Genomic DNA, 57,671 nt, shown 5'->3' with positions numbered 1-57,671 from the left:
AAACGGTTTCGGAAGTATTCTCCGAGTTGAGCGTTGCTAAGAGGTGTTGTAATTGCTTTGTCGTTTTGTTGCTCAACTCTTAGGAGAAGAGTATGACCGTCGTCTGTAATAACAGTAAAGTGTTGTTTATTTAACGGGAAGAAACCGCTTCTTGCAATTTTTGCAGGAAGATGTATATAAGCTTCGTTTTTGTTTCTGCCCTTTCGTTGTCCCCAATTTAATCCGGATTTTTCTCCAACTTCACCCTTATTTGTGAGAAGCGATAGAGTCGTAGAAGTAATACCCTCGCCAGCCAAAGTGGTTAGAGGCTTGTTTTCAGCATCAAGAATTTGATGTGTTGGACGGAGAACAATATGGTCTTCGACCTCTGCATGGTTACAATAAATTGAGTTTGCTTCAACTTCTTCATAAAACTTATAAGCTTCTTTAGGATCACAGCATACAACTATTTCTTTTCTGGATTGGATAAATGCATTCTGCACAAAATCAGCTGAACCTGTATATGCCTGTACTGGTGATTCTTCCTTTAGCCAAATGTATAAATTTGCGTGAACTGGAGGGTTTTCGCAAACATAACTACATGAAAAGCTATCCACTGCTTTTGGATATGTTTTGCCATGGAGTTCCATAAAGCCCTCATGTATAGGAACGCTTAATCCATCGTAAGGAACCATTCCAATAAGCAATGAAATATTTAGAGGGTGCATATTTTGTTCTTGAAAACTCTTAATAAGCCATGATGCCATATTAGGGGTAGCATATCCGCTTAATATTAATAAAGTGTCCGCTCCTTGGAGTGGAGGGGCAAATAAAATCCTTTTTGCTATGTTGTTGGTGAACATCCATTCTTGCCCTCCTATGCTTCTTCTTCTATATCATCCTCAGACACATCATAATACATTGTATCATGAGGAAGTTTAATATTCGGCACCCAGAGAGCTTTTCCACCCCACCCCTTAGTACCAGTTACTTGATACATGGTCAAAACTACTTTGTCATGGAAAGTGCCACCTAGTTTCCAGTCGTTCGGAGACAACAAGGCTCCTGTCCCTTGTGCAACATCTCTTCCTCTTCTGACAATCAAAATCCCCTGTCCAGCTGGTTGTTCTGAAAGCAGTGTATCAATGACAGAAAGGAATGCATCTAACTTGAAATCCGGGCTGGCAATAATATGGGATAATATTTTCTTAATTAACCTCAAATTTACCTGGTAATAAGGATCATCATCGGAGAAAGGCTCCAATAGTTTTGTTATATCATCTATGGTGTTATTATCTGGATAGAACGGATAATAGTTCGTTCCACCTGAAAGGATATTGACTCGTTTGTTATCAATAACATTCCTTCGAGTTGGATTCAATCCAAATGGATAATAAATTTTTATGTTTTCAATTCCTTGCTCTACTTGTGCGATAATGGCATTATTAGTAGCGTTAATGTCCGCAAATAATTTATAGAGTTGTTCATCTATAAATATCTTCATCATGCCAGAGTCTCTGTCATAACCAAACATCCTACTATGTTGCCACATAGTATCCGCCTGAGGCTTTTTGCTGGTTCTTGTATAATAAATTGTCTGTAGCCCTGGAAAAGTTACGCCTCGGCCTAGAGTGTTTCCGCCTACGATAAAATTACAGCCTGTTGCATAATCTGGACTCTCAACATCTGTTTTTCCATTCATAACAAGAATTTTTATCCCTTTGTTTTCCAACAAATCCTTAGTAGTTTTATAGATAACTTCAAAAGAAAGTTTCTCACTTTTGTTGGGTTCTAAAGAATCATAGTGGGTTTGTAATTCTGTGATGAATTCGGTATTGATATGCTCCATACACCAATCTAGTTCCTTTGCGACATCGTCAGCAAAACGCTGGTGGACATTTTGTCGTACGCTCGGATGTAGAAGGCAATTTGATACTATTCCTTTTGATGCTAAAATCTGAGCAGATACAGCAAGGTGGCGTATAACAACACTTCGTGTCGGTCGTTTGATAGTTTCAAGAAAATCAATGCATTCAGGTTTACCGCTTGTTGGAAAGAAAAAGTCTCCACCTAAATAGCCATCCCCTGGATGGAAGTAGTATGTAAAATATGGATGCCAACCAGACGCAAGGGTCTGTAATAAGATTGCTTGAGGCGTACCTGTAACCTGTAAGTATAAGCTACTTGATGCTCCATTTTTTATAGAATCCAGATATCTATTAATTGATGACTGACTATTACGGTTTATTAGAGTATTTAAGGAAGCCGCATCCGCCTCATCATCAACGATGAATAGAGGGTTTCCCTTCATAAAGCCTGTAGAATTAAATACATTTGCCCACAATCTTAGTACTCTTGCATTTTTCTTTAGAACGACAATGGCTGGCTTAACAAGGCTATTTTCAATAAATAAGCCTGAGTCGTTTTCGCCACAAATACAGAAGCCGTCTAAGTCGTCTCTAACTCGATCTAAGGTTTGTTGTTGCAAGACAACATTGTCTGTTGTGAGTAAGATGAATGCGGGAAATCCTAAATCTGCAGCTTTGCACATAACGCCAAACATTTGACCAGTTTTTCCAGATTGCACATTACCAAACAACAAGCCAATCTCATGACTTATAAATGAAAAATTGCGAATATGTTGATTGCCAATATCTTCAGCTGTTTTGGAAATGGACTCAGCTAATTTTTCGTTACCTCGCTCTTTTATTTTTTGCAAGTATTTTTTTAAATATTGCATTGATACACCTCTCATTCGTTAGTAATTGTTTCAAACGATAAAACCCACACATCAAGCTCGGTGCCATCTTCGTCCAATGCTTTCTGATCTGTTTTTGAAAGTACAAGGCTATCGCAACCGTATGCTTGTAACATTTCTTTCGTAATCATTCCCTTACGATCAGTATCAGCTTGGGTGTCATTAACTGGTGTTACTAAACCTGCTGCTGCAAGTCTACCTTTAATCCAACGACCAAGAATGAGTTCATCGCCAACAGCACTGAATTGTTTATTGCCATCGCTTGTGGTATGAGCTTTAAACCAATAGCCATCATCGGTTACAACAAAAAAAGGCTTGTTTTTTTCAGGGTAACCTTCTGAACGAGTTATCGCTTTGCTAACAGTCAATTGAGTTTCGTACCAATCACGGGATTTCCTTTTACTTCGTGGTGCGGCATAGCTAACATTTATATTTGACTTTGTGAAATGCTTACCATCATCCATATGCCGCTCATCGTAAGCAGGAACTTTTAATGGCAGTACAAAAGAAACGTCTGTTTTATGCTGTTCATAAAGCTGTACACCAGTTTGGGGAATCTGTGTTACCGTATCAATGCCACTAAGTGATGTGTTAACTTCCCTGACTATTGGCATTCCTATAATGTTAGCAATATTATCAGAGCAGTTCTGAGCCTTTAGCTTCTCTAAAAATTCAGCAATTTCTTTACATTCAGTAGCATCATAAGTAACCGATGAGATTTCATATTGCCTACGGTTATTAGCATCTAATTTGATTACACCTAAGTTTGCGGAACCAATAATAGCAGAAAAAGGTTGTCCATCTTTATAAAAGCAGTATACTTTTCCATGATATTTGAATGCTTTTACGATCTTAATTTCACCTATACCAGTCTCTGTCCATTTTTTGTTGATTTCTAAAGCAGTATTATATGATCCTTCTGGCATTCCTTCGATGAAGTACATTCCAATGGTAAGGCATATACTAGATATATTATGCTCTTCGACCAGATTGTCGAGTTCTTCCAAGGCAGCACGAGAAATATATCCAACCGCAATTTCAACACGGTCTGATTTTGCAATTTGCTCGTTAAAACAATTTATAATTGTTTGTTGACCCTCTGATGTTCCAAGAGGTAGGATGTTTGAATATAACAGTTTCATTAGCTCACTCCTTTGTTTTTGGTGGGGTTTCTGTAGTTTTTTCAATCTCCATAATATCTGAAATATCGCAGTTAAGCGCCTTACATACTTTTATTAAAATGTCAGTATTAACATTTTCATTTTTTCCAAGCTTAGCCATTGAAGCTGTACTAATACCAGCTGCTTCTCTTAAGTCCTTTTTTTTCATATCTCTATCAATAAGAAGTTTCCATAGTTTTTTATAACTTATGGACATAATATCACCTCGCCTTAGTACCTAGCCTAAGTTAATAAATAAAGTTTATCACAAAGTTAGTGAAGCAACAATTAAAATTCGCAAACGTAAAATAAATGTTGAGGCAATCAAAATACATGTTATAATTTACCTATGAACTAATGTTTGAATAGTAAAAATCCTTAAAGATATTAATTTCATATGGGGTGAGGAGGGAGTGCCTTGGCGGGTAATCGTTCTTTTAAAGATTACGTGGATGGTAGATTCTATAATGAGATATTTTCTGCCATACAAACCTATGCAACGGATAATTGTGAAGATTTAGACTTACGGTTATACAGAGTTCAAAACATCGGCGGCATTGAGTTATCAGATATAGAAGTAAAGTTCGTATCTGTTAATGACTTACCGGACATGAAAATAGAATTTGATGTTGCTGTTGAAGCTGAATTTGAAGTCCGTGAATCAAATCATCGTTATGATGAATCAGAAAATTGTCGGCAATGGTTTATGCTGGAATGCTCAGGAGATTTGGATTGCAATTTGGATGATTTTTCAATCTCTAGTATAACTGAGTATACTAGCAAAAATAAGCAACCGAAACCTATGTCAGACTCCCTTGTCCCTATCATTCATAAGGAACAACTAGAATCTGTTGCCACAGACTTCCTTAGAAGACATTACCCTGAAGCATTAAAAAACCCAATGGCAGTTGAGCCACAGGTGTTGGCAGAAAAAATGGGCCTTACAGTAGAAATGAGAGAGATTACAAAGGATTTCTCTGTTTTTGGGCAGATATACTTTCACGACTGTGATGCAGAGTTTTATGATGAAGATAGCGATGAAATGGTACAGACCCATGTGAGTGGCCGTACAATAATCGTGGATCCTAAAGCTTACTTCCTTCGTAACCTGGGATCAGTCAATAATACTATTGTGCATGAGTGTGTTCATTGGGATCAACATAGAAAAGCATTTGAATTGGAACGGTTATATAATAGTAGTGCCACACGAATCAAGTGTCAGGTAGTTGGGGGTATAAAAGACAATACCAGAGATGCAACTGACTGGATGGAATGGCAGGCGAATGCCCTCGCTCCAAAGATACAAATGCCACTTGCCATGTTTAAAACCCAAGCGTTCAAATTTATTAAGCAATTCAGTTCAGAACTGGGAACATCTGAACTTATAGATGTAATGGAACCAGTTATTGACGCCTTAGCAACGTTCTTCAGCGTATCTCGGGCAGCAGCTAAAATCCGAATGATTGATGCTGGATATGAGGAAGCAATCGGAACTTTTACTTATATAGATGGTCGCTACGTCAAGCCGCATAGATTTAAGAAGGGTGTGCTTGAAAGAAATCAGACCTTTTCTATAGGTGCAGAGGATGCTGCTATCCAAAGCATAACCAATCCAGAAATGTCCGCTTTAGTTAGGGATGGAAGTTATATATATGTGGATTCCCACTTTGTGCTAAATCATCCGAAATATTTAACACAAGATATATTCGGACAAACGGTACTTACAGACTACGCACGAACCCATATGGAAGAGTGCTGCTTGGTTTTCGAGTTATCAGTCAAATCTGGGTGTAGGGAAAGATACTATACTGAATGTTTCCTCAACCGTGATAAGACATCAAATATAGATTTTGATATAAAGTATTGTAATGGTTTTGAGTATGCGGCTCCAGAAAAGAAGGCCCAATTACTAGCCGAAACAATAGCGGAAGAAATGCGAATCTATAATGAATTGCCAAATAGCTATACCAGCTCTCTCAAAATAGTACGTGAGTGGAAAAAAGTAACTTATAAAGAATTAGAAGAGAAAATATTGGTCAACGAGCGTACCATAAGACGAATCGTTAATGGTGAGGAACCGGGATCTATTAATTCCATAGTATTGATTTGCCTTGGACTTCATCTACCGCCAAATATTAGCAGTCATATAATTCGCAACTCACCATTTTCATTGAACTTCAATAACAATAGTCATATTTGGTATAACTTTGCATTGACTCACCTATATGCAAAATCGATGGATGAGATTAGAACGTTTTTACAGGAACATGGCGCAGAGCCATTATAAAATTCAATAATATTTTTGAAAAAGCGGACACAGGATGTCCGCTTTTTAGTTATTAACTAAGTAAGCCATACATGAATCCTTTTAAGGGTTTGTGTATGGCTTTTTTTATTGTTGTTTTTAGGTGTTTTTGTTGGGAAAAGCGTCATTTTGAGCCTGAAATTAACGGGCATGAGGTGTCCGCCAAGGCTGTCCAATTCTCACCTACAATAATGATAGATGAAGGAAAGGTCCTTCGTAGTTAGCAAGAATTAGACCATTCCTCGTCTACAAAAAAATATCAAATGCCTGATTTGCAATAAGGGCAAAGGATACATATTGCTACGTTTCAGTCCGTTTAGGATTGTTATACGTTGCAATAGAAGTACCTTACCTTGTTGCGCTCATTTTCAGGACAAAGGGTCTGTGTACTTCGAGGTGCAGACCTATTTTTGTATCCTTTGCCGCCAATGCAGTCCGGCGGAAAGGATGCAAAATGAAAATTAGAATTATGTACGACAACAAACCTACTTATTTGGAGGTACCCGATGAGGACTTTACCTTAATGATTGATGCAGATTACGAGGACAGGCTATCTTGTGCCGAAGATATGGAAACTGTGACTCGTCGTTCACCACAGGAGATTATGGACGAGCGTTTCAACAAGCCCGAGTACAATAACTGGCGTAAACTGGATCGTCATTCAGCTACTACTACCCCTCCTAAGAAACTTAATGGAAAAAAAGGCTACACAAAAGCCAATGACGATAATGAGGGTAAAAACATAAAGGAAAATACGATTGAGTTATATCCCGACAATTTAGATGAAGTGACTCGGGAGAAACAAGAGGAGTATGAATACCTTTGTGAAATTATCCGCAAGACCCTCAAGGAAAAACAAGCAGAGTTACTGATTGCTATATTGCTAGATGGTGTTTCTGTAACAGAGTATGCAGAGCGTGAAGGTGTTAGTAAAAGTGCCATTTCACACCGTTTAAATACAGCCAAGAAGAATTTAAAAAAAGTTTTTCCTGAAACCTCAACTTTCCCCTCTTGCCACGGCTAATAGATAGAGGGCAGCACATAAACGCTCTCGGAAAGAGGTGAAGAACATGAAACACAACTTGAAAATCAGTGTTTCAAAAACTCCACAGTCTGGCGGGATTGTTTCCTGTCGTAATGTCACTATAAGGGAGCGTTTCCTTCGTTTCTTACTTGGTGATAAGCAGAAACTGACTATTCTTGTTCCAGGTGACACCGTACAGGAACTCGCCATCAGTGAGATTAAGGAGGGAGGATCAAACCATGAGCAAAATCAAACTACTTCTTGATGTGGTTTCTGATATGCGCTCTTTGGCAGACAGCATACAAGCGGTTGCTGATGCAATGGCGGGCAATGAACCTGTCGAAGTAAAAGAACCGACTACACCTGTTAAAAAACCTGCGCAAAAGAAAAAGGAGATCACTCTGGAGGAAGTTAGAGCAAAACTCGCTGAAAAGAGTCAGTCCGGTCTTACTGCTCAAGTGAGAGAAATCATCAAAAAATACGGTGGCTCTAAATTAAGCGAAGTTGACCCGAAACATTATGCAGATATGTTGAAAGATGCGGAGGTACTAGGTAATGAGTGATCACGCAGTACTTTCCGCATCGGGGTCCCATAGGTGGCTGAATTGCCTTCCATCTGCAAGATTGGAACTAGAATTTGAAAATAACGAATCCAATGCAGCTGCTGAAGGCACCGCCGCCCATGCTCTCTGTGAACATAAACTTAAAAAGGCACTTCACATGAGAAGTAAGCGTCCTGTTTCATCTTATAACACCGATGAGATGGAAGAACACAGCGATGCCTATGTGGAATTTGTAATGGAGCAGTTTGAACTGGCAAAACAAAGCTGTACAGACCCGTTAATACTTATTGAACAGCGTCTTGATTTTTCCTGCTATGTTCCACAGGGATTTGGAACCGGTGACTGCATCATTATTGCCGATAAGAAACTTCACATTATCGATTTCAAGTATGGCATGGGAGTATTGGTGGATGCGGTGGACAATCCACAGATGAAACTGTATGCACTGGGTGCTTTAGAAATTTACGATAGTTTGTACGACATCGAGGAAGTGTCCATGACCATTTTCCAGCCACGCAGAGAGAATGTCAGCACATGGACAATCCGGGTAGAGGATTTAAAAGCTTGGGCAGAAAATGAACTGAAGCCAAAGGCGAAGAAGGCCTATGAAGGCGAAGGTGACTATCTTCCGGGTGAGTGGTGTACTTTCTGCCGAGCGGCTGTTAAATGCCGTGCAAGAGCAGAAGAAAAGCTGAAATTAGCACAGATGGAATTTAAACTGCCACCCCTGCTTACGGATTCTGAAATTGAGGAAGTTCTCTCTAAATTGTCCGATCTTACAAAGTGGGCAAATGAAATCATTGCTTATGCCACGGATGCTGCCGTTAATCACGGGAAAGAATGGCATGGTTTTAAGGTAGTCGAGGGCAGATCAGTTCGGAAATATAAGGACGAAGGGGCTGTGGCTGAAGCGGCCAAGGCAAACGGATATAAGGACATCTACCGTCAGAGTCTCATAACCCTTACAGAAATGCAGAAGCTGATGGGCAAAAAGAAATTTGAGCAAATTCTTGGTGGTCTCATACATAAACCACCGGGCAAGCCAAAGCTAGTTCCAAATTCGGATAAGCGGCCAGCTATGAATATATCAAACGTAAAAAATGAATTTAACGAAATAACGGAGGAATTGGAATATGAATAATCAAAACAGAACTAAGGTTGTTACAAGCGTCAACACACGTCTTAGCTACTTTCACGGCTGGGAGCCCGTATCCATCAATGGCGGAGCGGAAAAGTATAGCGTATCGGTATTGATTCCTAAAACAGATAAGGAAACTATCAGCGCAATCAATTCAGCCGTAGATGCAGCCATTGAAGAGGGCCTTGCAAAGTTTGGTGGTAAAAAGCCTAATAAGGCTGCTATCAAACTGCCACTTCGAGACGGTGACGTAGAACGTGATGACGAGGCTTACAAAGGACATTACTTTGTAAATGCCAACAGCAAGACTCCACCCCAAATAGTAGATAAAGCAGTCAGACCTATATTGGATCGTAACGAGGTTTACAGTGGTTGTTATGCAAGAGTATCCCTGAATTTCTATGCTTTTAACTCTAATGGCAATAAGGGTGTAGCATGTGGACTTGGCAACATCCAGAAGATAAGCGATGGAGAGCCTTTAGGCGGAAGAACCAATGCAGCTGATGACTTCACAACTATTGAAGATGATGATTTTCTAGCATAAGGAATAAATACAAACGGGGTGGTGGAAGTTGTTCTTCTGTCACCTCGTTTGTATTGGAAAGAGGGGGAATTAAATGGATATAGAAGTATGGAGAGATATCCGTGGATACGAGGGAGAATATCAAGTTAGTTCTGAAGGTAGAGTTAAAAGCCTTAAAAGAAAAGTTATGAGCAGAAATTGGTATACTGGGAAGCCTTTCCTTAGAATTGTGCCAGAAAGGATATTAAAACCAGGTCAATATTGTAAAGCTGGTCATCAATCTGTTGTTTTAAGACGTGGTAGCAATAGTGTACCTGTCCACCAATTAGTTATGAAAGCATTCGTAGGAAAGCCACCAGAAGGAACAGAGGTTTTGCATATAAACGGCAATCCACAAGATAATAGGTTATTAAATTTGAGGTATGGAACCCGGACTGATAATATCCTTGATGTTTATCGCCAAGGAAAGAGATGGAGGAAACTGAGTATAGAAGATGTATACGATATTCGTTTTAGGTTGATCTGTGGATTTACTGGAAAAGAGATAGCGGATAAATACAAGGTCTCCCCAACAACTATTAGTCACATAAAAGTTGGGAGGTTATATTCGTGGCTAAAATAAACAGTCTATCTTTAGATTTAGAGACCTATAGTAGTGCCAATCTTCAAAAATGTGGAGTCTACCGTTATGCCGAGAGTGATGATTTTGAAATTCTGTTGTTTGGTTATTCGATTGATGGCGGTGTAGTTCAGGTGGTTGATCTTGCCTGCGGAGAGAAAATCCCAAAAGAAATAATCAATGCCCTTATGGATAATTCCGTTACCAAATGGGCCTTTAATGCTATGTTTGAGCGTGTGTGTCTATCAAAATGGCTTAACCTCTCTGATTATCTTGACCCTACATCCTGGAAATGTTCCATGATATGGTCGGCTTATATGGGACTTCCCCTTTCACTCGAGGGTGTCGGTGCAGTTTTAGGATTGGAAAAACAAAAATTAATAGAAGGCAAAGACCTCATTAAATATTTCTGTACACCATGCTCCCCTACTAAATCAAATGGAGGACGAGTTCGTAATCTGCCGAAACACGACATGGAAAAATGGGAGCGGTTTAAAGCATATAACCTCCGTGATGTGGAAGCCGAGATGTCAATACAGCAGAGACTATCTAAATTCCCGCTTCCAGAGAATATATGGTCAGAATATCATCTTGACCAGAAAATCAATGATCGTGGTATCGCTATTGACATGGCTTTTGTAAAACAAGCCGTCAAGATGGATGAACAGTCGCGGGAAAAGCTAATGGCTTTAATGCAGGATATAACTAATTTGGAGAATCCAAACTCTGTACAACAAATGAAAGAATGGCTTGCTGATAACGGATTGGAAACAGATAGTCTTGGTAAAAAAGCAGTTGCTGAGATGTTAAAGACAGCACCTGAACCACTAGGCACTGTTTTGGAACTTCGTCAGCAGCTTGCAAAATCATCGGTGAAAAAATATACGGCAATGGAGAATGCAGTATGCAAAGATGGTCGTGCAAGAGGAATGTTTCAGTTTTATGGAGCAAATAGAACTGGCAGATTTTCGGGCAGGCTGATTCAACTACAAAATCTCCCCCAAAACCATATGGTCGATTTGGAACAGGCCCGTGCTTTAGTTCGAAGCGGAAACTTTGATGCTCTTACTTTACTCTATGATTCAATCCCAGAGGTACTGTCGGAACTTATCCGTACTGCTTTTATACCGCGAGAAGGTAAGAAGTTCATCGTTGCAGATTTTTCAGCGATTGAGGCTCGCGTCATTGCTTGGCTTGCAGGTGAGAAATGGAGAATAGATGTATTCCAAAAAGGCGGTGACATCTACTGTGCCAGTGCGTCTCAGATGTTTAATGTACCTGTTGAAAAGCATGGTGTGAACGGTCACCTTCGTCAGAAAGGGAAAATAGCCGAACTTGCCCTCGGTTATGGTGGATCTGTTGGAGCATTAAAATCAATGGGTGCTTTGGAGATGGGAATTGAAGAAGAGGAACTTCAGCCCCTTGTAACGGCTTGGAGACAATCCAATCCCAATATCACAAAACTTTGGTGGGATGTTGACCGTGCAATAAAAACTTGTGTTAAGCAAAAAACTCCCACAGCGACACATGGCATTAAATTTATATATCAAAGTGGAATGCTCTTTATTATCCTCCCTTCTGGTAGACGGCTTTCTTATGTGAAACCTCGTATGGGAGAGAATGTGTTCGGCGGTGAATCGGTTACTTACGAAGGGGTCGGTGGGACGAAAAAATGGGAAAGAATCGAAAGCTATGGACCCAAATTTGTAGAGAATATTGTTCAGGCAATTAGTCGTGACATTTTGTGTCATGCCATGCAGACATTAAAGAATTGTTCTATTGTGGCTCATGTACACGATGAGATTATCATCGAGGCGGATATGGGAATGTCACTTTCCGCTATCTGTGAACAGATGGCTAAGACACCAACCTGGGCAAATGGTCTGTTACTCAGTGCTGACGGCTATGAGTGTCAGTTTTATCAAAAAGATTAAATTCATTGGGTATTCGGATTATCGTGTGGAAAGAGGTTGAAATATCTTCAATTTTTTTACAAAGAAAACAAGATAGCACTTATTTTATGATTAGTACGTGCTATCTTGTTTGTTTCACAAATGGCCAGATTGCCAAAGAATATTAATTTATTTTGTTGAAGAAAAGCAAATTTTAGGTTCCTTATGACATTTTTCTAATATAAGTTGTAACATTGCCTAAACAGCAACTACCTTGTGGATTGTTTACTTCACAACCACATCGGTTTTCTTTTATATTTTCGCGAATATGCTCTACAGGATTAGGAGCAAGTCCATTTTCCACATATTGTTTAATTTTTTCCTTTGTCCAATCAAAACAATAACAAATTGGGGTAGTTACTGAGTCATCTTTTTGATGTACAGCTACCTTTATGTCAGATACAATGTACCTTTTATTATTCGTATCAAAATAGACTACTTCACAATCTTCGTTTGAACAAAAATAGTGATTTTCTTTAGAGTTTAATGTTTCTAATGCAGATGGTTTAAGCAATGATTTTAGTGTAATCAACTTTACATTTTTAGCTTTATTTTTACACGATGGACAATTACCATTACTTTCAATTTTTATTTCTTTAACGTTACTACAACAATCTTCCATCATTCTTCCACCTTTACAATTTATTATTTCTGTAAGTATTCTTCTGCTTTCTTTTCTTAATCCATTAAAGTTTCGATAATAGGACATTCATAAATATTTTTGTTTTCAGGACATCTTTCTTTAAGGTCTATCAACATTTGTTCAATTTTTTTAAGATCTTCAATTTTACGCTCGATGTCCTCTAATTTAAGAACAGTAAAATCATATATGTCACGGCACTTTGCTTCGTTGTGATCGACAATCCCTAGCAATTTATCAATTTCATTTAAGGTAAATCCCAATTCCTGCATTCGTTTTATGAAATTCAATCGATCAATCGTTTGTAGGGAATACATTCGGTATCCTTTTTCGGTACGATTAGGCTCTGGAATTAATCCTAAACGCTCATAATATCGAATGGTCTCTTTGTTAACGCTACACTTTTCAGCCAGTTCTCCAATACGGTATTGCATCTATCTCACCTCGTATAAATTATAAACCCTGTACCATAGTACAGGGTCAAGGAAAGTATTTTATATTCTATTATCGTTCTACTTTCTTAAAATAAACTGTCATTTTTCAATAAGCCTTACTCGATAAATCAGGTCCGTTTGTTGAAATAAAAAACTGCTGAATCAATCTTTAAATCCATTTTAGCATATACAAATTTCGCACGATAATCAGAATTCCAAATTAATTTTTCAAAATCCTCAACAATCATTACCTCCTGTGGCTATTAGGTAGAGGGGTTTCCTCTCTGACTATATTGCAGGAGGTAATTCGTATGGACGAATTAGTAAAAATCAACTATGAAAATCAACAACCAACCGTACTCGGTCGTGATTTACATGAAGCCTTGGAAGTAAAGACCGCTTATAAAGACTGGTTTCCAAGAATGTGTGAGTACGGATTTGAGGAAGGATCAGACTTTAGCTCATTTTTGAGCGAAAGTACTGGAGGCAGACCAAGCATTGACCATCAGTTAACAATTGACATGGCAAAAGAGCTGTGCATGATACAGCGTACTCCAAAAGGGAAAGAGTGCCGTCAATACTTTCTTGAAATAGAAAGAAGATGGAATTCCCCAGAAGCAATCATGGCAAGGGCACTTCAGATTGCCAATCAACAGCTAACACAAGTAAGGAAACAAAATAAAGTGCTTGAAGGTACAGTTGCTGTTCAGAATCAGCAAATTGCAGAAATGAAACCGAAAGTCTCTTATTACGATGTGGTTTTAAATTGCAAAGACCTCATTTCCACATCAGCAATCGCCAAAGATTACGGTAAGTCAGCTATTTGGATGAACCGCTATCTTAATAAAAAGGGTATCCAATTTAAACAAGGCGGCATTTGGCTTTTATATCAGAAGTATGCGGAAAAAGGTTACACCAGCACTAAGACTCATAGCTACCTTGGCAGTAACGGGCAACAGCATACAAAGGTCCATACATATTGGACACAAAAAGGCAGACTCTTCATTTACGAACTGATGAAGGCAGACGGTATTTTGCCTCAGATAGAAATGGAGGGTGTGTAATGGGAATCAACAAATTCAATCACGAAGGATACCATGACCCAACTCCCCATGAAGCACTGACCAACATAATGAAAAAGGAAAAGGCAGAGAAAAAATCTGCCTTTAAGCCGCTTGTATATATCTGTTCTCCCTATTCCGGTGATGTAGAAGGAAACATTAAAAAGGCTCGCAGCTTTTGCAGGTTTGCATTAGACCAAAACTGTATTCCGATTGCTCCCCACCTTATGTTTCCGCAGTTTATGGATGATGAAAATCCTGTGGAACGGGAACTTGCCATATTTATGGACATCGTGCTCATGGGCAAATGCTCCGAGGTGTGGGTGCTGGGCAATACCATCTCAACCGGTATGGCGAGGGAAATTGAAGTAGCCAAGAAACGCAGACAAACGGTCAGATATTTTAGTCCGGAGCATGAGGAGGTTGAAAGCTTATGAAAATTGCAGTAGGCAATAGCCGGATGGATAGGAAATGGAAAAACAAAGATATCTCCTGGGAGGATTTTTGCTCCCGTGTAAAGACGACGCAACACACTACGGAAACAGTAGAAGAATATCGGAAACTTAAAAAAGGGCAGCAAGATGATATCAAGGATGTGGGCGGCTTTGTCGGAGGACATTTAAAAGAAGGAAGGCGAAAGAAGGGTAATGTTCTGTGTCGTTCTTTGCTTACCCTCGATATGGATTACGGTAGACCGAATATCTGGGAGCAAATCAGTATGCTTTTCGATTTCAAATGTTGCGTTTACTCCACTCATAAGCACACACCAGAAAATCCAAGACTCAGACTTATCGTTCCCCTTGCTCGTGAGATCAGCGAAGAAGCATATGCAGCTGTTGGACGTATGGTGGCAAAAGAAATTGGTATTGATCTTTTCGATGATACGACATATGAAGCTCATCGCCTTATGTATTGGCCATCCACTTCCTCTAACGGTGAATTTGTCTACGAAGAGCAGGATGGAGCATTACTTGACCCGGATATTTATCTTGCAAAATATGAAAACTGGCGAGATACGTCAACTTGGCCAGTATCAAGCAGGCAGTCTGAAGTTATAAATCGCAGTCTTAAAGAGCAAGCGGACCCGCTTTTAAAGGAAGGTGTTGTAGGAACATTCTGCCGTGCCTATCCCGTACGTGAAGCAATTGAGAAATTCTTAGGTGCAGTTTATGCACCTTCTACTATGGAAGGGCGATACGATTATATTCCAGCTGATAGTAGTGCCGGTGTGATTATCTATGATGATAAATTCGCATACAGCCACCATGCTACAGACCCAGCAAGTGGATTACTCCTCAATGCTTTTGATCTCGTTCGTATTCATAAATTCGGTTCTTTAGATGATAAAGCTTCTACCACTACAGTTCCTGGTAAGATGCCGTCTTTTGTGGCAATGTGCGAGTTTGCTATAAAAGATGAAAGAGTAAAAGTTGAGTTTTCTAAGGAAAGACAGGCACAGGCTGAAGAGGAGTTTAGTGATGAGGATTGGCAGACAGCTTTGGAATTGGATAAGCAAGGTCGGATAAAAGACACATTGGATAACATTGTCTTGATTATTCGGCATGATGAGGAATTACAACATATCGCTTTCAATTGCCACCGTGATGGGATCGATGCCAAAGGTGGCCTGCCTTGGGAACAAATCAAGGTGGGTTGGAATGATTCAGATAATGCACTTCTTAAAGTGTATTTAAGTAGCAAATACGGGGTCTATTCACCTACCAAGACCAAGGATGCTGTGTTAGCGGTAGCGGCTGAACGAGCCTACCATCCTGTTAAGGAGTACCTGGACTCCCTGCCAAAATGGGATGGAATTAGTCGAGTAGATAATCTACTAATTGATTATTTCGGTGCAACAGATAATTCCTATACAAAAGCAGTTATCCGCAAAACGATGGTTGCAGCGGTAGCCCGCATTTATAGACCAGGCACAAAGTTTGATAGTGTCCTTATCTTAAACGGTCCTCAAGGTATCGGTAAGTCAACCTTCTTTGCAAAACTTGCTGGAGATTGGTTTTCAGATAGTTTGACCATTACGGACATGAAAGATAAATCCGGAGCTGAGAAACTTCAGGGATATTGGTTATTGGAACTGGGTGAGCTTGCTGGTATGCGTAAGACGGATGTGGAAATTGTGAAGTCCTTTATTTCGAGGGCGGATGATAAATACCGTGCCAGTTATGGAGTCAACGTGGAAAGCCATCCCCGTCAATGCGTGATTGTAGGTTCTACCAATGCCGAAAGCGGATTTCTTCGGGATATTACGGGTAACCGTAGATTTTGGCCAGTCCGCATTAGCGGCAACAGTAAAAAGAAAGCTTGGCAGATGACTAAAGAGGAAGTACAGCAGATTTGGGCAGAGGCACTAGTTCTTTATGAGAAAGGAGAAAAACTCTACCTTGAAGGTGATGATGTATCCATGGCAACTAGTGAACAGGCAGATGCCATGGAAACAGATGAACGAGAAGGACTAGTTCGTACTTACTTGGATACGCTCTTGCCGGATGATTGGGACACTATGTCTTTATACGAGCGTAGAAATTTCCTCGGCGGTAGCGAATTTGGCGGCGGCACCCGTGTTGGAACAGTAAAAAGAACCCTTGTCTGCAATATGGAGATTTGGTGTGAATGTTTTGGAAAAGATGCATCCTCAATGAGAACATCTGATTCTTATGCCATCGGTGCCATTATGAGAAAGATCAGTGGGTGGAACAAGTACACCGGGAACAAGAACGGAACAATCAATTTTCCTATCTATGGAAAGCAACGAGCTTATTCCCGAACCGAGGAACAAAGCTAGTTGTACCTTACCTTGTTCTCATACTGGTTCTTTCCCTAAAGTTAGTAATGATAAGGAAAATCAACGGTTCGGAACAAGTGGAACAAGAAGTATCCTATTTATTTATAAATAGTAAAAAGAAGTAATAGTAGCCTGTGCATACACGTATACACGCGCGTATAGGAAAATTGGGTCAAAGTTGTTTTCTTGTTCCGAGCCTTTTTATATGGGAGGTATTTATGCTTGAAAAATATATCGAAAAGAAACTGGTGGCTGAGGTAAAAAAGATAGGAGGCATTGCGGCGAAGTTTGTTAGTCCGGGTTTAGATGGGATGCCAGACCGCCTAGTGCTTTTACCGCATGGAAAGATGGCTTTTGTGGAATTAAAGGCTCCCAGAAAGAAACCTCGTCCGTTACAGATTAGAAGAATAAGGCAATTACAGAAGTTAGGCTTTACTTGCTATGTCATTGACGATGTTGAGCAGATTGGAGGGATACTGAGTGAAATACAATCCTCATAAATATCAGACCTATGCAACGAACTTCATTCTAGATCATCCCATTGCTGCGGTGTTTCTAGAAATGGGTCTTGGCAAAAGTGTCATTACTCTAACGGCTATATTTGATTTATGTCTTGATAGTTTTGAAATTGGAAAGGTTCTGGTCATTGCTCCACTTCGGGTAGCAAGGGATACTTGGCCAGCTGAGATAAATAAGTGGGAGCATTTAAAAGGGCTGGAGTTTTCGGTAGCGATTGGAACAGAGCAGGAGCGATTGGCGGCTCTTAGAAAACCTGCAAGTGTCTACCTTATAAATAGAGAAAATGTGGACTGGTTAGTAAACAAAAGTGGCATCCCTTTTGACTATGACATGGTGGTAATCGATGAGCTATCATCCTTTAAATCCTATGGTGCAAAAAGATTTAAAAGTTTACTAAAAGTAAGGCCGAGGGCAAAACGGATCGTGGGTCTTACGGGTACACCCTCCAGTAATGGGTTAATGGATTTGTGGGCAGAGTTTCGTATTCTCGACATGGGTAAAAGACTCGGCAGATACATAACTCACTACCGCAATTCCTTTTTTACACCGGATAAACGTAATCAGCAAATCGTATTTTCATATAAACCATTGCCAGGTGCTGAAGATGCCATATATCGGCTCATTTCGGATATCACCATTTCCATGAAATCAGTCGATTTTCTGAAAATGCCAGAGTGCGTTATCAATGAAGTGCCCGTGTATCTGAATGACAAAGAACAATCCGTATATGATCACTTTCGTGAAGAGATGGTTCTTGAATTTGCTGATGAAGAAATAGATGCCATGAATGCAGCAGTCCTTTCTGGCAAACTCCTGCAAATGGCAAATGGTGCTATCTATGATGATGATAAAAACTCTCATATTATCCACGACCGCAAGCTAGATGCTCTTGAGGATTTAATTGAAGGTGCTAACGGAAAACCTGTGCTTATTGCCTATTGGTATAATCATGATTTAGAGCGTATTAAGACAAGATTCAATGTCAGAGAAATTAAGACTTCCAAGGATATCAAGGATTGGAACAACGGCGATATTTCTGTAGCGGTTATCCATCCTGCATCTGCGGGACACGGCCTTAACTTACAAAGTGGTGGTTCAACGCTTATCTGGTTTGGACTTACTTGGAGTCTGGAACTCTATCAGCAAACAAACGCGAGACTTTGGAGACAAGGTCAAAATGAAACCGTAGTTATCCATCACATTATTACAAAAGGCACGATTGATGAAGATGTGATGAGGGCCTTGAAACGAAAGGAAAAGACACAATCCGATCTTATCAATGCGGTCAAAGCAAATCTTGGGAAAGCGAGGGGTGTTGTATGATGGATGCATTTGAAAAGCTGGCAAATGCCATTATTCTACAGGCGGTCAAAGATTATCGTTTTGCTCTGAAAAGACTAGCAAAACACCCTCGCAATGATTCTGCTTTATATACAAAACGTGAGGTTGAGTGCTTCTTTCATTCTGGATTGTTCAATGTCCTCACCTCCCTAAACCCTGACATGTTAATTCAACAGCTACAAGAGGAGGTGGTGCGATGATGACGGCTAAGGAATTCCTAAAACAGGCCTATCGTCTGAATGAATTGATTAATTCCGACCTTGAAGAGTTACAAAACTTAAGGGAACTATCAAGAAGTGTTTCATCCCCCGTTCTTGAGGAAAAAGTCAGTCGAACCAAGTGTACTGACCCACCCTTTGAAAAGTATGTGATTAGAATAGTAGATTTGGAGCAACAGATACAACATGAGGTTGAACGATTAATAAAGCTGAAGTCAGATATCCGTGAAGCGATTAACCAGATGGAAAACGTGGATGAGAAGCTACTCCTTCGCTACCGATACATTAACTTTCTTAACTGGGAAGAAATCTGTGTCAACCTTAATGTTTCTATGAGAACCGTGCATAGACTTCATTCATCCGCTTTGCAACACTTAAAGGTTCCCAAATAAAAGTTGGCACACTTTGGCACAGTTTGGCATACGATGACACTGTTTGTCCGCAGTGAAAGTTATATAATGGTAGTATGGAATATTAGTAAACGGAAGCCTTCACGGGAGCATTTCTCCTGCGAGGGCTTTTTCTATGGGCAAAAGGAGGTGCAAGTATGCCAAAGAAACCTAAGCGACCGTGCTCTTACCCCGGTTGCCCAGAGCTGACTGACAAGCGCTTTTGTGAAGAGCATAGCAAGAAGGAAGCTGCACGGTATGAGAAGTATCAGCGTGATCCAGCAACCCGTAAACGTTATGGTCGTGCTTGGAAAAGGATACGTGACCGCTACATTGCGGCTCATCCTCTTTGTGAGGAATGTAAAAGAGAAGGAAAGCTGACCCCAGCGGCTGAAGTGCATCACATTCTTCCTCTTGCAAGAGGAGGAACTCACGATAGAAGCAATCTGATGGCTCTTTGTACTCCTTGCCACTCTGCAATCACAGCAAGAGATGGAGACCGTTGGGGAACCCGGTAGGGGGAGTCAAATCTCTACAGCTTTTCATTTGTGTAACGGGCGTGGGGCAACGCGTGAAAATTCGCGGTTTCAAACAGGGTAATAGACCCATCAACGAAAAGAGGTGAGTGAATGGCCAAAGATGGAACAAATCGTGGCGGTGCCCGTATAGGCTCTGGTCAAAAAAAGAAACCACTTGCTGATAAAATTGCACAGGGAAATCCAGGTAAGAGAAAGCTTGAAGTCGTTGAGTTCCAAAATACCGCTGACCTGAAGGGGCAGGAAATGCCAAAGCCAAGGGCCATGCTCTCAGCGGTGCAAAAGGACGGGAAAACCCTAGTAGCCAGCGAGATTTATGAAATTACTTGGAAATGGCTTGAGGAGCGAGGCTGTGCCCATTTGGTGCTCCCACAGCTTCTAGAACGATATGCCATGAGTGCGGCCAGATGGATACAGTGTGAGGAGGCGGTAACTGAGTTTGGCTTTCTTGCCAAGCATCCAACTACCGGCAATGCTATTCAAAGTCCATATGTAGCTATGAGTCAGAACTTTATGAGTCAGACAAACAGATTGTGGATGGAGATTTATCAAATCGTTAAAGAGAATTGTGCTACAGAGTATTCTGGTTTAAACCCACAGGACGATGTGATGGAGCGACTGCTATCTGCCCGCAGAGGAAAATAAAGATGAGGAGATATATAATGAGTAAAAGATATTTAACAGCTGAAAGTGTATGTGCTGGACATCCTGATAAACTATGCGACATCATAGCAGATAGCATTTTAGAAGCATGTTTACGTAAAGACAAAGCATCACGTGTCGCTTGTGAGGTAATGGCAACCAAAGGGAAAATTATCGTGGCGGGCGAAATCTCCTGCAGCGAGAAAATAGACATCCGATACATTGTTAGGAATGTCCTTAAAGAGGTTGGATACAACCCTCTTAAATTCTTGATTTATGTATTTGTACACAAACAAAGTGTAGATATTGCAACTGGTGTGGATACTGCACTGGAAGTAAGAAATGGGATAAACGAACAGTATGGTTCGATAGGTGCTGGAGACCAAGGAACTGTGTATGGCTATGCTACAAAGGAAACAGGAGAAATGCTTCCCCTACCCCTTGTACTATCTCACAGGATTGTAAAGAGACTGGATGATTGCCGAAAAGGGAAACTGATAAAAGGTATCCACCCAGATGGTAAAGCGCAGGTGACGGTGGAATATGAAGGGGACACTCCAGTGAGAATAAAGACGATTGTGATTTCTGTGCAGCATGATAAGAATAAAACACAGGAAGAACTTAAGGCAGATCTTCTTAACAATGTCTTATGGCAATGCTTTGAGGATTTCCCTTTTGATGATGAAACAGAACTTCTCGTCAATCCATCTGGTCAGTTTGTTCTTGGTGGTCCCGCTGCCGATACAGGCTTAACTGGTAGAAAAATTATGGTTGATACCTATGGAGGACTTGCATCCCATGGAGGTGGCGCACTTAGTGGTAAAGACCCCACCAAAGTTGACCGAAGCGGTGCCTATATGGCTCGGTACATTGCAAAGCATATCGTCTGGTGTGGATATGCAAAGAGATGTGAAGTTAGTATATCCTATGCCATTGGTAAGGCAAATCCTGTAGCCTTTTATGTAAATACCCTTGGCACAGGTATTGTTTCTGACGAAATATTAACTCTTGCTGCACAGGAGATTTTCAACTTAAGACCTGCGGCAATCATAGAGAAGTTGCGTCTAAGGAATGTGATTTACTCTGATACAGCTGTTTATGGTCACTTTAATAGTTGTCTATTCCCGTGGGAGGATGTAAATAAGTACAGTGAATTTAGAAGGGCGGTGGAAAAGTATGTTGATAGAGAAGATAAAAACTAAACAACTCATCCCCGCTGATTATAACCCAAGGAAGGATTTAAAACCGGGTGATCCGGAATATGAGAAACTAAAACGCTCCCTTGAGGAGTTTGGATATGTAGAACCCGTAATATGGAATAAGACCACAGGCAGAGTCATCGGAGGTCATCAGCGTTTGAAAATCCTGCTGAGTATGGGCATGGATGAGATAGAATGCGTAGTTGTTGAAATGGATGAGCAAAAGGAGAAGGCGCTGAACATTGCACTAAATAAAATAAGTGGTGATTGGGATAAAGACAAATTAGCACTTCTCATCACGGACTTAAATGCTTCAGACTTTGATGTGTCTTTGACAGGTTTTGACCCAGGAGAGTTGGACGATCTTTTCAAGGATTCCCTTAAGGATAATATAAAAGAAGATGATTTCGATGTAGACAGCGAGCTGAAAAAGCCCGCTGTTTCGCATTTAGGGGATGTTTGGCTACTTGGGCAGCATCGATTAGTCTGCGGAGACAGTACAAAGAAAGACACCTTTGATGTCTTGATGGATGGGAAAACTGCTAATTTGGTAGTTACGGACCCTCCATATAACGTTAACTATGAAGGCACCGCTGGAAAAATCAAAAATGACAATATGGCTAACGAAGCGTTCTACGATTTCCTGCTTGCAGCATTTCAGAACACCGAAGCAGCGATGGTAAAGGACGCTTCTATTTATGTATTCCATGCGGATACCGAAGGACTCAATTTTAGAAGAGCATTCTCTGATGCGGGGTTTTATCTTTCCGGTACTTGTATATGGAAAAAGCAGTCCCTTGTTCTCGGTCGCTCCCCTTATCAGTGGCAGCATGAGCCTATTCTCTTTGGGTGGAAAAAGAAAGGTAAGCATAACTGGTATTCCGATAGAAAGCAGACCACCATCTGGGAATTTGAGAAACCGAAGAAAAACAGTGATCATCCTACGATGAAGCCAGTTGCACTTGTGGCCTACCCTATTTTGAATTCAAGCCTTTCTAATTGTATCGTGCTTGATCCTTTTGGTGGTTCAGGAAGCACACTGATTGCCTGTGAGCAGACAGATAGAATCTGTTACACCATTGAACTGGATGAAAAGTACTGCGATGTCATCGTGAAAAGGTATATTGAGCAAGTCGGAAATTCTGATGGTGTGTTTCTTTTAAGAGATGGTTCGAAATTCCGATATTGTGATTTGCCAGTGGTGAGTGAAGATGAGTAAATTGACACTTGGCTCCCTATTTGATGGCAGTGGTGGTTTTCCTTTAGGTGGTTTGCTTTGTGGCATTGAGCCTTTATGGGCATCTGAAATTGAGCCGTTTCCTATACGGGTTACGACCAAACGCATCCCTCAGATGAAGCATAATGGGGATATCAACAAATTGAATGGTGCGGAGCTTCCGCCTGTAGATATTATAACCTTTGGCTCTCCCTGCACGGATATGAGTGTGGCGGGTAAAAGAGCTGGTCTGGATGGAGAGCAATCCGTCCTTTTTTATGAAGCAATCCGAATTATCAAGGAAATGAGGTGTAAGACCAATGGACAATATCCAAGGTATGCAGTATGGGAAAATGTCCCCGGCGCATTCTCATCAAATAAAGGAGAAGACTTCAAGGCAGTCCTCGAAACGGTCATCAGCGTCAAAGAGCCGAACACCTCGGTGCCTTTTCCTGAAAAAAGACGATGGCCTTACGCAGACATCTATATGGGAGACAGATGGAGTGTGGCTTACCGAACTATCGATGCGCAATATTTCGGAGTCCCCCAACGTCGTCGTAGAATCTACCTTGTCGCAGATTTTGCAGACAAATGTGCCGGAGAAATACTATTTGAGTCCGAAGGCATGCCAAGGAATTTTACGCCGGGCGGCAGCCCGTGGCAAAGAACTGCCGACAATGCTAAAAACTGCACTGGAAAAACAGGCGATAGCATAACTTGCCTAAATGACCAAGGCGGAAGAGTGATGTCTGTTTCTAAAGATATTACTGCAACGCTTCGTGCAGAGGAACATGGACATCAGCCTTGCATAATGCAGTCAAGTGGATTTTGTACCGAACACAGCGCCAAGAGTAGAAGTGTTGGTTATGAGGAAGAACGCTCACCTACCCTTAGAGCAGGTGTTGTTCCAGGTACAGTCATGTCCTTTGAACCGGGCGCTGCTTCTCGAGTTGGTGGTCATACTGACGAAAACTTAAGTGGATCACTTCGTGCAAACATGGGAGATAATCAAACGGCAGTTGTAATAGAAAATCATCCAACTGATAGCCGTGTGAAACTTTCCGAGGATAATAAAGTACAGACGCTGACCTCTCGGATGGGAACTGGTGGAGGGAATGTCCCCCTTGTTATGAACACTCCTAAAACGTTAAAAATCCGCTCCGGCTGTGAAGGCGGTGGTAAGGGTGCATTGATACAAGATGATAAGTCTGCAACTCTTGGATGCAATAATGATCAAACCGTTTTTGTGCCTACCGCATATGGCATCTGCTCTGATAAAAGCAATTCCATGCAGTCTAGCAATCCGCATAGCGGTATATATGAAGCGGATACTTCTCGAACCATTGATGCCAATGGAGGAAATCCAGGATGTAATCAAGGTGGTATTGCAGTGGTTGCTCTTCAAGGCTCGATGATTGGAAGAGAGGATAAAAACGGTCCCCAAGGAAGCGGTATAGATGAAGAGGTTTCTTTTACACTTAATACCGCTGATCGTCATGCTGTTGCCTATGCCATGACTACCGGAGCCTATGCACAGGTTGAAGAAGATAAAGCACCTACTCTATTGTCGAGAGATTATAAGGATGCTCCTGTTGTGACTCAGCCTTCTTACGGTATTGATCGGGCGGCTTTTAATCAAGGACAGAACGCTCTTTATAAACCGACTATAGATGAAGAACAGCAACCTACGCTTACAGCAAAAGGTCCTGGAGCAGTGGCACAACCAGCATCATTTTATCCTCAGATGAAAGCTGAAAGTCAATGCTACAGACAGGACGGTACATCAAATACGATTATCAATGGCACCAATCCAGGCTATCAAAATGGATTGGTTGAACTGGACTATATTGTTCGAAGGCTTACACCAACGGAATGTGCAAGATTGCAAGGCTTCCCCGATGATTGGTGTGATGACCTTGGTACGGAAAATCCTACAGAAGATGAAATTTCATTCTGGACGGAGGTTTGGGAAACCCACCGCAAAATTATAGGTAAAAGTAAAAAGCCAAAAACAAGAAATCAGATTATAAAATGGCTTAACAATCCTCATTCTGATTCAGCTGAATACAAAATGTGGGGTAATGGTGTAGCACTTCCATGCGTTTGTTTTGTGCTGACTGGCATTGTGTTATCTACACAAAATACCGCCGATTAATGGAAACGTATTTTCTACAGAAAGATGCTCTAAATGACTTGATAATAACAGCTTTTAGAGTGATATATGTACGTACCGAAAGTAGAAAGGCGGTATGAAAATGCAGATTAACTATAATGTTACAGGACCAAAAAGAAAAGCACTGGTTAACGCAATCAGCCAAGAACTAAATGCCCCTGTAAAATATCTCGGAGCACCTACATTTGCATATGAGGTGGCAGACTACAATGTTAACAAAAACGGAGTTCTAAGTGGACCAGACAATAAGGAACTGGTCGATGATCTATTGAGATTTCACGATCTCAAAGCAATTTCAGAAGAATTTGACACACCACTTCCGAAAGCAGAAGTAAATGAAAGGGAAGAATCTATCAATCTGATAATTCAAATGCCACGGGCGGATTTTACCGACACGGCAATCGAGAACCTAAAAGGATTAGTAGAAAGTAAAGCTACTCTTATAAAGAAAGCACTTGATACGGACTCCATTCCCATCATTGAAGATGAGGAATATGTCACCTTCCCTTGGTTTCAAGGTAAGTGCGCCTCAGAGGAGGTTAAGGCATACACCCATTTTGTCACGGCACTTTGCGAAATGGCGAAAAAACAGACCCGTGTCAATTCCACCGAGAAATCAGTAGAGAATGAAAAGTACGCTTTCCGTTGCTTCCTGCTAAGGCTTGGTTTTATAGGACCAGAATATAAGATGGGACGAAAGATTCTCCTCTCGAGGCTTTCAGGTAGCTCCGCTTTCAAAAGCGGAACGTTCAAGCAGGAGGTGAGTGAACAATGAATATCATTCACCCTGAAATGTTAAAGCAACTAAGAAGCTATTACACTCCAGGAACTCGTGTCATGCTACTTAAAATGAACGACCCTTATACCAAACTTCAAACTGGATCTAAAGGTACGGTTACTAGTGTTGACGACATAGGAACGATTCATGTCAGTTGGGATTCCGGTGGCTCTCTTGGAGTGGCCTTTGGTGAGGATTTATGCAAGAAAATCGAAGAGTAAAACATACACAATTTAAGCCAATTGTGGCAGTAAATATGTAGATTTATATTGTAGTATTGTTTTCGAAGGAGTCAACTAATGAATGAAATAATCAAGGAACAAATCCTTTCCATCCGAGAAAGTGGAGTCACAAATATGTTTGATGTGAACCGAGTCCAGTATGAAGCAAATGAACGAGGGTTTTATGAATTGGTAGTTTATATAATAGACCATAAAGCGGAATATGCTCATTTCATACTGACGGGGGAAGTGGATGAAAATAAGTAAATAAAATTAAACTAGGATAAGAAGAAGGGCTTCATCTATAGGATTGAGGCTCTTTTCTTTTGTCCTTTTTCATAAAGGGGCGGTGTTTATGCGGAAACTGAAGAAATATAAGCCGACCGCCTTTATAGCTGATGGTTCATATTACGATGAGGATGCTGCTGATTACGCTGTAGCTTTTATCGAAGCACTCTCCCATACGAAAGGTTTATGGGCAGGTAAGCCTTTTGAACTTATCGATTGGCAGGAGCAAATAATCCGTGATTTATTCGGAATTTTAAAGCCAGATGGATATCGGCAGTTTAACACTGCTTATGTAGAGATACCTAAAAAGATGGGAAAAAGCGAGCTTGCCGCAGCAATTGCGCTTCTCCTCACTTGCGGTGATGGTGAAGAACGGGCAGAGGTGTACGGTTGTGCCGCTGACCGCCAGCAGGCATCAATTGTATTTGAAGTAGCAGCCGATATGGTGCGGATGTGTCCAGCGCTGAATAAACGAGTAAAGTTGCTTGCTTCAACTAAGCGATTGGTGTACCTGCCGACCAACAGCTTCTATCAGGTATTGTCGGCTGAAGCCTACTCCAAACACGGCTTCAATATACATGGTGTTGTTTTTGATGAACTTCATACTCAGCCAAATCGGAAACTATTTGATGTTATGACGAAAGGATCTGGGGATGCAAGGACCCAACCGCTGTATTTTCTTATCACCACTGCGGGGACGGATACTCAGAGTATCTGCTACGAAACACACCAAAAAGCGGTTGATATTATTGAGGGCAGAAAATACGATCCTACCTTTTATCCCGTAATCTATGGTGCCAAAGAAGAGGATGATTGGACAGATCCAAAAGTGTGGAAGAAAGCAAATCCAAGCTTGGGAATTACGGTGGGGATTGACAAGGTAAGGGCTGCTTGTGAAAGTGCAAAGCAGAACCCAGCTGAGGAAAATAGCTTCCGGCAATTGCGCTTGAATCAATGGGTTAAACAGTCTGTCCGTTGGATGCCAATGGCAAAATGGGATGCCTGTGCATTTCCAGTTATTCCAGAAAGTCTTGAAGGGCGGGTATGTTATGGAGGTCTTGACCTATCTTCTACAACAGACATTACAGCCTTTGTGTTGGTGTTTCCACCGGAGGATGAAACAGATAAATACGTTGTTCTTCCGTATTTTTGGATGCCAGAGGACAACATTGACCTCCGAGTCCGAAGAGACCATGTGCAATACGATCTTTGGGAGAAGCAAGGGTATATTCTAACTACAGAAGGCAATGTAGTACATTACGGCTACATTGAGCGGTTTATTGAGGAACTTGGAGAAAAGTATAACATTCGAGAAATTGCTTTTGACCGTTGGGGAGCTGTTCAAATGGTTCAGAACCTTGAAGGATTAGGCTTTACTGTCGTTCCTTTCGGTCAAGGCTTTAAAGATATGTCACCACCAACCAAAGAACTGATGAAATTGACATTAGAAGAAAGAATAGCGCACGGTGGGCATCCAGTACTTCGTTGGATGATGGACAACATCTTTATAAAAACTGATCCGGCGGGCAACGTGAAGCCGGATAAAGAAAAAAGTACAGAAAAAATAGATGGCGCGGTGGCAACTATCATGGCACTTGATCGTGCTATTCGTTGTGGCTCAGGTAATAGTGGAGATTCGGTGTATGACGAGCGAGGTTTGATTGTCTTTTAAACCTTAATGGTTAGCACAATGTTTATATTCGGAGGTGATGCCTATGAATCTAATAAAAGGACTGTTTCGTTCAAGAGACAAACCGCAAAATCGTGTGGGTAGTGCGTTCTCCTTCCTGTTTGGCGGTACGTCATCTGGCAAAATGGTTAATGAACGTACTGCAATGCAGGCAACAGCAGTGTATGCCTGCGTAAGGATATTAGCTGAAGCGATTGCCGGACTGCCACTTCATGTATATAGATATCGTTCTGATGGAGGTAAAGAAAGGATTCCTTTCCATCCGCTGTATTACCTTCTTCATGATGAACCAAATCCAGAGATGACTTCATTCGTGTTTCGAGAAACACTGATGAGTCATCTTTTACTTTGGGGAAATGCCTATGCACAGGTGGTCAGAAACGGTCGTGGGCAGGCAGTTGCACTTTATCCCCTACTTCCTAACAAGATGGAAGTTAGTCGAGCAACAAACGGAGAGCTGGTCTATACCTACTATCGTGATACTGATGAAAGTGGCCTAAACCCAAAAGGTGGCTATGTCACACTCCGTAAAGATGAAGTTCTACACATACCTGGCTTAGGTTTTGATGGACTCATTGGCTATAGCCCAATCGCTATGGCGAAAAATGCAATCGGTATGTCACTTGCTACTGAAGAGTACGGTGCGGCATTCTTTGCCAATGGTGCTAATCCCGGAGGTGTGCTGGAACACCCAGGAGTAATCAAAGATATACAGAGGGTCAAGGATAGTTGGAATAGTGCCTACCAAGGCACAGGCAATGCTCACAAAATTGCTGTGTTGGAAGAGGGCATGAAGTTCCAAGCCATTGGTATCCCGCCTGAACAGGCACAATTCCTAGAAACACGGAAATTCCAAATTAATGAGATTGCGAGGATTTTCCGAGTACCGCCCCATATGGTGGGAGATTTAGAGAAATCCAGTTTCTCCAATATTGAGCAGCAGTCTTTGGAGTTTGTAAAATACACCCTCGATCCTTGGGTGGTGCGATGGGAACAAAGTCTCCAGCAATCGCTTATTTTGCCTTCTGAGAAAACTTCACTGTTTATCAAGTTCAATTTGGACGGTCTGCTTCGTGGTGATTACCAAAGTCGTATGAATGGCTACGCTACAGGTCGTCAAAATGGCTGGATGTCAGCCAACGATATCCGTGAACTGGAGGACATGAACAGAATACCGGCTGAGGAAGGCGGCGATTTATATCTGGTTAACGGAAATATGACAAAACTGGCTGACGCAGGTGCGTTTGCCAAAACCGAAGGAGGTCAGTAAATGAGGAAGTTTTGGAACTGGGTGCGAGATTCTGATGAAGAACGTACCCTCTATTTAAATGGAGTGATATCCGAAGAAACGTGGTGGGGCGATGAGGTCACACCTAAGATTTTTAAAGATGAATTGCTGGCAGGCACCGGCGATATTACGGTGTGGATTAATTCCCCTGGTGGTGATGTGTTCGCAGCAGCCCAGATTTATAACATGCTGATGGAGTATACCGGAAAAGTCAATGTAAAGATTGATGGGCTTGCGGCAAGTGCGGCATCCGTTATTGCAATGGCTGGTGGAGATGTATATATGTCCCCTGTTTCCATGCTGATGATCCATAACCCATCAACGATTGCTATCGGTGACAGTGAGGAAATGTTGCGGGCAAAGGCTCTATTGGATGAGGTCAAGGAAAGCATTATTAATGCCTATGAGTTAAAAACGGGTCTTTCCCGAACAAAGCTCTCCCATCTGATGGACGCAGAATCATGGATGAATGCGAATAAAGCCATTGAACTTGGTTTTGCAGACAAGATCATGTTCATGGAAAGTGAAACACCAGATTTGACGGATAGTCTTATCTTTAGCAGGATGGCGGTTACTAACTCGCTTATCAGCAAACTGCCAAAACAACCAAAACAGAAAACAGGTACACCCATTGAGTCGCTGGATAAGCGGCTTTCTTTAATTTTGCACTAATTTAAAGGAGGAAATAACAATGAGTAAAATTCTTGAATTGCGTGAGAAACGCGCTAAAGCTTGGGACGCAGCAAAGGCATTCCTTGATTCAAAACGTGGCGGTGACGGACTGTTATCCGCTGAGGACACGACAACCTATGAAAAAATGGAAGCAGACGTGGTGGCTCTTGGCAGGGAAATTGAGCGTTTGGAACGTCAAGCAACTATTGACTTGGAACTGTCGAAAGCAATCAGTAACCCAATTACGAACGAACCTACTAGAACTGGAGAGGAAAAGACTGGTCGTGCAAGTGCTGAATACAAAAAAGCTTTCTGGAACGCTATGCGTGACAATGTCAGCTATGAAGTAAGAAACGCTCTAAAGATTGGCACCGATTCTGAAGGCGGATTCCTTGTGCCAGATGAGTTTGAGCGTAATTTAGTAGAAGCTCTAGAGGAAGAAAATATTTTCCGTAGGTTGGCCAATGTAATCACTACATCTTCTGGTGACCGTAAGATTCCTGTTGTTGCAAGCAAAGGCACAGCTAGCTGGATAGATGAAGAAGGAGCCATTCCAGAAAGTGATGACAGCTTCGGTCAAGTATCGATTGGTGCTTATAAACTAGCAACGATGATTAAAGTCTCTGAGGAACTGCTAAATGATTCCGTGTTTAATCTCGAAAGCTATATCACGAGAGAATTCGCACGTCGTATTGGTAACAAGGAGGAGGAAGCCTTCTTTGTAGGTGACGGTACAGGAAAGCCAACAGGCATTCTTAATGCGACAGGAGGCGGCCAAGTTGGTGTTACTGCGGCAAGTGCCACTGCCATCACTTTGGATGAGGTATTAGATTTATTCTACAGCTTAAAAGCACCTTATCGTAATAAGGCAGTATTCGTAATGAACGATGCCACAATAAAGGCTATTCGTAAATTGAAAGACGGTAATGGGCAATACCTATGGCAACCTTCCATCCAGGCAGGAACACCTGATATGATCCTTAACCGTCCGCTGTACACCTCAGCATATGTACCTACTATTGAAGCAGGTGCAAAGACTGTGGTATTCGGTGATTTTAGTTATTACTGGGTGGCAGACCGTCAAGGACGAGTATTCAAACGCTTAAATGAACTCTATGCTGTCACAGGTCAAGTAGGATTTATTGCGACTCAACGAGTTGACGGAAAGCTTATCTTACCGGAGGCCGTTAAGGTACTCCAACAGAAAGCCTAACGGAGGTGCTTTATGAGTTATAACACGAAGAACTATACCGAACAAGGCGGAGAAAAAACTGTTATCGGTGGCGTTTTAGAAATTAAAGAGGGGGCCTCGGTTACGGGGCTTCCTGTTCTTGAAAATCAGGCAGACAGCATAGCTACCGATGTTGCTGGATTAGTTACGGACTTCAATTCTCTGCTCGCCAAACTAAAGGCAGCGGGGCTTATGGAGACTGACTAAGGTGGAATGTAAAGGAGGTTGGTAGTATGGCAGTGGCAGATAATCTCTTGCCTAAAGTTAAAGCGAACTTAATTTTAACGCATGATCAGGATGATTCCCTCCTTATTGGATTTATCACTGCTGCAGTTTCATATGCACAGAGCTATCAGCATGTTCCTGAAAACTATTATGAAACCCATGCCATGCCTCCAACAACAGAACAGGCAGTGATTATGTTGTCGAGTCATTTCTATGAAAGCAGGGATGGCTCGACGGCAGGTTTCTTTGCAGATAGTGTACAGGCGGGGCAACAAGTATGGAACACAGTGAACTTACTTTTACGACTTGACCGAGAGTGGGGTGTTTAGTATGAGTTTTGGAAAGATGAACACCTTCATCGATATCATCTGTACGGTACCAATAAAGGATGAGGAAGGCTTCGCCACAAAAGGTGACAACATACTCGCTAGTGTACTTGCTTATAAGGAAGATCGGCATGGCAGTGAACGGTGGACGAATATGGCATCATTTTCATCTGCAACTTCCCTATTCAGGTTCAGGAAAATCTTCGGACTTAAGGTGACGAATGAAATGGTCATCGTCTGTGATGATGGAAGATATCAGATTTTAAGTGTTGAGGATGTAAGAAATCGAGGAATGTATGTCGAGGTTTTAGCTGAAAAGCTAGAACCAACTGTGAGGTGATGGATATGGCAAAAGCGAATATAAAGATGCCAGAAGAATTCCTTTTAAAGGTATCTCGATTAGCTGACCAGACCGATGTGATTCTTCCTAAGGTTTTGGAAGTTGGCGGTGAAGTGGTGCTGGATAAAGTTAAAGGAAATCTAAGTAAGGTGGTTGGCAAGGGCACGAAATATCCATCTGAAAGTACGGGCGAGCTGCTATCTTCATTAGGACTCTCGAGTGCAAAGCAGGATAGAAACGGTAACTTCAATGTAAAAGTTGGCTTTGCTGAGCCGCGATCTGACGGTGAGAGCAATGCTAAACTTGCCAGCATCATCGAATATGGCAAACATGGTCAGCCTGCAAAACCCTTCCTAAAGCCTGCGAGGAATACATCCAGGAAACCTTGCATCAACGCAATGGTCGCCAAGCTGGAGGAGGAGATCGAGAAAATATGAATATTTTAGAGGAATTGAATACCCTTGTTTCCACTATACCGCTTCCCGTGGAAACCGGGGTTTTTTCAGGTTTGGCACCAGATGAGTATGTCGTGATTCTCCCTCTTTCGGATATTTTTGAAGTTCATGCTGATAACCGTCCAGGCTTTGATGTGCAGGAAGCGAGGATATCACTGTTCTCTAAAAATAACTATCTAAGGCGGAAAAGACAGCTCACAACTTCTTTAATAAATGCAGAGTTTACTGTGACAGAACGAAGATATATCGGTCACGAGGATGATACTGGATATCATCATTACGCCATCGATGTGGCTAAAAACTATAGATTGGAGGAATAACACATGGCAACTATCGGTCTTGATAGACTGTACTATTCAAAAATAACCGAGGACGCTAACGGTGAGGAAACTTATGCCCAACCTTCTGTACTTGCAAAAGCCATCACTGCTGAACTTTCGGTAGAACTAGTGGAAGCCATTCTGTACGCTGACGACGGTGCGGCGGAGGTTGTGAAAGACTTTAACAGTGGTACTCTCACCCTCGGTGTAGACGACATTGGTCCGACGGTCGCAGCGGATTTAACTGGCGCTTCTACTGATGACAACGGAGTACTAATCTCAGCCAGTGAAAACGTGGGTACACCCGTTGCAGTGGGGTTTCGTGCGCAAAGGGCTAATGGAACATATCGCTATTTTTGGCTGTATCGTGTTAAGTTTGGACTACCAGCTACCAACTTACAGACAAAGGCTGATTCCATTACCTTTTCTACACCCACCATTGAAGGAACCGTTATGCGCAGGAATAAGCTGGATGGATTGGGCAAGCACCCATGGAAAGCGGAAGTTACAGAAGGTGATCCTGGTGTTTCATCGACCACCATAACAGGCTGGTTCACTGAGGTCTATGAACCTGTCTATACACCTGAACCATAGGAGGAGAAATAATGGACAATGATAGAAGTGCCACAATCAACATAGGTGACAAAGAGTATGAACTGGTTTTAACTACACGAGCTACAAAGGCCATTGCCGGTCGTTACGGTGGTCTTGAAAACCTTGGAGAAAAACTGATGAAATCAGAAAACTTCGAGATGGCACTGGATGAGATTGTTTGGCTCATCACGCTGCTTGCAAACCAGTCCATTTTGATTCGAAACCTAAAGAATAAGAATGCACCAGAAGAATTACTGACAGAGGAAGAAGTAGAGCTTCTTACCTCACCGCTTGATTTATCGGCATATAAAACTGCAATTACCGAGGCGATGTTCAAAGGTACAAAGCGAAATGTAGAAAGTGAGGAGGAAACTCCAAAAAACGTGGAAGTCGGGTAACGGACGATGAGGTCTTTACCCGGCTTCTTTATTATGGAACAATTCAGATGGGCATGGAGACAGAGGAATTCTGGCTTATGCCAATTGGGCTGTTTTTTGATTTATGGACTTGTCATAAACAATGGCATGGTATTGAAAAGCCAAAGAAAACACGGACCATTGACGATATTATCCCACCAGGTATTTAGGAGGAGGTGAAGGCATGGCAGACAATTTTGGTTTAAAAATAGGTGTTGAAGGCGAGCGTGAATTCAAGAACGCACTGAGAGAAATCAATCAATCATTTAAAGTATTGGGCAGTGAAATGGCCCTTGTAACGAGTCAGTTTGATAAAAACGATAAATCCATTCAGTCAGTTACCGCTCGTAATGCCGTTTTGAATAAAGAAATTGACGCACAGAAAGAAAAGATCTCTACCCTTAAGGCTGCCCTTGATAATGCCTCCTCCTCTTTTGGTGAAAATGACCGCCGTACTCAGAACTGGCAGATTCAGCTGAACAGGGCACAAGCAGAACTGAACGGTATGGAGCGTGAACTTGAGGAGTCCACAGTTGAAGCCGAGAATCTTGGTGAAGAGTTAGAGGATTCCGGTAAAAGTGCAGAAGACGCAGGTGGCAGGTTTGAAAAGCTTGGCGGTGTACTAAAGGGAATTGGTGTGGCTATGGGTGCAGTTGCCGTTGCAGCTGGAGCCGCTGCTATTAAGTTAGGTAAAGAAGTAGTCACACAATTTGGGGAGCTGGAACAAAACTTAGGTGGATCGGAGGCGGTTTTTGGAGCATACGCTGCATCGATTCAGAAAACCGGTGAGGAAGCCTATAAAAACCTCGGTATTTCCCAAAGTGAGTATCTTGCTACTGCCAATAAAATGGGTGCGTTGTTTCAAGGCTCTGGCATCCAGCAACAGAAAAGTCTTGAACTAACCGAAAAGGCCATGCAACGTGCAGCGGACATGGCATCTGTTATGGGTATAGATATGTCTTCTGCTATGGAAGCTGTCACAGGCGCAGCAAAGGGTAACTTCACCATGATGGATAACCTCGGTGTTGCCATGAATGCCACCAATATCGAAGCCTATGCACTTGCAAAGGGTCTGGATTTCACTTGGAATACCGCAACACAAGCAGAAAAAGCTGAAGTCGCAATGCAGATGTTCTTTGAGAACACGGAGCAATATGCTGGCAACTTTGCAAAAGAATCAACCCAGACGATTTCTGGTTCAATTGGATTGCTACAGGCCGCACTAGGTTCTTTTACGGCCGGACTCGGAAATGCTAATGCTGATATGACAAATCTTACGCAGAACCTTGTGGATGCTTTCGAAGCGGTTGTCACTAATATCGTACCGGTTTTAGAAAATATCGTAGCCGCCTTACCAACAGCGACGGGTGCAATATTAGCGGCAGTTGCAGACTTGCTTCCAATGCTACTTGAATTAGTTACAAATATATTCACGCAAGTACTGGAAACAATTTTAAATCTTTTGCCCGAACTTATCCCGGCAGCAGTAAGTGCTCTAATGACGATTGTCGGAGCGTTGATTGATAACCTTCCTTTACTCATAAATGCAGCAATCGAACTAGTAACAGCACTTGTGGAGGGAATCGGTATAGCGTTACCACAACTCATACCCGCAGCGGTTTCGGCGGTCAAACAGATTGTCCATGGACTGATTGAAAACCTACCAATGCTTTTGGATGCTGCTTTACAGTTAATTATTGGATTGGCACAGGGGCTAGTAGATGCAATACCTCAGCTTGTTTCTGCTTTGCCTACCATCATCAAAGCAATAGTGGATTTTATCATTGAATCCATTCCACAGATTATCGATGCGGGTATTCAATTATTGACCTCACTGGTTACAGCGTTGCCTACCATTATTACAGCAGTTGTGGAAGCAATTCCGAAGATTATTGACAGTATCATCAGTGCTGTTATTGGTTCGATTCCTTTGATTATTGATGCAGGTATCCGGCTTTTGGTATCGCTCATTCGAGCATTGCCTCAGATTATTACTACTGTTGTAGGTGCTATTCCCAAGATTGTTAGCGCGCTGGTCAATGCCATTATTGGTAACATCGATAAGATTATTTTAGCGGGTGTACAACTGTTTGTGGCATTGATTGCAAATCTACCAAGGATAATCGTGGAGATCGTTAAAGCAGTACCGCAGATTATTTCTGGACTGGTAAGAGCCTTTACTGGCTATATCAGTCAAATGGCTCAAGTAGGAGGCAATCTGATTAAAGGATTGTGGAAGGGAATTTCAGACGCAGGTGCATGGCTATGGAGTAAAATCTCTGGGTTTTTCGGAAATGTTGTATCGAGGATTAAAGACTTCTTCGGCATCCGCTCTCCTTCAACCCTATTTGCTGGAATTGGCCGCAACATGGGTGAAGGTATCGGTGTGGGTTTTGAAGATGCAATGACAGCAGTAACAAGGGACATGCAAAATGCAGTACCAACGACCTTTGATTTTAATCACAGAGGTTTATCTGGTCAGGGTATTGCCGCGGGTACAAGTATCACTCAAAATATCTCGGTTGTGACACCTAAAGCTCTATCTGAAAAGGAACTAGCACGGGAGTTTAAGAACCTATCCCGCAAACTGGCACTTGAATTGTAAAGGAGGTACGGACATGGAACTAACATACACCAATAGAGATGGAGAGAGCATTACGCTTAAGCAAAGCCGCCCGTACTTTCTTACGAAGGTAGATGGTACTGGCAATGTGCGTCAATCCGTCAACACTTTCAAGGCGCCGGATCAGGATGGCGCTTTTTATATTTCTTCCACACTAGATATGCGAAACATAACGATTGAGGGTACGGTTGTTGCTGATACTCCCGATGAAGCTTATAAAAGGAGACAACGATTCCTTCAAATATTCAGCCCAAAGCTATTAGGGACCCTTCAATACCGTGACCGACAGATATCCTGCGTGGTGGAGGAGGCTGGTTTTAGTGTTTCTAATCGGCAACGAATACCAAACTTCTTTGTCAGTCTACTCTGCCCATCCCCTTTCTTCGAGACATTAAATGAGGTGCGAGAGGAACTGGCATCATGGATACCGCTATTTGAGTTTGAATTGGAAATTCCTATGAGTGGGATGGAGTTCGGAATGCGTCAACCTAGCCAAATCATTACAGTGGAAAATATCGGGGATGTATCTTGTGGATGTGAGATTGTATTCCGAGCCTTAGGTACTGTGTCGAACCCTGAACTATTAAACATAGACACGGGAGAATATATCCGACTTCTCACTACAATGAGCGCTGGGGATGAACTTCGTGTATATACCCACTTCGCTGGTAAGCGTGTGGTCCAGATTGATGGGTCAACGATTACAAATGCTTTTTCACTGTTGGATACCAATTCGGTGTTCTTTCAACTCGCGGCAGGTCTTAATACACTGCGATACGATGCTTCAGTCAATATGGAACTGTTAGAGGTTAGTATTTACTTTCGTCCGCAGTTTCTGGGGGTGTGAAAATGGAACTGTATATCTACAATTCAAACCGGGAGCTTGCAGGCATTGTTGAATCCTTTGAGTACTTACGCTGGACGAGACGCTATTCCCAGTGTGGCTCATTTGAGTTAAAAGCGATTGCAACTTCGGAAAATACAGAACTATTAAAGGAAGGAAATATCATCTGGAAAAATGATGATGAGGAAGCTGGGATCATCGAACATCTGGAACTTTCTCAAACCGATCATGAAATTATTACTGCAAGTGGTCGCTTTGCAACCTCCTTCCTCTCCCGCCGCATTGTTTGGCAAACGGAGAAACTCTCTGGTGATATTTCAACTTGTGTAGAGCAACTTTTAAATAATAATCTTATCAATCCTCCTGATATAGCAAGGAAGATTGCGAACATATCCTTTTCTGCTCCAAACTTAAATGTTCCCATCAGCACACAGGTATCGTATCGAAATTTGATGGATGCTGTGACGGAACTATGTGTTGCTTCGGATATTGGCATAAAGACCGTGTTCAATCCTGCGACAGGGGTTTTTACTGTAGCGTTGTATATGGGAACAGGTTCACAAGCGGTATTTTCTAAGGAGTTTGAAAACCTTACGGAACAGATTTATACAATAAGTGCTGGAGATTATGCCAACACCGCACTCGTTGGTGGTGAAGGAGAAGGTACAGACCGAACCTTTGTAGCTATAACAAGTGGTTCTGGTGAGACAAGACACGAGATTTTTGTGGATGCTAAGGATTTGCGGGCGGAAGACTTTGGCTCTGATTACATCGATACACTAATCTTTCGAGGTCAAAGTAAGCTGAGCGAGCAGGCAATACGCTATTCATTTGATACATCGGTCAATCCACACGGCAATTTAACATATAAGATAGACTTCGATCTTGGGCAGACCGTCAAAGTTATTTCCAAAGCGTGGGGTGTATCCATGACGACACGTATCACCGAAGTCGAGGAAACCTATGACGCAGACGGCCAGAGTATTAGTGTAGTGTTCGGAAAAGCGGAGTTGACAATAGCACAAAAATTACGCTCCGACTTGAGTGAAGTTAAAACAGCAATAATGGCACCAACTGGCATATCCGAAATTGCCCAGGCTTTAGGAACTGTGGAGGAAACGCTGGGAACTGTCGAGGAAACCTTGGGTGACTTGACGGAGGTAGATTCAGAGATTCAAGGAGACAACGTTGCATCTACTATCAACAATCTGTATGGAAAACTACCTGCACTTGAAATTAATGTGGGTGAAGGTACTGTATCGATTGGCCAATATGCTTTGCACCAGATGAACCCTGGAGATGCCTTTTATTTCACCTCATGGAGTGGCAATAAGTTTAGTGACCAGCCAAATGACGACGGTCATGTCTTTTTGGTAAAGCATAACGGGGATAACACGGGAAATGGCTTTCAAAGGGCAATGGGTTTCTTTATATCTCGTAATACCATGACATTTTATGTGATTTCTGTTTTCATATTTAACAACCCTTCTGGTCAAGCAAACTGGCTTAATATCAATAACGAACCTGTAACTACGGCAAGGATTGCAAATGGAGCAGTCACTGGCTTGAAAATGGCAGACCGTACAATTACAGCTACTAAACTGGCTTCTTCCTTTAGCGACTACTCAACTACAGAACAAAACACAGGGCGGCTATGGATAGATGGCAAGACGATTTATCGTAAAGAGATAAATCTCGGTTCGCTCACAGATACAACACCAAAACATGTACCTCATGGTATAGCAAGTCTCAGCACTGTTGTCAGTTTATCCGGTTTTGTCACGAACGGGAATATTTTCTTACCACTACCTCTTGCTCGGTATAACAACTTCGCATCGCAAATTGGACTCTTCGTGAATATGACCGACATTGTTGTCGAACCAGGAAATGATAGAACAGCATATACAGGCTATGTAGTTATAGAGTACACAAAAACCGCTTAGAAGGAGGGAATAATTAATGGAGAAAAGTGGATTTTTCAACTCATCCGATGGAGATAGAGTTTATGATGCAACGGACTTTGCCGCATATTTTGGAAGTCTTGTCTCGAACGGTGTATTTTATGCGACACCAACAAACCTTCTGGTTTCTCCTGGGATTGGGTTGGCAGTCAGCATAGCAGCGGGCAGTGCATGGATTAATGGTTATCGATATGAAAATACAGATGTTTTAAATAAACCCCTTGCTACAGCAGACGGAAGCAATCCTCGCATAGACAGGGTTGTGGTTCGGTTAAGTCAAATTACGAGAAACATTCAGCTTGCCATTGTCACGGGTACTCCCACAGCATCACCCATAGCCCCAGAGTTGACAAGAACAAGCGATGTCTATGAACTTGGCATTGCTGATGTTCTAGTACCTTCGGCTGCTACATCGATTTCAGAAAATAACATTATAGATACACGATTGAATACTAGTCTTTGTGGATTGGTAAACTCGCTAGTTTCGGCTATTTATGAATAGGAGGTGAATGTAAGTGGCGGATATTAACGGAATAAATCTGCAGGCGGGTTCTAGTCCGACCGTTCATTACACGATTACTTATACTAAAAGCCGTCCTAACAATAGCCAAATGACATACAACTTCACCATATCCGCTGCGTTGGGATCATCAGGTTCTTTCATTCATAGTGGTTATGCACTGCTTTGCACTATGACTGTAAATGGATCTTCTTCACAAGTACGTATTAAAGCGGCGGATGGAGATAACTGGGACGGAACTACACCAAGGCTCAGGTATGTTTCGGTGACTTGTGCTTCTACTACAGGTAATGCAACGCAGCCAGTCACATTCAAAGTAGTATCTGACGGACGTTTGCCATTATCCTCTGGGGTAATTACTAATTCGAGCTATACGGTATTAAGTTCTCCATTGCTTACTACAGCTTGTGGAGCACCGACATCTTGTACGGTTTCTCCAGTGCTTGCGGAAGGCAATGTGACTCTTTCATGGAGTGGAGCTTCTGGGGGCATCAATAATTCGATTTCTAGTTACGAGATTCAATATAGTGACTCTGCTGATAACGTCACATGGGGAGCATGGACTGCTCTGACCACGGTGACCACCACAGCATCAAGTGGTAGTGTATCAGTTGCACCACCCTCCACGCGAGGTAATTATCGAAGGTTTCGGGTACGGACGCGTGGTACAGCAGGAGCTAGTTATTACTCTAGCTGGAAAGTATCCACAAACAGTGTCCGCAGAAATACGGTGCCAAAGTCAGCGACGACTGCTGTTGCCTCCCCGGCAGCATATAGCGATGAGACTATCACACTTACTTGGAGTGGAGCGTCAAGCGGTACGAGTCCCATTAAGGGGTATCAAATTGCCAGTCGCACATCCACGGATAACAGCACATGGAGTGCGTGGAATGTGTTGACCACTTTGATATTGGCGGCAAGCGGTGGTAGCTATCGCCCAATTGTATCGAGGACCCCAGGAACATATACACAATTTGGTATTTGGACAATTGACACATTTGATGTTTACTCAATAGAAAAAGTCAGTAATAGCATTTATTGCAACATCACTGCCTGTTCAGCACCGACTGCCTGCACGGTAAGTGCAACTTTATCAGAAGGAAATGTGACCCTCTCGTGGAGTGGAGCATCTGGTGGTGCAGGTAATCCTATCACTTCCTACGAAATACAATATAGAGATTCGCCAGATAATAGCAATTGGGGTGCTTGGTTGGCATTGGCGATAGTCAATACTTCTGCAACAAGCAGTATTTTAAATGTCAGTCCATCTGCTATACGTGGACATTATCGTCGGTTCCGAATAAGAACCCGTGGTACAGCTGGAGAGGATTTTTACTCAGGCTGGACTATTACCAGCAATACTGTCCGTAAAAATATACTGCCAATACCGCCGACTACTTTTTCAGCAAACCCTCCTATATATGAGGCTAACACAATAAACCTTTCATGGAGTGGAACGGTACCTGGAACCAGCGCCATTAAGCAATATGTCATTCAACAGGCTACTTCGATAGATGGATTAAATTGGTCTGCTTATGAAGCACTAACGACTGTTATATCAAATGCGACTTCAGGAACTCGTCAGGTAAATGCCACACAGGTTGCCGGTCGGTATACTCGTTATCGAATCAGCGTCACAGATGCACTTGATGCAGTGTCTGCCTATGTTGTTAGTAACTCAGTAAAGAAAAATAGCCCGCCTGTAGCACCGATAGTGAACTGTCCGATATCTGGAAATTTTACTTATAACACCACACCACGTTTTATGATTACAACAGGTATCGAACCGGATGGCCAAAAGCAGATAGTGGAGGTGAAAATTGATTCAGGTGAGTGGCAAAACAGCGTAGACAATCATGAACGGTTTTCCATAAGCGGCTACCTTGATAATGGGGTCAAGACGGTTTACCAAGCTGAACCTCTTTCAGTAGGAAATCATACGGTTACTGTCCGTTGTCTTGACAGTGATATCGAATCAAAAAGTACAGAAGTTGTTCGTACCTTTACGATATTGGCATTACCTTTTGAAATCATCACTCCAAATGTGACGCATGTAAAGGCAGCACATATTCAGACGCTTCGAACTGCTGTAAATAGGGTGCGTAGCTATTACAATCTATCCCCCATAACTTGGAAAGAGGAGATCATTACAGGAAGGACCACTATTAAGAATTGGTCATTTCATATCGTTGAAATACGCAAGGCTATTGATGCGCTTGTTGTAATGGTTAATGGTTTTGATTCTTCGCAGACATTCGATATACCACCAGTCACATGGCTACCTATCGGTACAGGACGACCAAAAGCGGATGTGATGCAACAAATTTATGATCTAATTCAAATAATGTAAAGGTAAAATTCAGCGCTCTTGTCATTTGCAGGGGCGCTTTTCTATATGGAAATACACGAAATGGGGGTGTCTATTGATGAAAGAGATTTGGAATTGGATACAGCTGGCTATTGCCGCTGTCGGTGGATTTCTTGGATGGTTTCTCGGAGGCTATGATGGATTTCTCTATGCATTGGTAGCCTTTATTGTCATTGATTATGTGACGGGATTTCTCTGTGCCATTATAGATAAAAAGCTGTGCAGTGAAATTGGTGCAAAGGGAATTTTCAAAAAGGTACTCATCTTTGCAATGGTAGGCATTGCTCATATTATCGACACACAAATTTTGGGTAGTATCGGTGATAATAGTGGTGCTTTACGTACAGCGGTAATCTTTTTCTACCTGAGTAATGAAGGAGTATCCATTTTGGAGAATGCCGGTCATATTGGACTGCCTATTCCAGAAAACCTAAAATCGGTTTTACAGCAACTACATGGACGTGATGGGGAACCGCCTAAGCCTGGTGGTGGAAGATGATTGACTTAATATTTGATTAGAGGTGATTTTAATGAAGTTACGCAAGCTAATACTTACGAACAATGCCTGCTATAAAGCGGGGAAAACAATAAAACCGAAGGGTATTATGGTTCACTCGACCGGCGCTAACAACCCGTGGCTCAAGCGGTATGTTGGACCAGATGACGGTTTGCTAGGTAAGAACCAGTACAACAACCATTGGAATCAAGATAAACCTGGGGGTCGTCAAGTTTGTGTTCATGCATTTATTGGTAAATTATCAGATGGCTCCATTGCCACCTATCAAACATTGCCTTGGAATCACCGAGGTTGGCATGCTGGCGGAGCTGCGAACAATACTCTTATAGGATTTGAAATCTGCGAGGACAGTCTAACTGATGCCTCGTATTTTTCTGCCGTTTATAAGGAAGCTGTGGAGCTTTGTGTATATCTTTGTAAGCTCTATGGGTTCAGTGAGAAGGATATTATTTGTCACAGTGAAGGTTATAAACGAGGCATTGCCAGCAACCATGGGGATGTGATGCACTGGTTTCCTAAACATGGGAAGAGTATGGACACCTTTCGAGCGGATGTAAAGAAACTATTAAGTGCTGAAAATAAGCCAGCAGAACCAATGAAAAAGAAATATTACCGTGTGCAGATTGGTGCTTATTCAGACAAAGCAAATGCTGAGGCACAGCTTGCCAAAGCTAAAAAAGCAGGCTTTACGGATGCATTTATTAAGTATGATTAATCAAAAGGGACGAGTTAAAAACGGTGTTGCTTGAATTTCATCAAGCTCTTAAATAAATTAGTAAACTATTAAATTTATGTAGCCTGTGGGGGTTTTTCCCTTGCAGGCTCTTTTTTTATGCTCTGATTCAAATTAAATTCTACAAATCCTCAACTTCGACCTGTTCCCGCGGCTATTAGGTAGGAGGTGATTCTTAGTGAATCAGCACGAGGATAAAAAAGTTACGAAGATTTCAGATGAAGTTATAGACAAAAGCAACGCACTAAAGAGAGTATCACAGGAACAGTTACAACGTGAGTTTGATTATATCCAGGCGGAAAAATTGCTGAGAAAGATGCTCCAAAATGGATTAATAACTGAAGTGGAATTCAACAAGATAGATGCACTCAACCGCCAAACTTTCTCTCCTTTTTTAGCCGAGATAATGTCCTGAAATCGTTGATGTATAAGGGTTTTAGAGGTAATATGTGACCTACCAAGAAGGAGGTGAGAGGATGAAAAAGATAACGAAAATAGAAGGAAATCTAGCCAACTCTTTTATTAAGCCAAAAAACCGAGTAGTTGCCTACTGCCGAGTTTCAACAGATAGTAATGAACAGCTAGTCAGCTTGCAAGCACAAAAGGCCCATTATGAGACCTACATAAAGGCGAATCCAGAATGGGAATATGCAGGCCTATATTATGATGAGGGAATCAGCGGTACGAAAAAGGAAAACCGCTCTGACCTGCTTAGGATGTTATCAGACTGCGAAACTGGGAGAATTGACTTAATCATTACAAAGTCCATCAGCCGATTTGCAAGAAATACTACAGACTGCTTGGAGATGGTTCGAAAACTGATAGACCTTGGGGTTCATATCTATTTTGAGAAGGAAAACATCAATACGGGTTCAATGGAAAGTGAATTGATGCTCTCCATTTTGAGTGGGCTTGCAGAAAGTGAGTCAATTTCCATTTCAGAAAATACGAAGTGGGCCATTCAAAGACGATTTCAAAACGGAACCTTTAAAATTTCCTACCCACCATATGGATATCAAAACATTGACGGTCAGATGATAGTAAACCTCAAGCAGGCTGAAGTTGTGAAGTATATTTTTGCAGAGGTATTATCGGGCAAAGGCACACAGAAAGTTGCAAATGATCTTAATCAAAAGGGTATCCCTTCAAAAAGAGGTGGTCGTTGGACAGCTACTACCATTCGAGGAATTCTGACCAATGAAAAATATACTGGCGATGTTATTTTGCAAAAGACCTATACTGACAGCCATTTTAACAGGCACACCAATTATGGTGAGAAAAATATGTATCTCGTAGAAAACCATCATGAGGCAATTATTAGCCATGAGGATTTTGAAGCTGTAGATGCCATTCTTAATCAGAGAGCAAAAGAAAAAGGCATCGAAAAACGCAACAGCAAATATTTAAACCGATATTCTTTCTCCAGTAAAATCATCTGCTCGGAATGTGGCAGTACCTTTAAAAGACGGATTCATTCATCTGGAAGAAAATACATTGCTTGGTGTTGCAGTAAGCATATAAGCAATATAACGGAATGTTCTATGCAGTTCATTCGAGATGAAGATATAAAGACTGCATTTGTTACGATGATGAATAAACTCATTTTCGGTCAGAAATTCATATTAAGACCACTTTTAAATGGGTTACGTAACCAGAACAATGCAGCAAGTTTTCGTAGAATCGAAGAGTTGGAAACTAAGATTGAAAACAACATGGAGCAAAGCCAGATGCTGACGGGTTTAATGGCCAAAGGATATCTGGAACCTGCTCTGTTTAATAAAGAAAAGTATTCACTGGAAGCAGAAAGAGAAAGGCTTCTTGCCGAAAAGGATCAACTTACTCGGTCCGTAAATGGCAATTTTGCAAAAGTAGAAGAAGTTGATCGACTGCTCAAGTTTGCCACTAAGTCCAAAATGCTTACAGCACATGAGGATGAGCTGTTTGAAAATTACGTAGAAAAGATTATTGTTTTTTCACGAGAGGAAGTTGGATTTGAATTAAAATGTGGAATCACATTGAAGGAAAGGTTGGTGAATTAGATGGGTCACACGCCCTATGGATATAGAATTGAAGATGGAAAGGCTGTTGTAGATGAAATAGCATCGAAGCAAGTAAACGAACTATTCTCAGGATATTTGGCAGGACTTTCTTTGAAGGATGCTGCTAAACAAGCTGGGATAGACTGCTACCATGCCACAGCAAGTAAGATGTTGCAGAACAAGCATTACCTTGGCGATGAATTTTACCCTCCGATTATTGATGAGGAGACATTTGAAAAAGCAAGATTAGAAAAGCGAAAACGAGCAGAAAAACTCGGAAGGATATGGGAGTCTAAAGATGAACCAGAAACGCATTATCCTGTAAAGTTCAAAGCAAAACCTCTGGTGCAAAAATATGACGATCCATACAAGCAGGCAGAATATGCCTACAGTTTGATAGAAAGTGAGGTGTAATAAATGGTGGTAAGTAGGAATGTCACAGTGATTCCGGCAATTAAGCGAGTCGGAAATAATAAAAATAGTGAAAGCAAACCCAAAATACGAGTGGCTGCTTACTGCCGTGTTTCAACGGATAGTGAGGAGCAAGCTTCAAGTTATGATATTCAAATTGAGCATTATACAAATTATATTAAAAAGAATAAGGAATGGGAATTGGCAGGTATTTTTGCGGATGACGGCATCACAGGCACAAATACAAAAAAGCGTGAAGAATTCAACCGTATGATTGAAGAGTGTATGGCAGGAAAAATAGACATGATCATCACAAAATCCATCAGCCGATTTGCCAGAAACACGTTGGATTGCCTTAAATACATTCGTCAGTTAAAGGATAAAAACATCGCCGTATTCTTTGAAAAAGAGAATATTAACACCATGGATTCTAAGGGCGAAATCATGCTGACCATTATGGCATCCCTTGCCCAACAGGAAAGCCAGTCCTTAAGCCAAAACGTAAAGCTGGGTATTCAGTATAGATATCAGCAAGGTGAAGTCCAAGTCAACCACAAGCGTTTCCTAGGATACACCAAAGATGAAAACAAGCAACTAGTGATTGACCCAAAGGGTGCTGAGGTTGTTAAACGGATTTACAGAGAGTACCTTGAAGGGGCTAGCCTATTACAAATAGCTAGAGGACTAGAAGCAGACGGTATTCTTACAGCAGCAGGAAAAGCCAAATGGAGACCAGAAACACTGAAAAAAATACTTCAGAATGAAAAGTACATTGGTGATGCCCTTTTACAAAAAACATATACGGTTGATTTCCTTTCTAAAAAGCGAGTCAAGAATAATGGCATCGTTCCCCAGTATTATGTAGAAAACAGCCATGATCCTATCATTCCACGCGAGCTTTTTATGCAGGTTCAAGAAGAGATGTTTCGGAGAGCGAATCTTCGTGGCGGGAAAGGCGGTAAAAAGAGAGTTTATAGCAGCAAGTATGCTTTATCGAGTATTGTTTATTGCGGTCATTGCGGCGATATTTACCGACGGGTACATTGGAATAACCGAGGCTATAAGTCTATTGTCTGGAGATGCGTTAGCCGATTGGAGGAAAAAGGGTCTGAATGCACTGCCCCTACCATAAACGAGGAATCATTACAGACAGCAGTGGTCAGGGCTATTAACGAACTTTTGGCTAACAAAGAACCTTTCCTTTCAACATTACAGAAAAATATCGACACTATATTTAATGAAGAAAGTGATAATGATACGGATGAGCTTGATAGCAAGTTGGAAGAATTGCAGATAGAGCTTCTTAAACAGGCAAAGTCAAAAAATGACTACGATAATGTTGCTGATGAGATATACCGCCTTCGGGAGATGAAGCAAAATTCACTGGTAGAAAATGCCGAGCGTGAAGGAAAAAGGCAACGAATCGCTGAAATGACTGCTTTCTTGAATGAACAATCCTGTGAGTTGGAGGAATATGATGAACAGTTAGTAAGGCGACTTATTGAGAAAGTAACGATATATGAAGATAAGCTCACCGTTGAATTCAAGTCTGGGATTGAGATTGACGAAGAGATATAGAATATTAACCGCCAATTAGGGGCTAGCACCCTTTGGCGGTTAATATTGGATTTTTTTAATTTTAAAGTTGCTTAAAACGACTTGTTGTGTTAAAATATACGCTGATACAAATAAGAATTTAGGAGGAACCGAAACTATGACAGCCTCAATACGTTTAAGATAAGTTGGCAATAAAAAAAGCAGAATCTATCCTCGATGATAGGCTTTTTTGTTGTGCTTATTTATACGATATTGAGCATTCATTAGTTACGGTGAGATATAAGTTATTTAACTATACCTTTATTTAACTATGTCTTTAATATGAATGTTTCCAAATTGTATGTATGCAGACCAAAAGCCACATTGTGGATTTAGGCCTGCATTTTTTATTGCCTAGAATGCTATTCAAAATAGAAATTCGAGCAAAATAATATGCAGGAGATAATATAAATGGAAAAATACAACAATTGGAAACTTAAGTTTTATACAATATGGGCAGGGCAGGCAGTATCATTAATCACTAGTGCTATCCTGCAAATGGCGATCATTTTTTACCTTACAGAGAAAACAGGATCTGCGATGGTCTTGTCTATGGCTTCACTAGTTGGTTTTTTACCCTATGCGGTCTTTGGACCAGCCATTGGTGTATTAGTGGATCGTCATGATAGGAAGAAGATAATGATTGGTGCTGATTTAATTATCGCAGCAGCTGGGGCTGTGCTAGCTATTGTTGCATTGTATATGGAGTTACCTATCTGGATGGTTATGGTAGTATTGTTTATCCGTAGCATTGGAACAGCTTTTCATACCCCGGCTCTCAATGCGGTTACGCCACTTTTAGTACCAGAAGAGCAGCTTACGAAATGTGCAGGCTATAGTCAGTCTTTGCAGTCTATAAGCTATATTGTTAGTCCGGCGGTTGCAGCATTGTTATATTCTGTTTGGGAATTAAATGCTATTATTGCCATCGATGTATTGGGTGCTATGATTGCGTCTATTACGGTAGCAATTGTACGTCTTCCTAAGCTAGGCGATCAAGTGCAAAGCTTGAAACCAAATTTCATAAGAGAAATGAAAGAAGGAATGGCTGTACTACGGCAAAATAAAGGATTATTTGCTTTATTACTCGTTGGAACATTATATATGTTTGTTTATATGCCCATAAATGCATTATATCCTTTAATCACTATGGAATATTTTAATGGTACACCGATGCATATTTCTATTACGGAGATTGCTTATGCCTCTGGTATGTTGATAGGGGGTCTATTATTAGGGTTATTTGGGAATTACCAAAAGCGAATCTTATTAATAACGGCATCAATTTTTATGATGGGGATAAGCTTAACCATTTCAGGATTACTTCCTCAAAGTGGATTTTTCATATTTGTAGTCTGCTGTGCAATAATGGGGCTTTCGGTGCCATTCTATAGCGGTGTGCAAACAGCTCTTTTTCAGGAGAAAATTAAGCCTGAATATTTAGGACGTGTATTTTCTTTGACCGGAAGTATCATGTCACTTGCTATGCCAATTGGGTTAATTCTTTCTGGATTCATTGCTGATAGAATCGGTGTAAATCATTGGTTTTTACTATCAGGTATTTTAATTATTTGCATTGCAATAGTTTGCCCAATGATAACTGAGATTAGAAAATTAGATTTAAAACAAAATTCATAGGAGGGACATATTTATGTATTTAATTTTCATGTAATTCTTCCTGCTTAAATCGTAGGGTTTTCCCTGCGTACAAGCAAATGAAAACATGCGATTATAGACAGGAGGAAAATGTTATGGAATTGATATTAAAAGCAAAAGACATTCGTGTGGAATTTAAAGGACGCACTTGTTTAGATATAGATGAATTAGAAGTGTATGATTATGACCGTATTGGTTTAGTAGGAGCAAATGGTGCAGGAAAAAGCACTTTATTTAAGGTGATTTTAGGAGAATTAACTCCTCCAGGATGTAAAATGAATCGTCTAGGTGAACTTGCCTATATCCCTCAGTTGGACGAAGTAACTTTGCAGGAGGAGAAAGATTTTGCACTTGTGGGCAAGCTCGGTGTTGAGCAATTAGATATTCAGACCATGAGCGGCGGTGAAGAAACAAGGCTTAAAATAGCACAAGCTTTATCGGCACAGGTTCATGGTATTTTAGCGGATGAACCTACCAGTCATTTAGACCGTGAAGGAATTGATTTTCTAATCGGACAGCTAAAATATTTTATAGGTGCACTGTTAGTTATTAGCCATGACCGCTATTTTCTTGATGAGGTAGTAGATAAAATATGGGAACTGAAAGATGGCAAAATCACTGAGTATTGGGGAAACTATTCTGATTATCTTCGCCAAAAAGAGGAAGAACGCAAGAGCCAGTCTGCAGAATACGAACAATTTATTGCGGAACGTGCCCGATTGGAAAGGGCTGCGGAGGAAAAGCGAAAGCAGGCCCGTAAAATAGGACAGAAGGCAAAAGGTGCTTCAAAGAAAAAAAGTACTAAAGGCGGAGGGCGTTTAGCTCATCAAAAATCAATAGGAAGTAAGGCAAAAAAGATGCATAATGCCGCTAAATCCCTAGAACATAGGATTGCGGCCTTAGGAAGTGTAGAAGCTCCAGAAGATATTCGTAGGATTCGTTTCAGGCAAAGTAAAGCATTGGAGCTCCACAATCCATATCCTATTGTCGGTAAGGAAATTACTAAAATATTTGGAGATAAGGTACTGTTTGAAAATGCATCTTTTCAAATTCCGCTTGGAGCAAAAGTGGCTCTAACTGGTGGTAATGGAACAGGTAAAACAACGTTAATCCAAATGATCTTAAACCATGAAGATGGAATTTCTATTTCACCTAAGGCAAAAATAGGTTACTTTGCACAAAATGGTTACAAGTACAACAGTAATCAGAAAGTCCTGGAGTTTATGCAGGAGGATTGTGATTACAATGTTTCAGAAATTCGTTCCGTGCTAGCATCAATGGGGTTTAAACAAAACGATATTGGAAAAAGTTTATCTGTTTTAAGCGGCGGCGAAATTATTAAATTATTGCTAGCTAAAATGCTTATGGGTAGATATAACATCTTACTAATGGATGAACCGAGCAACTTCCTTGACATACCAAGCTTAGAGGCTTTGGAAATACTAATGAAGGAGTATGCCGGAACTATAGTATTTATCACCCATGACAATCGGCTACTTGATAATGTGGCTAATGTGATTTATGAAATCAAAGATAAGAAATTAAACTTAGTCCGATAATTATTTTACTTTTCTTATTTGACAGATCGTAAGTAGGGCAGTGAAAAAGATTATGGATTTTATCTAAGCGCTAAGTAGTTTAGATCACTAATCAGGGAAAATAAGGCCTTCAAGATGAATTCTGAAGGCCCCCTTTCCATATAAATATACGTAAAGCATAAGGAACATATGGCAAAAAAGGTGTTTCTCAACATGAGATATAGCTTTTGATATTGAAAGGAGTGATTCAGTATGATAGATAATATTATTCAATCAGTGACAGAAAAATTATCCTCTTTGCCTTATATAGAAGGCATCGTATTAGGGGGTTCTCGTGCAAGAGGCACCCATACAGAGGATTCTGATATAGATTTCGGAATCTATTACAATTCAGAGTTATTTGACATTACAGTAATTAATCAACTTGCTACAGAGTTGGATGATGAGAATAGAAGCAACCTTATTGTACCTCCCGGAGCATGGGGTGATTGGATTAATGGCGGCGGATGGTTAGTCATAAACGGATATCATGTGGACTTAATTTTACGTGATATTAAACGGGTGGTACAAATAATCAAAGATACGGAGCAAGGAATTGCTACTGCTAATTATCAGACGGGGCATCCCCATGGATATATAAGTGCTATGTATCGAGGAGAATTAGCGATTAGCAAAATACTATATGCTAATGATGAAAACTTTTATGAGTTTAAAAAGCAAGCAGAACGTTATCCAACCGCTTTGCAGAAAGGATTAACTGAATTTTTTATGTTTGAGGCAGGTTTCTCTTTAATGTTTGCTGAGAACAATATAGATAAAGACGATGTATCCTATGTTTGCGGGCATTGCTTTCGAAGCATATCTTCCCTTAATCAAGTCTTATTTGCAGTAAATAAAGAATACTGTATAAATGAAAAAAAGGCTGTTAAGATGATCGAGGATTTTAAGATCAAGCCAAGCGATTACAAGGAAAGGGTCGATAAGGTTATTTCCTTAATATCAACTAATGTAGATTGTACAAGAAAAGGAATAGAGATTCTTCAAAGACTAGTAAATGAGGTTGAATACCTGAAAGGAGCCCATATTCAATGACGGGGCCAGATAAGAAAAAGCTTTATCCGAATGAAAATATAAAGACGGTTTGCTATATAAGTAATCTACCTAAAAGACCAAATGTTGAGATTGGTGAATACACTTATTACAGCGACAATAATAAATCTCCTGAGAAATTTTATGATAATATAGAGCACCACTACGAATTTCTTGGAGATAAACTCATTATAGGCAAGTTCTGTGCAATTGCAGCGGGTGTTAAGTTTATCATGAATGGTGCAAATCATAGAATGGATGGAATTACAACCTATCCCTTTAATATCTTTGGCTGTGGATGGGAAAAAGTGACTCCTACAATTGAACAACTTCCTTTTAAGGGAGATACAGTGATTGGCAATGATGTATGGATAGGTCAAAATGTTACCATTATGCCGGGTATTAAAATTGGAGATGGTGCGATTATTGCTGCTAACTCAACAGTAGTAAAAAGTGTTGAACCCTATTCAATATATGGTGGGAATCCAGCTAAGTTTATCAAAAAACGCTTTAGTGACGAAAAGATTGAATTCTTGCTAAAGCTTCAATGGTGGAATTGGAGCGAAGAGGAAATATTTAATAATCTTGAAATGTTAACATCCGAAGCAGGGTTAGAGCAATTAATGAATAAACAAATGTAAACTAAAGGGTTTCCCGAATAAGGTGAGTCGACTACATTGTGCACAGATTGTCGGATGGGTAAATGCATCCTCTGATAATATTGATGATGAAAGGAGGTTGTTTGATGGATTCTTTAAGAAGTATGAATAATGCATTGGCATATATTGAAGAGCACTTAACAGAGGAAATTGATTATAGTGAAGTATCTAAAATCGCTTATTGTTCAGAGTATCATTTCAAGCGGATGTTTTCTTTTTTAGCAGGCATAAGTTTATCAGAATATATTCGGAGAAGAAGACTGACGTTGGCTGCACTTGATCTGAAAGATAGGGATTTGAGAATAATTGATGTAGCCGTCAAATATGGCTATAATTCGGCTGATTCATTTTCCCGTGCTTTTCATTCCCTGCATGGCATTCTCCCTTCTGAGGCAAGGAGTGAGAATACACAATTAAAAGCTTATCCTCGAATGACCTTTCAATTATCAATTAAAGGAGGATGCGAAATGAACTATCGTATTGTTGAGAAAGGACCTTTTAAGTTAGTAGGATTTAAGAAGAGAGTTCCAATTATTTTTAAAGGTGTCAATCCAGAGATTGCAAAAATGACTGAACTTTTAACCACGGATGTTATTAAACAATTAAAAGCAATTTCAAATGTAGAACCAACAGGTATTATTAGTGCTTCCACTAATTTCTCGGAAGGAAGAATGGAAGAAAGAGGAGAACTAGATCATTACATCGGTGTAGCAACTTCAAGTGATGAAACAGCAGAATTTGATGTATTAAAAATTGATGCTAGTACTTGGGCTGTATTTGAATCGATTGGACCATTCCCGGAAACACTTCAAAATGTGTGGGGTAGGATATATTCAGAGTGGTTTCCATCATCAGGATACGAGGCGGTTGAAGGTCCTGAAATTTTATGGAGTGAGAGTCCAGACACTGGGAATCCTAAGTATAGAAGCGAAATTTGGATTCCAGTAAAGAAAAAAGACTATTAATTACATCAATGTTTACGAAAAGGGCGCTCCTATTAAGAGTGCCCTTTTCGTAAACGGTACGATTGGTGAATGTTTGGCGTAGCTAATTTCGGGTTGTGCTAGGCACCCCCGAAACAATAAAAGCTTAACTTCACTGATAATATACTCTTCCTCACTTTAATTATAACATATACAAAATTGCAAATATAGACTGTTCGTTCTGAATTTCAACTGCTATACTTCGATAGTATATTAGTGAGATTTGTTGGGGGATTTGGGATAGTGATTATTTTGGTCTGCTTCATTAATCGACGAATTGGCAAAAGGCAAGCCAATGGAGAAGATCTTGAGCAGTTGAAGTTCTGGATATACTCATCATAACATTCAATTAATTTGGAGGTAAGATTAGATGAATAAAAAATTTGATCCAAATAACGTTATTATTAAAATCTGCATGAGTGGGATGGGATTGGAGGACTGTGGAAACAGTGAGGGTGCGATTGCGATGTTTCATAAAGCATGGCACGAAGCAACGGATGACTATGAAAGATTTATCGCAGCTTATCATTTAGCTCGTATACAAGAAAATATTACAGATAAATTAAAATGGATGGAAACATCCTTACAGTGTGCACAAAATATAGATGATGATAACGTTAAGAGTGCTTACTCCACGTTGTATATAAACATTGCCAACTGTTATGAGGAGTTGGGTGATTCTGAACAGGCAACTAGAAATTATGAATTGGCCAAATCATATAATGGTGCACTAACAGATAAAGGCCCATTTTACCATGGGACAAAGGCAGATTTGAAAGTTGGTGATTTTCTGATAGCGGGTGGAAATTCAAATTACAAACCTGGGCTTAAAATGAACCATATTTATTTCACTGCTAATGTCAATGGGGCAGGTCTTGCAGCAGCATTAGCAAAAGGAAAAGGAAGAGAACGCGTTTATATAGTAGAACCTACAGGTGAATTTGAAAACGACCCAAATGTTACTGACAAAAAGTTCCCTGGTAACTTAACGCGTTCTTATCGCTCACAAGAACCTTTAAAAATTATTGGTGAAGAAACAGAGTGGACGAAACCGACAGCTACTAAGCGACGAGAATGGCATGAAAATTTAGCTAAAAACAAAGGCGATATTATTAACTAAACACATTTAATGGTGTGATAGTTGAAGGTCGATATGTTCCCGCCTACCGATAGTGCCAAAAACGTAGTGGATATGTTTCCGAGAACGGATACGCTCAAATGACATTCATTCTGTCCTCTCGAGCCACGTGGAGTGTGTTGCCTTGATGTCACGGGTGGAGATGTAGGGTCTATTCAAAGCACTGATAAATAAAGGGTTTCCTGACATTGCATTTTCTCTCGGCAACTTTGCCGAGGACGCTAATGTCTGGAAACCCTTATTTTTGTTCATTGAGGAAACATATCAACTACCCTGAAAGCGATAGGGTCGAGTTGACAGATTAGATTTTTTATTGAGGTTGAGGAGACAGTATAGATGTATTATTTAATCTTCTCGTACAGTATCTGTATCGAAAATTCTATCAAGTTCCTCGTTTGATGTTATGCCACGAACTTTATTCCTAATCGTTGTTTTTCCCATATCTAGTCGATAGAAATGTTCACGACCATCTACACCTTTTTTGAGACGGATAAGCTGAATCCTGCCAAATATACCCCAGTGCTTCTCTGCGAATTTTGCTAAACCCACTGCCTTAGGGTAATTATCTTTGCGGCTGGGATCGTGTGGTTCTAGAATATCAAAAACATAACCTTGTGCATCAGATCTTACAATCACTAAATCAGGGAACATAGAAGTGGTAACACCGCTCACTTCGTAAGGGATTTCAAGTGACCACTTTTTGCGGTCAAGATTACGTAACCAGCATACAGCACCATTGTTAAGTTCTTCTGTAACAACTCCGCTTTCCCATGGATTCAGTGATGTTTCAAATGTGCAATCCTCGGAACAATAAAGATGCTGCTCAAATTTACTGCTATTAAAAACAAATGGGACAATAATTGATACATCGACCGATTAGCTTAATTGATTTTATTGCAGAGTGTCTCTAAATGATAACGAATAACTTCCTTCACCTTTTCTGGAGAGTATACATCAGGTCTTAATAAAGCATGAATCGACAATCCCTCTATTAATGCCGTTAACCTACTCTTTTCTAATTCTGCATTCATTGAATCTGATAATACGCCTTTTAGAGCTAAGATTTCAATCAGTGAATTTGCTAATTCATATGTACCGTCCGTCATTTCATCTTTTTTGTCCTTTATTGTATCACTTGTAAGTGAACGTAATGCAAGAATCCACCAAACACTCGTTTCAATTTTCTTTTCTTCATCTATTGGTACTAGCTCTAATAAAACTTCTTCTACTGCCTGCACTGGGTTTTCTGACCATTCTTTATTTTGAGAACGTTTTTTCCCTTCTTCTAAGTAGTAATTCATAATAAATAATAACATTTCATCTTGAGTTGAAAAATAATGTCTTAACGCACCAGAAGACATCCCTGCCTCAGCTGCAACTCTTCGTATAGACGCTTTCTCAACCCCTTCTTTCCTAATAATATTCCATGCAGCCTCAGCAATTTGTTTGCGCTTTTCATCATGATCAACAATTTTTGGCATTATAAAAATCACTTCCTTTATTTAGCACAGTGTGTTATTATCTTTTTGTAGCACAATGTGTTAAATAGATAATACCACAACATTTAAAGGAGGACTAGTTTGTTTGATCGAAACTATTGAAGCATTGATGCCTTCTTCATCACTAGACATTTCTTCAGCATTAATGATTATTTTTTTGTGTGCTTTAATTGATATTTTAAGTCCCGGTGTACTGACTGTAACAGCCTATTTATTACTGACACAACCGAATCAGTTATCTTCTCGTTTATTTGTGTTTTTATTCATCACGCAGTTAGGCTATTTCATCACGGGTTTATTACTCTACTTTGGTGGAAGTTCATTATTGAAGAGAATAGAACAATTGTCTCAGTTTGACTTTATCAATTGGTTTTATATCCTACTTGGAGCAGTTCTTGTTCTAATAAGCTTCAGTAAACCAAAAGAGACTACAAAAAAACGTTTAATTTCATTTATCCCCAAAAATACAACTATTAAAGGGATGATTATATTAGGGATCATTGTTTTCCTAATTGAATTTGTAACGGCACTGCCTTACTTTTATTCAATCTTTTTAATGTATCATCAAACAATTGAGACTACACCTGCTATCTTAATAATTATTGGATACAATCTAGTAATGGTGCTTCCTTCTCTATTACTATTAGGGGTTAATTTTATATTTAAAGAAAGGTTGCAACAAATTCTTGTTAAAATGAGGTCAAAATTAAATGAAGCTCCAATCTCTTCACTCTTGGTAGCGACAGGAGTCATAGGTGCAGTTTTTTTTAATATCGGTCTTAGAGGCATATTAAATTAGAAAAAATATTAAAGAGGTGTTCATCATGAAAGAAATTATCAGTGGACTCAGCCTGCTTTTTATTATTCAGGGAGTAGGAGGATTAATCAATCATTTGACTAATGGAGGAAAAAGTTGGTTTTTAGTAAATTATATTGATGCGTTTCAAGGGTTGGAAATCGTTTTGGACATTGTATTTATTGCAGTTGGTGGGATCATAGCTTTAGCCACTCGTAAAATAACATCAAGTAAAAGCGATAAGTGAACGATGCAAAAATAAAAAATACAGAGTGAGAATTTCTCGCTCTGTATTTTTTATTTTAATTGATTCTCCTCAGACTCTACCAACCTTACTCATCCAGGTCATAGATAAAATATGATACCAAAATGACTGTTTTTCTCTTTTCCTATTAGCCTCAAATCACTATAGGCCTATTACTGTTTACGTTACCATTTCTTGTTTATCAATCTAGTCCGTTTGTTAAAGTAGAAAATTACTGAATCAACTGTTAAACCTATTTTACATACCCAAATTCCGAAAAACAATCGGATCACTAGCGTCGCATTAAAATATTCACACACAACTACTAGTGTCGCACTAATTTAATTTCAATATTAAAAAGACCCAAAATCTTCACTAATTTTATTTTGTGCAAAGAAAAAGTCCTTTATAATGGATAAGTCAG

Annotated in this window: 62 protein-coding genes (1 of these 62 running past the window's edge); 54 read left to right on the top strand and 8 right to left on the bottom strand. The window is 40.7% G+C overall.

The window, feature by feature from the left end:
• The 4 genes in view from QY97_RS19525 to QY97_RS07660 are tightly spaced (at most 14 nt apart) and all read right to left on the bottom strand, a layout consistent with a single transcriptional unit that may run on beyond the window.
• Positions 1 to 842: the 5' portion of a restriction endonuclease PLD domain-containing protein gene (locus QY97_RS19525; protein WP_000494898.1), read on the bottom strand. Its footprint begins 115 nt before the window's first position; only the first 842 of its 957 coding nucleotides appear in the window; its start codon is at positions 840 to 842; its stop codon lies off the left edge, out of view.
• A gap of 14 nt (positions 843 to 856) precedes the next feature.
• Positions 857 to 2,719 carry a Z1 domain-containing protein gene (locus QY97_RS07670; RefSeq protein ID WP_039236607.1) on the bottom strand — a complete coding sequence of 621 codons (1,863 nt, stop codon included), beginning with the start codon at positions 2,717 to 2,719 and terminating at the stop codon, positions 857 to 859.
• An 11-nt stretch (positions 2,720 to 2,730) separates the two neighbouring features.
• Positions 2,731 to 3,879, bottom strand: a complete 1,149-nt coding sequence (locus QY97_RS07665; protein WP_039236604.1) for a restriction endonuclease PLD domain-containing protein — start codon at positions 3,877 to 3,879, stop codon at positions 2,731 to 2,733.
• A gap of 4 nt (positions 3,880 to 3,883) precedes the next feature.
• Positions 3,884 to 4,114, bottom strand: coding sequence for a helix-turn-helix domain-containing protein (locus QY97_RS07660; protein WP_000028496.1), 231 nt, complete (start codon positions 4,112 to 4,114; stop codon positions 3,884 to 3,886).
• Positions 4,115 to 4,315: 201 nt separating this feature from the next.
• Here QY97_RS07660 and QY97_RS07655 point away from each other — a divergent pair, with 201 nt between their 5' ends.
• From QY97_RS07655 to QY97_RS07620, 8 genes are all read left to right on the top strand, one after another.
• Complete coding sequence (locus tag QY97_RS07655) at positions 4,316 to 6,184, top strand: helix-turn-helix domain-containing protein (RefSeq protein WP_039236600.1); 1,869 nt, start codon at positions 4,316 to 4,318, stop codon at positions 6,182 to 6,184.
• Between the two features lie 472 nt (positions 6,185 to 6,656).
• Positions 6,657 to 7,226: an ECF-type sigma factor gene (locus tag QY97_RS07650; protein ID WP_232506256.1), complete on the top strand. Its 570-nt coding sequence runs from the start codon at positions 6,657 to 6,659 to the stop codon at positions 7,224 to 7,226.
• A 46-nt stretch (positions 7,227 to 7,272) separates the two neighbouring features.
• Positions 7,273 to 7,491, top strand: coding sequence for a hypothetical protein (locus QY97_RS07645; protein ID WP_039236594.1), 219 nt, complete (start codon positions 7,273 to 7,275; stop codon positions 7,489 to 7,491).
• Entirely contained in the window at positions 7,466 to 7,789 is a 324-nt protein-coding gene (locus tag QY97_RS07640) for an rRNA biogenesis protein rrp5 (RefSeq protein ID WP_039236591.1), read from the top strand. Before QY97_RS07645 ends, QY97_RS07640 begins: the two co-directional genes overlap by 26 nt.
• Positions 7,782 to 8,930 carry a DUF2800 domain-containing protein gene (locus tag QY97_RS07635; RefSeq protein ID WP_039236590.1) on the top strand — a complete coding sequence of 383 codons (1,149 nt, stop codon included), beginning with the start codon at positions 7,782 to 7,784 and terminating at the stop codon, positions 8,928 to 8,930. The genes QY97_RS07640 and QY97_RS07635 overlap by 8 nt, the downstream gene beginning before the upstream one ends.
• Complete coding sequence (locus QY97_RS07630; protein ID WP_039236587.1) at positions 8,923 to 9,471, top strand: DUF2815 family protein; 549 nt, start codon at positions 8,923 to 8,925, stop codon at positions 9,469 to 9,471. Before QY97_RS07635 ends, QY97_RS07630 begins: the two co-directional genes overlap by 8 nt.
• A gap of 73 nt (positions 9,472 to 9,544) precedes the next feature.
• Positions 9,545 to 10,072, top strand: coding sequence for an NUMOD4 motif-containing HNH endonuclease (locus tag QY97_RS07625; RefSeq protein ID WP_039236584.1), 528 nt, complete (start codon positions 9,545 to 9,547; stop codon positions 10,070 to 10,072).
• Positions 10,069 to 12,003 carry a DNA polymerase gene (locus tag QY97_RS07620; RefSeq protein WP_039236653.1) on the top strand — a complete coding sequence of 645 codons (1,935 nt, stop codon included), beginning with the start codon at positions 10,069 to 10,071 and terminating at the stop codon, positions 12,001 to 12,003. Before QY97_RS07625 ends, QY97_RS07620 begins: the two co-directional genes overlap by 4 nt.
• 181 nt (positions 12,004 to 12,184) lie before the next feature.
• Here the strand turns inward: QY97_RS07620 and QY97_RS07615 are convergent, their stop codons facing one another.
• Positions 12,185 to 12,643, bottom strand: coding sequence for a putative iron-sulfur cluster-binding metallochaperone (locus QY97_RS07615; protein WP_039236581.1), 459 nt, complete (start codon positions 12,641 to 12,643; stop codon positions 12,185 to 12,187).
• 56 nt (positions 12,644 to 12,699) lie between these two features.
• Positions 12,700 to 13,095 carry a mercury resistance transcriptional regulator MerR1 gene (gene merR1 / locus QY97_RS07610; RefSeq protein WP_039236578.1) on the bottom strand — a complete coding sequence of 132 codons (396 nt, stop codon included), beginning with the start codon at positions 13,093 to 13,095 and terminating at the stop codon, positions 12,700 to 12,702.
• Between the two features lie 311 nt (positions 13,096 to 13,406).
• On the opposite strand from merR1, the gene QY97_RS07605 reads away from it, so the two are divergent.
• The 44 genes from QY97_RS07605 to arr all read left to right on the top strand — a co-directional run bounded on the left by QY97_RS07605 (position 13,407) and on the right by arr (position 54,690).
• On the top strand, positions 13,407 to 14,159 hold the full coding sequence (locus QY97_RS07605) for a phage antirepressor KilAC domain-containing protein (RefSeq protein ID WP_039236574.1): 753 nt from the start codon (positions 13,407 to 13,409) through the stop codon (positions 14,157 to 14,159).
• The gene (locus tag QY97_RS07600; RefSeq protein WP_039236572.1) at positions 14,159 to 14,593 is read left to right on the top strand and encodes a DUF7768 domain-containing protein; all 435 of its coding nucleotides are present in this window, start codon (positions 14,159 to 14,161) and stop codon (positions 14,591 to 14,593) included. The genes QY97_RS07605 and QY97_RS07600 overlap by 1 nt, the downstream gene beginning before the upstream one ends.
• On the top strand, positions 14,590 to 16,956 hold the full coding sequence (locus QY97_RS07595) for a virulence-associated E family protein (RefSeq protein ID WP_039236569.1): 2,367 nt from the start codon (positions 14,590 to 14,592) through the stop codon (positions 16,954 to 16,956). The genes QY97_RS07600 and QY97_RS07595 overlap by 4 nt, the downstream gene beginning before the upstream one ends.
• A 218-nt stretch (positions 16,957 to 17,174) precedes the next feature.
• Positions 17,175 to 17,456, top strand: coding sequence for a VRR-NUC domain-containing protein (locus tag QY97_RS07590; RefSeq protein WP_039236566.1), 282 nt, complete (start codon positions 17,175 to 17,177; stop codon positions 17,454 to 17,456).
• Positions 17,437 to 18,798, top strand: a complete 1,362-nt coding sequence (locus QY97_RS07585) for a DEAD/DEAH box helicase (RefSeq protein ID WP_039236563.1) — start codon at positions 17,437 to 17,439, stop codon at positions 18,796 to 18,798. The genes QY97_RS07590 and QY97_RS07585 overlap by 20 nt, the downstream gene beginning before the upstream one ends.
• Positions 18,798 to 19,016 carry a hypothetical protein gene (locus QY97_RS07580; protein ID WP_019155136.1) on the top strand — a complete coding sequence of 73 codons (219 nt, stop codon included), beginning with the start codon at positions 18,798 to 18,800 and terminating at the stop codon, positions 19,014 to 19,016. Before QY97_RS07585 ends, QY97_RS07580 begins: the two co-directional genes overlap by 1 nt.
• Positions 19,013 to 19,426: a DUF1492 domain-containing protein gene (locus tag QY97_RS07575; protein WP_039236555.1), complete on the top strand. Its 414-nt coding sequence runs from the start codon at positions 19,013 to 19,015 to the stop codon at positions 19,424 to 19,426. Before QY97_RS07580 ends, QY97_RS07575 begins: the two co-directional genes overlap by 4 nt.
• Positions 19,427 to 19,581: 155 nt before the next feature.
• Positions 19,582 to 19,941 carry an HNH endonuclease gene (locus QY97_RS07570; RefSeq protein WP_039236553.1) on the top strand — a complete coding sequence of 120 codons (360 nt, stop codon included), beginning with the start codon at positions 19,582 to 19,584 and terminating at the stop codon, positions 19,939 to 19,941.
• A 111-nt stretch (positions 19,942 to 20,052) separates the two neighbouring features.
• Complete coding sequence (locus QY97_RS07565) at positions 20,053 to 20,604, top strand: P27 family phage terminase small subunit (RefSeq protein ID WP_039236549.1); 552 nt, start codon at positions 20,053 to 20,055, stop codon at positions 20,602 to 20,604.
• A gap of 17 nt (positions 20,605 to 20,621) precedes the next feature.
• Positions 20,622 to 21,803, top strand: coding sequence for a methionine adenosyltransferase (gene metK / locus QY97_RS07560; protein WP_148090322.1), 1,182 nt, complete (start codon positions 20,622 to 20,624; stop codon positions 21,801 to 21,803).
• Positions 21,778 to 23,019, top strand: a complete 1,242-nt coding sequence (locus QY97_RS07555) for a site-specific DNA-methyltransferase (RefSeq protein WP_039236542.1) — start codon at positions 21,778 to 21,780, stop codon at positions 23,017 to 23,019. The genes metK and QY97_RS07555 overlap by 26 nt, the downstream gene beginning before the upstream one ends.
• On the top strand, positions 23,012 to 25,171 hold the full coding sequence (locus QY97_RS07550; protein ID WP_039236539.1) for a DNA cytosine methyltransferase: 2,160 nt from the start codon (positions 23,012 to 23,014) through the stop codon (positions 25,169 to 25,171). Before QY97_RS07555 ends, QY97_RS07550 begins: the two co-directional genes overlap by 8 nt.
• A 100-nt stretch (positions 25,172 to 25,271) precedes the next feature.
• A complete protein-coding gene (locus QY97_RS07545) occupies positions 25,272 to 25,964 on the top strand; it encodes a hypothetical protein (protein WP_001166740.1) in 693 nt (230 codons plus the stop codon).
• Positions 25,961 to 26,188 (top strand): DUF4314 domain-containing protein, encoded by a 228-nt coding sequence (locus QY97_RS07540; protein ID WP_028988120.1) that lies wholly within the window; start codon positions 25,961 to 25,963, stop codon positions 26,186 to 26,188. Before QY97_RS07545 ends, QY97_RS07540 begins: the two co-directional genes overlap by 4 nt.
• Positions 26,189 to 26,266: 78 nt before the next feature.
• Positions 26,267 to 26,455, top strand: a complete 189-nt coding sequence (locus QY97_RS07535) for a DUF5049 domain-containing protein (protein WP_001002418.1) — start codon at positions 26,267 to 26,269, stop codon at positions 26,453 to 26,455.
• A gap of 88 nt (positions 26,456 to 26,543) precedes the next feature.
• Positions 26,544 to 28,148, top strand: a complete 1,605-nt coding sequence (locus tag QY97_RS07530; RefSeq protein ID WP_039236532.1) for a terminase large subunit — start codon at positions 26,544 to 26,546, stop codon at positions 28,146 to 28,148.
• Between the two features lie 43 nt (positions 28,149 to 28,191).
• Complete coding sequence (locus QY97_RS07525; protein ID WP_001048933.1) at positions 28,192 to 29,436, top strand: phage portal protein; 1,245 nt, start codon at positions 28,192 to 28,194, stop codon at positions 29,434 to 29,436.
• Positions 29,437 to 30,126 (top strand): head maturation protease, ClpP-related, encoded by a 690-nt coding sequence (locus QY97_RS07520; RefSeq protein WP_039236527.1) that lies wholly within the window; start codon positions 29,437 to 29,439, stop codon positions 30,124 to 30,126.
• Between the two features lie 19 nt (positions 30,127 to 30,145).
• Entirely contained in the window at positions 30,146 to 31,339 is a 1,194-nt protein-coding gene (locus QY97_RS07515; RefSeq protein WP_039236524.1) for a phage major capsid protein, read from the top strand.
• Positions 31,340 to 31,351: 12 nt separating this feature from the next.
• Positions 31,352 to 31,564 carry a head fiber protein gene (locus QY97_RS07510; protein WP_039236521.1) on the top strand — a complete coding sequence of 71 codons (213 nt, stop codon included), beginning with the start codon at positions 31,352 to 31,354 and terminating at the stop codon, positions 31,562 to 31,564.
• Between the two features lie 26 nt (positions 31,565 to 31,590).
• Entirely contained in the window at positions 31,591 to 31,911 is a 321-nt protein-coding gene (locus tag QY97_RS07505; protein ID WP_039236518.1) for a head-tail connector protein, read from the top strand.
• Between the two features lies 1 nt (position 31,912).
• On the top strand, positions 31,913 to 32,248 hold the full coding sequence (locus QY97_RS07500) for a head-tail adaptor protein (RefSeq protein ID WP_039236515.1): 336 nt from the start codon (positions 31,913 to 31,915) through the stop codon (positions 32,246 to 32,248).
• Positions 32,249 to 32,253: 5 nt separating this feature from the next.
• Positions 32,254 to 32,685, top strand: a complete 432-nt coding sequence (locus QY97_RS07495) for an HK97-gp10 family putative phage morphogenesis protein (RefSeq protein ID WP_039236512.1) — start codon at positions 32,254 to 32,256, stop codon at positions 32,683 to 32,685.
• Positions 32,682 to 33,023: a hypothetical protein gene (locus QY97_RS07490; RefSeq protein WP_039236509.1), complete on the top strand. Its 342-nt coding sequence runs from the start codon at positions 32,682 to 32,684 to the stop codon at positions 33,021 to 33,023. The genes QY97_RS07495 and QY97_RS07490 overlap by 4 nt, the downstream gene beginning before the upstream one ends.
• 3 nt (positions 33,024 to 33,026) lie before the next feature.
• Positions 33,027 to 33,617: a major tail protein gene (locus tag QY97_RS07485; RefSeq protein WP_018664396.1), complete on the top strand. Its 591-nt coding sequence runs from the start codon at positions 33,027 to 33,029 to the stop codon at positions 33,615 to 33,617.
• Positions 33,618 to 33,628: 11 nt separating this feature from the next.
• Positions 33,629 to 34,015, top strand: coding sequence for a hypothetical protein (locus tag QY97_RS07480; RefSeq protein ID WP_018664397.1), 387 nt, complete (start codon positions 33,629 to 33,631; stop codon positions 34,013 to 34,015).
• A 47-nt stretch (positions 34,016 to 34,062) separates the two neighbouring features.
• Positions 34,063 to 34,203: a hypothetical protein gene (locus tag QY97_RS20645; protein ID WP_018664398.1), complete on the top strand. Its 141-nt coding sequence runs from the start codon at positions 34,063 to 34,065 to the stop codon at positions 34,201 to 34,203.
• A gap of 14 nt (positions 34,204 to 34,217) precedes the next feature.
• Positions 34,218 to 36,638, top strand: coding sequence for a phage tail protein (locus QY97_RS07475; RefSeq protein ID WP_039236502.1), 2,421 nt, complete (start codon positions 34,218 to 34,220; stop codon positions 36,636 to 36,638).
• A gap of 13 nt (positions 36,639 to 36,651) precedes the next feature.
• Positions 36,652 to 37,503 carry a phage tail family protein gene (locus QY97_RS07470; RefSeq protein WP_039236500.1) on the top strand — a complete coding sequence of 284 codons (852 nt, stop codon included), beginning with the start codon at positions 36,652 to 36,654 and terminating at the stop codon, positions 37,501 to 37,503.
• 2 nt (positions 37,504 to 37,505) lie between these two features.
• The gene (locus QY97_RS07465; RefSeq protein WP_039236498.1) at positions 37,506 to 39,443 is read left to right on the top strand and encodes a siphovirus ReqiPepy6 Gp37-like family protein; all 1,938 of its coding nucleotides are present in this window, start codon (positions 37,506 to 37,508) and stop codon (positions 39,441 to 39,443) included.
• A 16-nt stretch (positions 39,444 to 39,459) separates the two neighbouring features.
• Complete coding sequence (locus QY97_RS07460) at positions 39,460 to 39,963, top strand: hypothetical protein (protein ID WP_039236495.1); 504 nt, start codon at positions 39,460 to 39,462, stop codon at positions 39,961 to 39,963.
• Between the two features lie 13 nt (positions 39,964 to 39,976).
• Complete coding sequence (locus tag QY97_RS07455; RefSeq protein ID WP_039236492.1) at positions 39,977 to 42,331, top strand: fibronectin type III domain-containing protein; 2,355 nt, start codon at positions 39,977 to 39,979, stop codon at positions 42,329 to 42,331.
• Between the two features lie 76 nt (positions 42,332 to 42,407).
• The gene (locus tag QY97_RS07450) at positions 42,408 to 42,848 is read left to right on the top strand and encodes a phage holin family protein (protein ID WP_039236489.1); all 441 of its coding nucleotides are present in this window, start codon (positions 42,408 to 42,410) and stop codon (positions 42,846 to 42,848) included.
• Between the two features lie 31 nt (positions 42,849 to 42,879).
• Positions 42,880 to 43,581, top strand: coding sequence for an N-acetylmuramoyl-L-alanine amidase (locus QY97_RS07445; protein WP_039236486.1), 702 nt, complete (start codon positions 42,880 to 42,882; stop codon positions 43,579 to 43,581).
• Between the two features lie 196 nt (positions 43,582 to 43,777).
• A complete protein-coding gene (locus QY97_RS07440) occupies positions 43,778 to 44,014 on the top strand; it encodes an SHOCT domain-containing protein (RefSeq protein ID WP_083965830.1) in 237 nt (78 codons plus the stop codon).
• A gap of 61 nt (positions 44,015 to 44,075) precedes the next feature.
• Positions 44,076 to 45,638: a recombinase family protein gene (locus QY97_RS07435; protein WP_039236484.1), complete on the top strand. Its 1,563-nt coding sequence runs from the start codon at positions 44,076 to 44,078 to the stop codon at positions 45,636 to 45,638.
• Complete coding sequence (locus QY97_RS07430; RefSeq protein WP_012102965.1) at positions 45,639 to 46,052, top strand: recombinase family protein; 414 nt, start codon at positions 45,639 to 45,641, stop codon at positions 46,050 to 46,052.
• 3 nt (positions 46,053 to 46,055) lie between these two features.
• Positions 46,056 to 47,627, top strand: coding sequence for a recombinase family protein (locus QY97_RS07425; protein ID WP_039236478.1), 1,572 nt, complete (start codon positions 46,056 to 46,058; stop codon positions 47,625 to 47,627).
• 429 nt (positions 47,628 to 48,056) lie between these two features.
• Complete coding sequence (gene mef(A), locus QY97_RS07420) at positions 48,057 to 49,283, top strand: macrolide efflux MFS transporter Mef(A) (protein ID WP_039236476.1); 1,227 nt, start codon at positions 48,057 to 48,059, stop codon at positions 49,281 to 49,283.
• Positions 49,284 to 49,396: 113 nt separating this feature from the next.
• The gene (gene msr(D) / locus QY97_RS07415; protein WP_039236474.1) at positions 49,397 to 50,860 is read left to right on the top strand and encodes an ABC-F type ribosomal protection protein Msr(D); all 1,464 of its coding nucleotides are present in this window, start codon (positions 49,397 to 49,399) and stop codon (positions 50,858 to 50,860) included.
• A gap of 231 nt (positions 50,861 to 51,091) precedes the next feature.
• A complete protein-coding gene (locus QY97_RS07410) occupies positions 51,092 to 51,931 on the top strand; it encodes a nucleotidyltransferase domain-containing protein (protein ID WP_007750460.1) in 840 nt (279 codons plus the stop codon).
• Positions 51,928 to 52,569: a Vat family streptogramin A O-acetyltransferase gene (locus QY97_RS07405; RefSeq protein WP_039236466.1), complete on the top strand. Its 642-nt coding sequence runs from the start codon at positions 51,928 to 51,930 to the stop codon at positions 52,567 to 52,569. The genes QY97_RS07410 and QY97_RS07405 overlap by 4 nt, the downstream gene beginning before the upstream one ends.
• A gap of 104 nt (positions 52,570 to 52,673) precedes the next feature.
• The gene (locus QY97_RS07400) at positions 52,674 to 53,552 is read left to right on the top strand and encodes an AraC family transcriptional regulator (protein ID WP_039236463.1); all 879 of its coding nucleotides are present in this window, start codon (positions 52,674 to 52,676) and stop codon (positions 53,550 to 53,552) included.
• A 724-nt stretch (positions 53,553 to 54,276) separates the two neighbouring features.
• Positions 54,277 to 54,690, top strand: coding sequence for an NAD(+)--rifampin ADP-ribosyltransferase (arr, locus tag QY97_RS21070; RefSeq protein WP_069955805.1), 414 nt, complete (start codon positions 54,277 to 54,279; stop codon positions 54,688 to 54,690).
• A gap of 363 nt (positions 54,691 to 55,053) precedes the next feature.
• Here the strand turns inward: arr and QY97_RS20640 are convergent, their stop codons facing one another.
• On the bottom strand, positions 55,054 to 55,359 hold the full coding sequence (locus QY97_RS20640) for a hypothetical protein (RefSeq protein ID WP_039236456.1): 306 nt from the start codon (positions 55,357 to 55,359) through the stop codon (positions 55,054 to 55,056).
• A 230-nt stretch (positions 55,360 to 55,589) separates the two neighbouring features.
• Positions 55,590 to 56,189 (bottom strand): TetR/AcrR family transcriptional regulator, encoded by a 600-nt coding sequence (locus QY97_RS07385; protein WP_039236454.1) that lies wholly within the window; start codon positions 56,187 to 56,189, stop codon positions 55,590 to 55,592.
• Positions 56,190 to 56,292: 103 nt separating this feature from the next.
• Here QY97_RS07385 and QY97_RS07380 point away from each other — a divergent pair, with 103 nt between their 5' ends.
• Both QY97_RS07380 and QY97_RS07375 read left to right on the top strand, forming a co-directional pair.
• The gene (locus QY97_RS07380; RefSeq protein ID WP_039236451.1) at positions 56,293 to 57,006 is read left to right on the top strand and encodes a GAP family protein; all 714 of its coding nucleotides are present in this window, start codon (positions 56,293 to 56,295) and stop codon (positions 57,004 to 57,006) included.
• A 25-nt stretch (positions 57,007 to 57,031) separates the two neighbouring features.
• A complete protein-coding gene (locus QY97_RS07375) occupies positions 57,032 to 57,250 on the top strand; it encodes a hypothetical protein (protein WP_039236448.1) in 219 nt (72 codons plus the stop codon).
• The last annotated feature ends 421 nt before the right edge of the window (positions 57,251 to 57,671 follow it).

This window comes from Bacillus thermotolerans, from assembly GCF_000812025.2.
Lineage (GTDB): Bacteria > Bacillota > Bacilli > Bacillales > Domibacillaceae > Quasibacillus > Quasibacillus thermotolerans.
Note: the sequence above shows the minus strand (reverse complement) of the source record. Positions and strands in the feature narration are given on the sequence as shown.

What these genes read in the sequence shown, in the direction of transcription:
- QY97_RS07670 (WP_039236607.1), bottom strand. Translation starts at nt 2,719, where the DNA reads ATGCAATATTTAAAAAAATACTTGCAAAAAATAAAAGAGCGAGGTAAC.
- QY97_RS07665 (WP_039236604.1), bottom strand. Translation starts at nt 3,879, where the DNA reads ATGAAACTGTTATATTCAAACATCCTACCTCTTGGAACATCAGAGGGT.
- QY97_RS07660 (WP_000028496.1), bottom strand. Translation starts at nt 4,114, where the DNA reads ATGTCCATAAGTTATAAAAAACTATGGAAACTTCTTATTGATAGAGAT.
- QY97_RS07650 (WP_232506256.1), top strand. Translation starts at nt 6,657, where the DNA reads ATGAAAATTAGAATTATGTACGACAACAAACCTACTTATTTGGAGGTA.
- QY97_RS07645 (WP_039236594.1), top strand. Translation starts at nt 7,273, where the DNA reads ATGAAACACAACTTGAAAATCAGTGTTTCAAAAACTCCACAGTCTGGC.
- QY97_RS07640 (WP_039236591.1), top strand. Translation starts at nt 7,466, where the DNA reads ATGAGCAAAATCAAACTACTTCTTGATGTGGTTTCTGATATGCGCTCT.
- QY97_RS07635 (WP_039236590.1), top strand. Translation starts at nt 7,782, where the DNA reads ATGAGTGATCACGCAGTACTTTCCGCATCGGGGTCCCATAGGTGGCTG.
- QY97_RS07630 (WP_039236587.1), top strand. Translation starts at nt 8,923, where the DNA reads ATGAATAATCAAAACAGAACTAAGGTTGTTACAAGCGTCAACACACGT.
- QY97_RS07625 (WP_039236584.1), top strand. Translation starts at nt 9,545, where the DNA reads ATGGATATAGAAGTATGGAGAGATATCCGTGGATACGAGGGAGAATAT.
- QY97_RS07615 (WP_039236581.1), bottom strand. Translation starts at nt 12,643, where the DNA reads ATGGAAGATTGTTGTAGTAACGTTAAAGAAATAAAAATTGAAAGTAAT.
- merR1 (WP_039236578.1), bottom strand. Translation starts at nt 13,095, where the DNA reads ATGCAATACCGTATTGGAGAACTGGCTGAAAAGTGTAGCGTTAACAAA.
- QY97_RS07605 (WP_039236574.1), top strand. Translation starts at nt 13,407, where the DNA reads ATGGACGAATTAGTAAAAATCAACTATGAAAATCAACAACCAACCGTA.
- QY97_RS07600 (WP_039236572.1), top strand. Translation starts at nt 14,159, where the DNA reads ATGGGAATCAACAAATTCAATCACGAAGGATACCATGACCCAACTCCC.
- QY97_RS07595 (WP_039236569.1), top strand. Translation starts at nt 14,590, where the DNA reads ATGAAAATTGCAGTAGGCAATAGCCGGATGGATAGGAAATGGAAAAAC.
- QY97_RS07590 (WP_039236566.1), top strand. Translation starts at nt 17,175, where the DNA reads ATGCTTGAAAAATATATCGAAAAGAAACTGGTGGCTGAGGTAAAAAAG.
- QY97_RS07580 (WP_019155136.1), top strand. Translation starts at nt 18,798, where the DNA reads ATGGATGCATTTGAAAAGCTGGCAAATGCCATTATTCTACAGGCGGTC.
- QY97_RS07575 (WP_039236555.1), top strand. Translation starts at nt 19,013, where the DNA reads ATGATGACGGCTAAGGAATTCCTAAAACAGGCCTATCGTCTGAATGAA.
- QY97_RS07570 (WP_039236553.1), top strand. Translation starts at nt 19,582, where the DNA reads ATGCCAAAGAAACCTAAGCGACCGTGCTCTTACCCCGGTTGCCCAGAG.
- QY97_RS07565 (WP_039236549.1), top strand. Translation starts at nt 20,053, where the DNA reads ATGGCCAAAGATGGAACAAATCGTGGCGGTGCCCGTATAGGCTCTGGT.
- metK (WP_148090322.1), top strand. Translation starts at nt 20,622, where the DNA reads ATGAGTAAAAGATATTTAACAGCTGAAAGTGTATGTGCTGGACATCCT.
- QY97_RS07555 (WP_039236542.1), top strand. Translation starts at nt 21,778, where the DNA reads ATGTTGATAGAGAAGATAAAAACTAAACAACTCATCCCCGCTGATTAT.
- QY97_RS07550 (WP_039236539.1), top strand. Translation starts at nt 23,012, where the DNA reads ATGAGTAAATTGACACTTGGCTCCCTATTTGATGGCAGTGGTGGTTTT.
- QY97_RS07545 (WP_001166740.1), top strand. Translation starts at nt 25,272, where the DNA reads ATGCAGATTAACTATAATGTTACAGGACCAAAAAGAAAAGCACTGGTT.
- QY97_RS07540 (WP_028988120.1), top strand. Translation starts at nt 25,961, where the DNA reads ATGAATATCATTCACCCTGAAATGTTAAAGCAACTAAGAAGCTATTAC.
- QY97_RS07535 (WP_001002418.1), top strand. Translation starts at nt 26,267, where the DNA reads ATGAATGAAATAATCAAGGAACAAATCCTTTCCATCCGAGAAAGTGGA.
- QY97_RS07530 (WP_039236532.1), top strand. Translation starts at nt 26,544, where the DNA reads ATGCGGAAACTGAAGAAATATAAGCCGACCGCCTTTATAGCTGATGGT.
- QY97_RS07525 (WP_001048933.1), top strand. Translation starts at nt 28,192, where the DNA reads ATGAATCTAATAAAAGGACTGTTTCGTTCAAGAGACAAACCGCAAAAT.
- QY97_RS07520 (WP_039236527.1), top strand. Translation starts at nt 29,437, where the DNA reads ATGAGGAAGTTTTGGAACTGGGTGCGAGATTCTGATGAAGAACGTACC.
- QY97_RS07515 (WP_039236524.1), top strand. Translation starts at nt 30,146, where the DNA reads ATGAGTAAAATTCTTGAATTGCGTGAGAAACGCGCTAAAGCTTGGGAC.
- QY97_RS07510 (WP_039236521.1), top strand. Translation starts at nt 31,352, where the DNA reads ATGAGTTATAACACGAAGAACTATACCGAACAAGGCGGAGAAAAAACT.
- QY97_RS07505 (WP_039236518.1), top strand. Translation starts at nt 31,591, where the DNA reads ATGGCAGTGGCAGATAATCTCTTGCCTAAAGTTAAAGCGAACTTAATT.
- QY97_RS07500 (WP_039236515.1), top strand. Translation starts at nt 31,913, where the DNA reads ATGAGTTTTGGAAAGATGAACACCTTCATCGATATCATCTGTACGGTA.
- QY97_RS07495 (WP_039236512.1), top strand. Translation starts at nt 32,254, where the DNA reads ATGGCAAAAGCGAATATAAAGATGCCAGAAGAATTCCTTTTAAAGGTA.
- QY97_RS07490 (WP_039236509.1), top strand. Translation starts at nt 32,682, where the DNA reads ATGAATATTTTAGAGGAATTGAATACCCTTGTTTCCACTATACCGCTT.
- QY97_RS07485 (WP_018664396.1), top strand. Translation starts at nt 33,027, where the DNA reads ATGGCAACTATCGGTCTTGATAGACTGTACTATTCAAAAATAACCGAG.
- QY97_RS07480 (WP_018664397.1), top strand. Translation starts at nt 33,629, where the DNA reads ATGGACAATGATAGAAGTGCCACAATCAACATAGGTGACAAAGAGTAT.
- QY97_RS20645 (WP_018664398.1), top strand. Translation starts at nt 34,063, where the DNA reads ATGGGCATGGAGACAGAGGAATTCTGGCTTATGCCAATTGGGCTGTTT.
- QY97_RS07475 (WP_039236502.1), top strand. Translation starts at nt 34,218, where the DNA reads ATGGCAGACAATTTTGGTTTAAAAATAGGTGTTGAAGGCGAGCGTGAA.
- QY97_RS07470 (WP_039236500.1), top strand. Translation starts at nt 36,652, where the DNA reads ATGGAACTAACATACACCAATAGAGATGGAGAGAGCATTACGCTTAAG.
- QY97_RS07465 (WP_039236498.1), top strand. Translation starts at nt 37,506, where the DNA reads ATGGAACTGTATATCTACAATTCAAACCGGGAGCTTGCAGGCATTGTT.
- QY97_RS07460 (WP_039236495.1), top strand. Translation starts at nt 39,460, where the DNA reads ATGGAGAAAAGTGGATTTTTCAACTCATCCGATGGAGATAGAGTTTAT.
- QY97_RS07450 (WP_039236489.1), top strand. Translation starts at nt 42,408, where the DNA reads ATGAAAGAGATTTGGAATTGGATACAGCTGGCTATTGCCGCTGTCGGT.
- QY97_RS07445 (WP_039236486.1), top strand. Translation starts at nt 42,880, where the DNA reads ATGAAGTTACGCAAGCTAATACTTACGAACAATGCCTGCTATAAAGCG.
- QY97_RS07435 (WP_039236484.1), top strand. Translation starts at nt 44,076, where the DNA reads ATGAAAAAGATAACGAAAATAGAAGGAAATCTAGCCAACTCTTTTATT.
- QY97_RS07430 (WP_012102965.1), top strand. Translation starts at nt 45,639, where the DNA reads ATGGGTCACACGCCCTATGGATATAGAATTGAAGATGGAAAGGCTGTT.
- QY97_RS07425 (WP_039236478.1), top strand. Translation starts at nt 46,056, where the DNA reads ATGGTGGTAAGTAGGAATGTCACAGTGATTCCGGCAATTAAGCGAGTC.
- QY97_RS07410 (WP_007750460.1), top strand. Translation starts at nt 51,092, where the DNA reads ATGATAGATAATATTATTCAATCAGTGACAGAAAAATTATCCTCTTTG.
- QY97_RS07405 (WP_039236466.1), top strand. Translation starts at nt 51,928, where the DNA reads ATGACGGGGCCAGATAAGAAAAAGCTTTATCCGAATGAAAATATAAAG.
- QY97_RS07400 (WP_039236463.1), top strand. Translation starts at nt 52,674, where the DNA reads ATGGATTCTTTAAGAAGTATGAATAATGCATTGGCATATATTGAAGAG.
- QY97_RS20640 (WP_039236456.1), bottom strand. Translation starts at nt 55,359, where the DNA reads ATGTTCCCTGATTTAGTGATTGTAAGATCTGATGCACAAGGTTATGTT.
- QY97_RS07385 (WP_039236454.1), bottom strand. Translation starts at nt 56,189, where the DNA reads ATGCCAAAAATTGTTGATCATGATGAAAAGCGCAAACAAATTGCTGAG.
- QY97_RS07375 (WP_039236448.1), top strand. Translation starts at nt 57,032, where the DNA reads ATGAAAGAAATTATCAGTGGACTCAGCCTGCTTTTTATTATTCAGGGA.